The following is a 49,271-nucleotide window of genomic DNA, read 5'->3' as shown; positions in this document are numbered from 1 at the left end:
TCCACCGGCGGCACCTCGGGCACGACGCCCTCCGCACCCGGCACCGGAGCGGCCTGCGGCTCCCCCAGCACCTGAGCGGCCTCGGGCACCCCACCGGCCTGCGCCGCCCCGGGCACCTCCACCACCGGCGGCACCTCGGGCACGACGCCCTCCGCACCCGGCACCGGAGCGGCCTGCGGCTCCCCCAGCACCTGAGCGGCCTCGGACACCCCACCGGCGGCCGCCGCCTCGGGCACGACGCCCTCCACAGCGGCCTGCGGCGCCTCGGTCACCTGGGCGGTCTCCGGTACGGCCTCGGCGCCCGGCACCGGAAGAGCCGCGTCCGGTCCCTGGGGCGCGGCGACCTCGGCCGGCCCGGACTCCGTCCGGTGACCGGTCTCCGGTGCGGCGGCCTCCTCGCCCGGCAGCCCGGCCGCCCCATGCGCGTTCTCCGGCGCGACCTCCGCGGGCGGCACGGTCGCGGAGGTGTCGATGCCCGGCACACCCGTGTACGGGTCTCCGGAGGGCGTCGCCTCCGCGGACGGTGCTCCCACGGTGCCGGGCACCTGCACGGCACTGGACATCTCGTCCGGCCGGCCGTCCTCCGGTACGGCGGCCGGCGCGCCGGTCCCGGCCTCCGGCGCCCCGGAGGCAACCGGAGCCCCGGCCGTCTCGGCGTACTCCGCGGCGGACGCGCCGGCGGCGACGCCTGCCCCTTCCGTGTCCTGTACCGCGACCGCCTCCGAGGCGACGCGGGTGACGACCGCCTGGGCCGCGCCCTGCGGGTGCGCCGACGGGACGGCCGGTTCGGCGACCGGCGCCACCGCGCCGCCCGTGGCCTGCGCGTTCCAGGGGGCCGCGGTGTGCGGCGCCGCCGCCTCCCGCGCGCGCGGGATGTCGAGGTACTCGGGACCGAGGGTCGGCGGGCCGGGATGACGGGCCGGCAGATCGGCGGGGCCACGGTCGGCGAGGGAGCGGACCGGGCTCGCGGAGACATCGGGAATGGGCGGGCCGAGGTGCAGCGGGCGGCGCGGCGCGGCAGCCGCTGTCTGCGGCCGGTCCGGGTCGGGGAGCCGGACGCCGCCGAGGTCGACCGAGCCGCTGTCGCGGCCGGACATCTCGTGCGGGCCCGGCGCGTGCACGGTCTCGACGACCGGTTCGGGCACGGGCGGCGCGATCTCGTTGCCCCATGCGCTCTGGGCGCCGGGCAGCAGCAGGTCTTCGTCCTCGGCGGGACTGTCGGAGAGGTAGGTGTACGCGTCGGGCGCAAGGACGCCCGGCTGCTCCACCATGCCTGCGTTCTCCGGCAGTCCCTCGCCCGGGACCTGGCCGGTGTCGGTCATGCGTACCCCTCGCCCATCGGTTAGTGCTCCTACGACCAGCTCACCCGGAACGGCGCACCGACCGCCCCACGCTGAAGAACGAGCGTGCGTCCCCAGCGGCACGAACGGCCTGCCCGAAAAAGGCGACAAAGCCATTCACTGGCATTGTCGCGGCCGCACGGCCGTCGCGTCAGCTTGATCGGCGACGGTTCCGCTGTGGACTGCGCCACGTTGCGCGTCCTCCGGTTACCTGCCGTACCACGACCCGCCCCAAAACGGGCGCGTTTTCCGGACATTGAGCGACGAAGCGCCGGGCGTCCGGGTGCGGTACAACAATCGGCCAGCCTACCCCGCGCGGTGGGACAATCCGATCACGGGGACGGCAATCGGATCAGTTGCCGCGAGCGGGCAGCACCCCGCTGAGCAGGAACGCGACGCTCCGTTCCTTCTCCGTCCAGGCCCGGCTGTCGAGTTCGAGGGACTGCAGCAGGGCGCACTCGACCTGATACCCGTGTTCGGTCAGGTTCCGGCCGATGAGTTCGGCCGCGTCACGGGTGGCGGCGTGCGCGACGATGCGCTGCGGACGGCGGTCCGCGACCGCGGAGACCACGGCCGCTCCCCCGCCGCCGACCCGGACGACGTCCGGCTCGGGGAGGTTCTCCAGTGCATGGGGCGCGGTGCCGTGGACGATCTGGAGCTGGACCCCGTGGCGGCGGGCGGCGGAGTCGGTGCGGGCGCAGGCGTCCAGGTCACTGTCGACGGCGATGACGGCGGCGCCGGCCCGGGCGGCGTCGGTGGCGAAGGCGCCGCTGCCGCAGCCGATGTCCCAGACCAGGTCACCGAGACGCGGTCCGAGGCGGGCGAGCTGGGAGGTGCGCAGGGGTTCCCGCTCGCCCTCGCCGAGTTCACCGCCGTACTCCCCGGCGGGCAGCGACCAGCCGCGCGGGCCACTCGACGGGTCGCGTCCGGCGATCCAGCCGCCGGGCTCACCGGCACCGGGCCGCCCACCGACGACGATGACGACGTTGGGGTCGCGCCAGGTGTGGTCGGCGGCCTTGTCGGAGGTGACCACACTCACCTGTTCACGCGGGGTGCCGAGTTCCTCGCAGATGACGAAGGTGCGGTGGATCCCCTCCATCAGCAGGCCCAGTTCGGCGGGGCCGGCGTCGGGGGAGGTGAGCACCGCCACCTTGGTGTGGGCCCGGCACACGTTCACCGCGCGGCGCAGGGTGCGCGGGTGGGCGACGACCACATGGGCGTCGTCCCAGGGCATTCCGGCCCGGGCGAAGGCGGCGGCGACCGAGGAGACGCCGGGAACGACCTCGACCTCCAGGCCGAACTCCGGTGCGCGCAAGGCCCGTACGACGCCGAAGAAGCCGGGGTCGCCGTCGGCGAGGACGACGGCCGTACCGCGGTGGGCCGCGATGCGGCGAGCGGCGAGGGTGACGGACCCGAGCCGGATGCGTTCGGCGTCGGCGGGCACCTCGGGCAGTGCCAGATGGTGGGCGGCGCCGGCCACCAGCGTGGCGGCGCCCAGCGCCCCGCGTGCCGCGGCGGTCAGCGGTGAACCGTCCCAGCCGATCACCGTGACCCGGTCGGCCATCGTCGTCAGTCTCCTGGGGTTTTCGCAGGTCTCGTCGGCTGTTCCGCCGCACGGGCGGTCTGCAGAGATTACCCGGTGCGGCCGTGAACCGCTCGCCGCGTGACGCTCGGCAGCGGACTCCGGGAGGTCAGTTCCAGTCCGTGTAGCCGGTGAGCCCTCCGGTGTCGGCCAGCTGTCCGTCCGCGCCCTCGATGTCCTCGGGCAGCAGGCTCCACACGATGAAATCGGTGCGTACGTCGCTCCAGCGGCCGTCCTCGGCACGGACGTGGGCTATGCAGGCACCGCGCAGCACTCCCTCGCTGATGCACCCGATCTTCTGGGCGACCTGCTGCGACGCCGTGTTGTCGGCGGCGGTGCGCAGCTCGATACGTTCGACGTGCCGGTCGCCGAAGAGCCACTGGGCGGTGGCGAGCGCGGCCTCGGAGGCGTAGCCCTCGCCGCGCGCCCAGGGGGCGATGATGTACGACAGCTCGGTGGACCGTACGTGCCAGTTGGTCCTGGTGAGCCGGATGAGGCCGACCAGGCGCTGGGTGAGGAACTCGGTGACGGCGAGGTCGAGTCCGTGGCCGGCGGCGCGTTCGGCGGGGGCGTACTCGGTGATCCAGGTGCGGGCGTCCCGCTCGGTGAAGGGCCGGGGGGCGTCGGTCCAGGCGGCGACCTGCTCGTCGTTCATCATCGCGGCGAGGGCGGGGATGTCGTCCGTGTCCAGGGGACGCAGCACCAACCGCTCCGTGCTGATGGAGATGTCGGGGAAGGTGCTCGTCATGCGCCGCTCCGTAATCTGAGAGACCGTCGGGTGCTGCTGAACTGCCCAGCATGCAGCATGAAAGCACCGAACCGCACCACGGGGGCCTGTCCACCTCGCGGTGGGCAGGCCCCGTGGGCCGCGGGCACTCCGGATCAGAAGGAGGCGAGCACGGAACCGGCGTACGTGTCCTCGATGAACTTCTTCACCTCGGGGGAGGTGAGCAGTTCGGCGAGCTTCTTCACGCGCGGGTCGTCCTCCTGGCCCTCCTTGACGGCGAGCAGGTTGTTGTTCGGGTTGTCCTTGGCGGCCTCCAGGACCAGAGCGTCCTCGGTGGGCTTGAGGTCGGCCTCGATGGCGTAGTTGCCGTTGACCACCGCCGCGTCGACGTCCTCGAGGGAGCGGGGCGTCTGGGCCGCCTCGAGCTCCTTGAACGTGAGATCCTTGGGGTTGTCGGTGATGTCCGCGGGAGTCGCCGCGGTACCGACGCCGTCCTTGAGGCCGATGAGACCGCCCGCCGCGAGCAACTGCAGGGCGCGGCCCTCGTTGACGGTGTCGTTGGGGATGGCGATGGTCGCGCCGCTCTTCAGCTCGTCGGTCGTGCCGACCTTGCTCGAGTAGAGGCCGAGCGGCTCCAGGTGCACGTCGACGACGGACACGATGTGCGTGCCGTTCTTCTTGTTGAAGTCGTCGAGGTACGGCTGGGTCTGGAAGAAGTTGGCGCCGACCGAGCCGTCCTCCGTCGCGGTGTTCGGGGTGACGTAGTCGGTGAACTCCTTGACCTCGAGGTCGAGGCCGGCCTTCTCGGCGAGGTTGTCCTTGACGAAGGTCAGGATCTCGGCGTGCGGCACGGGGCTCGCGGCGACGACGAGCGGTCCGGAGGTGTCGGAGGCGGCGTCCTTGCCCGAGCCGCAGGCGGTGAGCCCGAAGGTGAGGGCTCCGGCGGCCAGGACGGCGGTGGTGATCTTGGCGGTGTTACGCACGAAAAGTGCCTTTCCTCGGGTGGTGCGGCCCCGTGTCGGGGAGCACGGGGAGTACAGGGGTGGAGGGTTGGAGGGGTTTCAGACGGCCTTGCGGACGTCGGCCGGCTCCCCGGCCTTCAGGAGCCGCAGCCTCGGTCCGGCGCCGGAGCGGGCGCCCCGGCGGTGCAGGGCGCGGGCCGTGTGGTCGCCGGCGAACTGGATGACCGAGATGACCACGGCGAGGATCGCGACGGTGATCCACATCAGTTCGCTGTCGAAGCGCTGGTAGCCGTAACGGACGGCGAAGTCGCCGAGACCGCCGCCGCCCACGGCTCCGGCCATGGCCGAGTAGCCGATGAGGGCGATGACCGTGGTGGTGGTGCCGGCGATCAGTGAGGGCAGCGACTCGGGGACGAGGACCCTGCGGACGATCGTCCAGGTGTTGCCGCCCATGGCCTGTACGGCCTCGACGAGCCCGTGGTCCACTTCGCGGACGGCCGTCTCGACGAGGCGCGCGAAGAACGGGATGCCGCTGATGGCGAGCGGCACGATCGCGGCCTCGCTGCCGATGGACGTGCCGGTGACCCAGCGGGTGAAGCTGGTCAGGGCGACCATGAGGATGATGAACGGCATCGAGCGGCCGATGTTCACGATCTGCCCGATGACCTTGTTCAGCACGGTGTTCTGCAGCAGTTCGCCCCTGCCGGTGAGGACGAGCAGGATGCCGAGCGGGAGCCCGCCGGCGACGGCGATCAGGGTGGACCAGCCGACCATGACCAGTGTCTCGGTACACGCCTGTTCCAGCAGCGGCCACATCTCGGACCAGGTCACTGGGCCGCCTCCTTCACCAGGACGGGCTGTTCCCGGTCCAGGACATCGATCCGCAGGCCCTGTTCCCGCAGGAAGCCGATCGGTACGACGTTGTCCTCGTAGCGGCCGGGCAGTTCGATGCGCATCCGGCCGACCTGGAGGCCGCCGACGGTGTCGATGGCGGCGCCGAGGATCGATATGTCGATGTTGTAGGTACGCGAGAGCTGGGAGACGACCGGCTGGGTCGCGCTGTCGCCGTGGAAGGTGACGTCGAGGACGGTGCGGTCGTCGCCGGAGGCCTCGCCGCCGACCGGGAACAGCGCGGCGGCCAGTTCGGAGCCGGGGGTGCCCAGGAGGTCGCTGACCCTGCCGGACTCGACGATGCGGCCCCGGTCCATCAGGGCGGCCGAGTCGCAGATCTGCTTCACGACGTCCATCTCGTGGGTGATGAGCAGGACGGTGAGGCCGAGCCGGCGGTTCAGGTCCCGCAGGAGCTGCAGGATCGAGCGGGTGGTCTCCGGGTCGAGGGCGCTGGTGGCCTCGTCGGAGAGCAGCACCTTGGGATCTCCGGCGAGGGCGCGGGCGATGCCGACGCGCTGCTTCTGACCGCCGGAGAGCTGGGCGGGGTAGGCCTTGGCCTTGTCGGCCAGGCCGACCAGGTCGAGCAGGTCCAGCGCCTTGCGGGAACGTTCCTTCCCCGACTTTCCGAGGATCTCCAGAGGCAGTTCCACGTTGTCCTGCACGGTGCGTGAGGACAGCAGGTTGAAGTGCTGGAAGACCATGCCGATACGGCTGCGCGCCCGGCGCAGTTCCCGGCCGGCACGGGGTCCGCGGCCGGCGAGGGCGGTGAGATCCTGACCGGCCACGGTCACGGTGCCGGAGGTGGGGCGTTCCAGGAGGTTGACACAGCGGATGAGGGAGGACTTGCCGGCACCGGACTGGCCGATGACGCCGTAGACCTCGCCTTCGCGGACGTGCAGGTCGACGCCGTCCAGGGCGGTGACCTCCCGGCCGCGGGAGCGGTGGGACCGATAGATCTTCGTCAGGCCCGAGGTGGTGATCACGTGGGTATCCGTCACTGTCGAGTGCACGGCGGCTCAGGAGCACCGGGCACGAGGCAATCAGGTTCGAAAGGCAGCCGGAACGGCACGGATCTCGCGGGGCGCGGCGGAGTGGGCCGCCGAGAGACGTGCGCTTTGGGCGTGGCTCGGCCGCGCGTGCGGGGCACGGGCGCGGACAGCGGCCGGCTCTCGCTTCGGGGCGCGAGGCTCAGATGGTGCGTGGGCCCTCTAGAAGGCGCGCATTCGGCACGGACACATACAACGAGCACCGGGCGGCATGGTCGCCTCGGTCGCAGGAATGCGGTCGCTCGTCGTGGTCATGCGGTCAGTAAAGCAGAGGTTCGCTCCTGACCGGATACGGCTGTCCGTATAGTGGACAGCCGTGGACAGTGGTATGCGCACGTCAGGGGCGCACGGCGATCTCCACTCCCGCGTCCGTGACCAGTGCGGACAAGGCCGAGAGGTCCTCGACGACGAGGTCGGCGGTCAGCTCGTGGGCCCGGTGGGTTGTGGCCAAGGCCACGGTCCTCATACCGGCGGCGCGGCCGGCCTGGAGCCCGGCCGGGGCGTCCTCGAAGACGACGCAGTGGGCGGGGTCGACACCGAGGGTGCGGGCGGCAAGGAGATAGGGCTCGGGGTCGGGCTTGCCGCGGGTGATGTCGTCGGCGGCGATGAGCGTCTTGGGCGCAATGCCCACGGCACCGAGGCGGGCCTCGGCCAGTCGCCGGGTGGCGGAGGTGACCACGGCCCAGCGTTCGGCCGGGAGCGCGTCGAGGAAGGTCCTGGTACCGGGCAGCAACCGCACACCGCCGTGCGGTACGTCCTCCACCTCCAGGTCCTCGATCCGGGCGACGGCCTCCGGCACGACAGGGGCGGGCAGCAGGTCTGCGGCTATCTCGGCGGCGGGCCGTCCGTGCAGCTCGATCCGCCCGAACTGCTCGGCCGTGACGCCGTACTCCCCGGCCCACCGCGTCCAGCAGCGCTGCACGGACACCAGGGAGGAGACGAGGGTTCCGTCGTTGTCGAACAGCAGGGCCTGCGCATGAATGGTCATGCCATCGACCTTACGGGCCGACCGCGCCGGGCCGGTGCGTACCGGACCGGGCACCGACGGGGGCGGGGGCTGCGGGGGCGGGGTCGGGGGCGGGGGCGGCGGGGGTTCCGGGGCGTAATAAGGTCGCTGCCATGCTTGACGTCCTGACGGTGGTGACCGGTGCCGCCGCGCTGCTGCTCGCCGCCTGGTGCGGGTGGGCCGCCTACCGTGATCAGCCGACGAAGGACTGGCACTTCATCGGGATGGCCGTGGTCACCCTGCTGGCACTGGTCCAGCTGATCGTCGGGATCGCGCAACTGGCCCGCGGCGAGAAGCCGGAGCAGGGCACGACGATCTTCGTGGCGTATCTGCTCGGCTCGTTCGCGTGCGTCCCGGCGGCCGGGTTCCTGTCGCTGGGCGAGCGCTCCCGCTGGGGGTCGCTGACGGTCGCCGCGAGCGGTGTCGTGCTGGCGGTGCTCGAAGTGCGGCTCTACGACATCTGGGGAGGCTGAGATGGCCACGGCACAGGAGAAGACGCGGGAGAAGCCGGGCCGCACCCGGCTGATCGGCGGACCCGGGCTGCTGCTGGTCTGGCTGTACGGGGTGATGGTCGTCGGCGCGGTGTCGCGCTCCGCGTACCAGATCGCCACCGAGTTCGGCCGGGCGCCGCTCGCGTACACCCTCTCGGCGCTGGCCGGGCTGGTCTACGGCTTCATCACGTACACCCTGGTGCGCGGCGGGGAGACGGCCCGCAGGGCAGCGCTGGTGTGCTGCGCCGCCGAGCTCGTGGGCGTCCTGACGATCGGCACCTGGACCCTGGTGGAGCCGTCCGCCTTCCCCGACGCGACCGTGTGGTCGGACTACGGGATGGGGTACCTCTTCATTCCCGTGCTGCTGCCCCTGACCGCCCTGTACTGGCTGCGCACCGCGCGGCCCCGGCGAACCGGGGCCTGACCGGGCCGCCGTCGCGCACGTCTTCCTCAGGTACGTCTTCCTCAGGCGGTCGCCGCGTACGCCTCCGTCCTCTTCTCCAGGACGATCATCGGTACGCCGTCCGCGCCCTTGGACGTGCCCACCCGCTGGTAGCCGACCTTGCTGTAGAGCCCCAGGTTGCTCTCGCTGCGGTGTCCGGCGTGCAGCCGGAACGTCCTGGCGCCGCGCTCGCCGGCGAGGGCGGTCTCCGCGGCCCTGAGCAGACGGGCACCGATGCCGTGCCCCTGAAGACGAGGGTGTACGCAGAGCTTGCCGATCGCGGCCGCGCCGTCCTCGGTGATCCTGCCGCGCACCGAGCCGACGATCTCGTCACCGAGGCGGGCGACGAAGACGCAGTCGCCGGCGACCTCCTCGCGCACCGAGTCGAGGGTTTGGACCAGGGGGTCGATGCGGTAGTTGCCGTAGAGCGCCGCTTCACCCTGGAAGCACAGGTACTGCAACCTGAAGATCTGCTCCGCGTCCTGCTCGGCCGCCGCAGAGATGGTCACACTCATGCCCATGTGCGCATGCCTCCCGCTCACCTGATCACCTGTTGTCCCTCACTCCTATCCCCCTCCTCAGCGCGCCGCAACCACCGGTGTGAGCAATCGCCGCAGACATCCCAGGCATCTGGAACGTTCCGGGCCGATGCTGCCCTGTGAGATACCCAACTCCCCCGCGATATCCCGGTATGTCGGATCGTGCGGCGACAGCAGGGCCGCCAGCAGCCGGGGGCAGCGGCCGGGCAGCCGGCGCACGGCGTCCCGCAGGGCGAGGCGGCGGGCGGCGGCGAGCGCGAGGCGTTCGGGATCGTGACGGCCGGTGTCGGCGGGCTCCACGGTCAGCACCGTTTCCCGGCGGACCCTGCGGCGGGCGCGGCGGGCCTCCGCACGGACGGCGTGGCGCAGCCAGCCGGGCGGGTCGGGCGGCGGGCCACCGGCGCCGAGCCGCTCCAGCAGATGCAGCCAGACCGCCTGTTCAAGGTCGTCGGGTTCGGCCCCGCAACCGGGCGCCTCGGCGGCGGCCTCCGCACTGAGCAGCGGACGGAGGGAGACGACCAGTTCGTACGCCATGACCGGTTCGGGTGTCATACGCGCAACGACCCGGCCGCTCCGGACATGGTTGCCCGGAGCGGCGCGAACTCACCCCTACCGGGGGGAATCAGGTCAGTCGTTGACGAAGTCCTCACGGGCCAGCAGCCCGGTGTCGGGGTTGTCGGTGAAGACGCCGTCGATGCCGGTGGCGAAGTACGCCCGGTAGGCGCCGAAGACGTCGCCGTAGGCGTCGGGGTCGGTGCCACGGCGGAAGTCGGCGGGCAGGAAGGGGTTCTCGTTGCGCATCGTGTAGGGATGCAGGATCAGTCCGGCCCGGTGGGCGTCGCGGACCAGGGTGGTCGGCCGGGTGAGCCTGCCGCCGGCGTCGCGCGGGATGATCAGGTCGAGGGTGGGGCCGATGCCCTGGGCGTAGGAGGCGATCTCCTTCAGACCCTCGGGGGTGACGAGGTCGGCGACGGTGCGCGGGTCGCCGGACTCGACGAAGTCCCAGGGGCGGCTGTTCGCACTGGACAGGAGCACCACGAGCGGGTTGTCGACGAGCCGGCTCAGCCGCTGCACGCCGGTCGGCTCGAACGACTGGAGGATGACAGGCGAGTTCCGGCGGTCCTTGCGGTGCTTGCGCAGGATCTTCGCGATCCGCTCCTCCAGCCCCAGGCCGAGCCCCCGGAAGTAGGTGGGGTGCTTGGTCTCGGGGTAGATCCAGACCTGCTTGCCTCGCTTGCGGGTCTGCTCGTCCTGCCAGCGCAGCACCTCCTCGAAGGTGGGGATCTCCCAGCGCCCGTTGTAGAGGGTGTTGTGCGGCCGGTTGGCGGGGATGCGCTCGACGGCGCGCAGCCGCTTCAGTTCGGCCAGGGTGAAGTCCTCGGTGAACCAGCCGGTGACCGAGACGCCGTCCAGTGTCTTGGTGGTGCGGCGGCCTGCGAACTCGGGGTGGTCGGCGACGTCCGTGGTGCCGCCGATCTCCGGCTCGTGGCGGCAGACGAGGTGACCGTCCTTGGTGGGGACGAGGTCGCCGGCCTCGATGATGTCGGCGCCCATGTCGAGGGCGAGCTGGTAGGCGCCGAGGGTGTGCTCGGGCCGGTAGCCGCTCGCCCCGCGGTGCCCGATGATCGTCGGCACGGGCAGGCTCTTCAGCCCCCGGCCGTCGCCGCGCCGGGTGCCGGCGGCGCTCGCGGTGCCGCCCAGCGCCAGGACCGGCCCAGAGGCGCCGAGCACGGCCGCTCCGAGGAGGGCTCGCCGTCCGGTTCCGCCCGCCTGTTCGTTCGACTCCCGCGTCGCCATGAGTGCCCTCCTGGTGTGCTCGTCCGGTGCGGGCCGATCGTAGGTGCGCGTCGATGACGGACGGGAGACCCCGGGCCGAACACATGGGTGAGGTTGGATGTCGTACGCACCTCATACGGATGACGTACGTCTGTCGTATTCCGGCGGGGATGTGACGGCACGTCCGATTGGGTCCGGCGCGCGGGGGCACTCCTGCGGTGTGCGGCTCCGGGCGACTTCCGTCACAGCGTGACGGCCGTGTTGCGCCCCGCTTACGGGCGGCCGCCGCAGATGAGCCCGGGTCAAGAGTGAGTAAGACCTGGGTGAACTCGCACGATCCCGATGTGCGCAACCCCCTGGGCCGCGAGTAATGTCCTCACCTGCACAGACTCATACGGCATTCACCCACGTCCGCTTCCCACCGGAGGGCCCGTTGTCCCGCTTCGCGCTCATCAAGGCAGTGCTCGGTCCGATCATGCGCCTGATGTTCCGCCCACAGGTGGAGGGCGCGGAGAACATCCCGGGCGACGGCCCCGTGATCCTGGCCGGCAACCATCTGACCTTCATCGACTCGATGATCCTGCCGCTCGTCTGCGACCGTCAGGTCGTCTTCATCGGCAAGGACGAGTACGTCACCGGCAAGGGCCTCAAGGGCCGGCTGATGGCGTGGTTCTTCACGGGCGTCGGCATGATCCCGGTCGACCGCGACGGTGGCCGGGGCGGCGTGGCGGCGCTGATGACCGGGCGCCGGGTGCTGGAGGAGGGCAGGATGTTCGGCATCTACCCCGAGGGCACCCGCTCCCCCGACGGCCGTCTGTACCGGGGCCGTACCGGTATCGCCAGGCTCACCCTGATGACCGGCGCGCCGGTGGTGCCGTTCGCCATGATCGGCACGGACAGGCTCCAGCCGGGCGGGGCGGGTCTGCCCCGTCCGGGCAAGGTCACGGTCCGCTTCGGCGCGGCGATGGAGTTCTCCCGCTACGAGGGCATGGACCGCGACCGTTATGTCCTGCGTGCGGTCACCGACTCGGTGATGGCCGAGGTGATGCGGCTGTCGGGGCAGGAGTATGTGGACATGTACGCGAGCAAGGCAAAGGCCGCGTAGCGCTGCGCTGGGCTTGTGCGGGTGTGGGTGTGGGTGCGGGCAACTGGGGTGGCGTGCGGGTGCGTTGGGGCTTGGTGCGCAGTTCCCCGCGCCCCTTGGGTGGGCTGACCAGCCGGTCGTTTTGTCAGCGCGGGTGCGTTGGGGCTGGGTGCGCAGTTCCCCGCGCCCCTTGGGTGGGGTGATCAGCCGCTTCTTTTTGGCGCGGGTGCGTTGGGGGCGGGGCGCAGTTCGCCGTGTCCCCTGGGTAGGGTGATCAGTCGGTTGTGTCCAGGTGTTGGTCGCGGAGCATGAACCAGGCGGCGGCGGCAGCTGCCAGGAGGACCGTCGCGCCGGTGCCGGCCGCCAGGGTGAGGCCGTCCACGAAGGACTGGCGGGCCGCGTCCAGCATCGGCCCGGAGATCTCGACGGGCAGGCGGGAGGCCGCCTCCACCGCGCCGCCCAGGGACTCGTGGGCCTCGGCCGGGGTGCCCGCCGGGCCGGTGAAGTCGCGGTAGACACCCGTCACGATCGAGCCGAGCACGGCGATGCCGAGCGCCGCGCCGAGTTCGTACGCCGTCTCGGAGACGGCGGAAGCGGCGCCCGCCTGGTCCCTGGGGACGCTGGAGAGAATCACGTCGGCGGTCACCGTGAACGAGAAGCCGGCGCCCAGGCCCACGACCAGCAGGGCCGCTCCGAGCAGCGGGTATCCGGTGGACTGGCCGATCACCGTGAGGGCGGCCAGGGACAGACCAATGGCGGCCAGGCCCCCGGTGACGACGGAGCGCACGGAGAAGCGTCGGGCGGCCCGGCCGGCAACCAGGCCGGCCGTCACCGCTCCGATCGCGGCGGGCAGTTCGGCGAGACCCGCCTCGAACGGGCCCCGGCCCTGGACGAGTTGCAGGTACTGCGACAGGAAGAACACCAGCCCGGAGAGCCCGAGGATGGTCAGCAGGTCGGCCAGCACGGCGCCACTGAATCCGCGGTGCCGGAACAGCCGCATGTCCAGCAGCGGTGCCGGGAGCGTGAGTTGCCGGCGTACGAAGCCGTACAGGGCCGCGGCACCCAGCAGTCCGGCGGCCGGGGCGGGCCAGGAGAGGCCGTGGCCCGCTATCTCCTTCACCGCGTAGACGACACCGATCATGCCGACCAGTGACAGGACCACGCTGGCCAGATCCCACGGGCCGGGATGCGCGGTGCGCGACTCGGGGAGCAGCTTGATACCGACGGCCACCAGGACGGCCATGACCGGCAGGTTGATCAGGAAGACCGAGCCCCACCAGAAGTGTTCGAGCAGGAAACCGCCGAGGACCGGCCCCACGGCGGTGCCCGCGGAAGCGGTCGCGCCCCAGATGCCGATGGCGAGGCTGCGTTCGCGGGGGTCGTGGAAGAGGTTGCGGATCAGGGCTAGGGTGGCCGGCATCAGGGTGGCGCCGGCGACGCCGAGCAGGGCCCGGGCGAGAATCATCAACTCGGGCGTGTGCGCGTAGGCGTTGAGCACGGATATCGCGCCGAAGGCGGTCGCGCCGTAGAGCAGGATCCGCTTGCGGCCGATGCGGTCGCCGAGGCTGCCCATGGAGACCAGCAGACCGGCGATGACGAACGAGTAGACGTCACCGATCCACAGCAGCTGGCTGCCGGTGGGCGCGAGGTCCTCGCTGATGTAGGGGGTGGCCAGGCCGAGGACGGTCGCGTCGACGGCCACCAGCAGCACGGCGAGCACCAGGACGGAGAGCGCGAGCCACCGGCCCGGGCGCTGCACCTCCTCGGTCGTGGTCTCGGGCCGCAGGGTGCTGGTCATGATGCGTTCCTCTGTGCGTCGTCGCCGGTGCGTCGTGCGCCGCCGAGCAGCAGCTCGACGATCATGTGGGTGAAGTCGTTGGGGGCCACGCGGCCCTCGGCCACCGCCCAGGCGGCGGCCGCCAGCAGTCCGTAGAGCGCCTCGGTGAGCCAGGCCGGGGTGAGGTCGATGCGGAACTCTCCGCTCGCCTGTCCGCGCCGGAACAGGCCGGCGATGCTTTCGTCGATCTTGGCCCAGTCCTCGTTCTGCTCCTCGCCCTCGAACAGCTGGTTCTCGGAGTAGAGGAAGGCGAGCAGGCCGGCGTGCGGTTCGATCCCGGCGACCAGGCGGCGTACGGCGTCGGTGGCCGGCCCCTCGTCGGGCCGGGCCGCCTCCAGGGCGGCCTCGCACTCCGCGATGCCGAGCGCCTCCAGCGCCCGGACCAGCGCGTCCCGCCCGGCGAACTGCCGGTGCAGGGTGGCGCGGCTGATCCCGGCGGCCCTGGCGACCTCGTCCATGGTCGCGGTGGACTTACGGGTCAGCAGGGCGGCTGCGCTGCGCAGCACATGATCACGGTCGACAGCCATGAGACGACGATAACGCATGTGAGACATGAATGTCTCATCCAAGGCGTACGCGTCTCATCGCGTGGGCGTCTTTCGGTGGCTGGTCGCTCAGTGCCAGGGCAGCTGTCCGCGCCGCTCCCAGTAGGCCTGAGGCTCCTCGACCAGGGCGGCCAGGCGGGACATCTGGTCGTCGGTGAGGTCGACGACGGCGGCATGCAGGTTGGAGGCCAGCTGGCTGGTGGTCGCCGCGCCGGAGAGGACGACGCCGGCCCACGGCTCCCGCAGCACGACCGCGAGGGCGACGGCGTCGGGGCCGAGGCCGGTCTCGTCGGCGACGGCACGCAGCGGCGCGGGGGCGTTCGGCGCGGCCAGCCGGCCGTTGGCCATGCCCTCCTTGACGATCACCGTAAGCCCTGCGTCACGGGCCTCGGCGAGCGCGGGCCCGGCGGAGGTCTCCAGGGCGTTGTAGGTGGACTGCACGGTACGGAAGAGGGGTTCGCCGTCGACCGTGACGGCGAGGGCCGCGCGGATGGCGTCCGCCTGGGCCGGACCGCTGGTGGAGAAGCCGACGGTGAGTCCCTGCGCCGCGGCCTCGGCGAGCCGGGCGTGCAGTTCCTTGTCGGCGAGGGCGGGGCTGTCCGGGGTCACCGAGTGGATCTGGTACAGGTCGAGCCGGTCGCCGAGGAGCGCGTCGGTCTCGGCGCGCTGACGCTCGTAGGCGGCGAGGGAGTGGTCCTTGACCTCGTGCCGCTCGGCTTCGGTCGACCAGTCGGCGGTGTAGGTGTAGCCCCATTTACTGCCGATGACGATGTCGGCGGCGTCCGGGTGGTTCTTCAGCCAGTCGGCGAGGAACTCCTCGGAGCGGCCGTAGGAGCGGGCCGCGTCGAAGTAACGCACGCCCTGGGCGTAGGCGGCGTCGAGGAGTTCGTGCGTGCGAGTGCGCAGCGCCTCGACGCCGCGGTCCTCCCCGAGGTCGTGGTCCCGGCCGAGGTTGATGTAGCCGGGGCGGCCGAGGGCGGCGAGGCCGAGGCCGATGTGGCAGGTGGGGGTGGTCGCTGTCGCCAGTCGGGCGAAGGGCATCGCGGGCTCCGTCGGTCGGTCCGGTTCGGCGTTCCGACCAACGTAGCCTGCGGTGCCGCTGCGCTCGGCCAACTGGGGCGCCTCGGGAACTCGGGTCGTGCTGGGCTGCGGCGCGTGCGGCGCCGTTGTGGCCGGTCGCGCAGTTCCCCGCGCCCCTGGAGGGCGCCGCCCTACCGCTTCTTCCCGTCGGCCCAGGCGTGCTGGACCGCCAGGTCCGCCCTTGACCTCCGCCAACTGGGGCGCCTCGGGAACTCGGGTCGTGCTGGGCTGCGGCGCGTGCGGCGGCGTCGTGGCCGGTCGCGGAGTTCCCCGCGCCCCTGGAGGGCGTCGCCCTACCGCTTCTTCACGCCGGCCCAGGCGTGCTGGACCATCAGGTCCGCCTTGACCTCGGCCAGCTGGATCGCGACCGCGCTCGGGGCCGTGCCGCCGCGGCCGTTGCGGGAGGCCAGGGCGCCGGGGACGTTGAGCACCGAGCGCACCTCCGGGGTGAGGTGGGCGGAGATCTCGGCGAACTGCTCGTCGGTCAGTTCGTCCAGTTCCTTGCCCTCGGCCTCGGCGACCTTGACGCACTCGCCGGCCACCTCGTGCGCGACACGGAACGGCACGCCCTGCTTCACCAGCCACTCGGCGATGTCGGTGGCGAGGGAGAAGCCGGCCGGGGCCAGTTCCTCCATGCGCTCGCGGTGCACGGTGAGGGTGGCCATCATGCCGGTGAAGGCGGGGAGCAGGATCTCCAGCTGGTCGATGGAATCGAAGACCGGCTCCTTGTCCTCCTGGAGGTCGCGGTTGTAGGCGAGCGGGAGGGCCTTGAGCGTGGCCATCAGGCCGGTCAGGTTGCCGATGAGGCGGCCCGACTTGCCGCGCGCCAGCTCGGCGATGTCCGGGTTCTTCTTCTGCGGCATGATCGACGAGCCGGTGGAGAAGGCGTCGTGCAGGGTCACGAAGGAGAACTCCTTCGTGTTCCAGATGATGACCTCCTCGGCGATCCGGGAGACGTTCACCCCGATCATCGCGGTGATGAAGGCGAACTCGGCGACGAAGTCCCGGGAGGCGGTGCCGTCGATGGAGTTGGCCACGCTGCCGTGCTCGAAGCCGAGGTCCTCGGCGACCGCCTCCGGGTCCAGTCCGAGCGAGGAGCCGGCCAGCGCGCCCGAGCCGTACGGCGACACCGCCGTGCGCTCGTCCCACTGGCGCAGCCGCTCCGCGTCCCGGGACAGGGCCTGGACATGGGCCAGGACGTGGTGGGCGAAGAGCACCGGCTGGGCGTGCTGAAGGTGGGTGCGGCCGGGCATGGCCACGTCCGGGTGGGCTTCGGCGAGGCCGGTCAGCGCGTCCTGGAGGTCGGCGATCAGACCGCCGAGGGTGCGGGCGTGGTCCTGCAGGTACATCCGGAAGAGGGTGGCCACCTGGTCGTTCCGGGAGCGGCCGGCCCGCAGCTTGCCGCCGAGGTCGGGGCCGAGCCGTTCCAGCAGGCCGCGCTCCAGGGCGGTGTGGACGTCCTCGTCGGCGATGGTGCCCACGAAGGAGCCGTCGGCGACGTCCGCTTCCAGGTGGTCGAGGCCGGCGATCATCCGGGTCAGCTCGTCCTCGGTGAGCAGCCCCGCCCGGTGCAGCACTCGCGCGTGGGCACGCGAGCCGGCGATGTCGTAGGGCGCGAGCCGCCAGTCGAAGTGGACGGACGCGGACAGCTTCGCCAGGGCCTCGGCGGGACCGTCGGCGAAACGGCCGCCCCAGAGCCGTACGTCACCGCTGTTGCTGCTCACTTGCGTGCTCCTCGAAGGTTCCGGCTGTCCTGCTGATGCGTGTGAGATCGTCGGCCGGTCAGGCGAGGTCGCGCTTCGCGGCGATCTTCGACGACAGACTGTAGATGTCGATGAAGCCCTTCGCCGCGGCCTGGTCGAAGGTGTCGCCCGTGTCGTAGGTGGCGAGGTTGAAGTCGTACAGGGACGACTCCGAGCGCCGGCCGGTGACGACCGCGCGACCGCCGTGCAGGGTCATCCGAATGTCGCCGTTGACGTGCTGGTTGGCCTCGGTGATGAAGCCGTCCAGGGCGCGCTTGAGCGGGGAGAACCACTGGCCGTCGTAGACCAGTTCGCCCCAGCGCTGCTCGACCTGGCGCTTGTAGCGGGCCAGTTCGCGCTCGACCGTGACGTTCTCCAGCTCCTGGTGGGCCGTGATCAGGGCGATGGCGCCGGGCGCCTCGTACACCTCGCGGGACTTGATGCCGACGAGACGGTCCTCGACCATGTCGATCCGGCCGATGCCCTGGGCGCCGGCGCGCTCGTTGAGCTGCTGGATCGCCTGGAGGACGGTGACGGGCTTGCCGTCGATGGCGACCGGCACACCCTCCTTGAAGGTGATGACGACCTCGTCGGGCTCACGCGCGACGGCCGGGTTCTGCGTGTACTCGTAGACGTCCTCGATCGGCGCGTTCCAGATGTCCTCGAGGAAGCCGGTCTCGACGGCGCGCCCGAAGACGTTCTGGTCGATGGAGTACGGCGACTTCTTGGTGGTCGCGATCGGCAGGCCCTTGGCCTCGCAGAAGGCGATGGCCTTGTCGCGGGTCATGGCGTAGTCGCGGACCGGGGCGATGCACTTGAGGTCGGGGGCGAGGGCGACGATGCCGGCCTCGAAACGGACCTGGTCGTTGCCCTTGCCGGTGCAGCCGTGGGCGACGGTGGTCGCGCCGTGCTTCTGCGCGGCGGCGACGAGGTGCTTGACGATGGTCGGCCGGGACAGGGCGGAAACCAGCGGGTAGCGGTCCATGTAGAGGGCGTTGGCCTTGATCGCCGGGAGACAGTACTCGTCGGCGAACTCGTCCCTGGCGTCCGCGACCGCGGCCTCGACGGCGCCGCAGGCGAGCGCGCGCTTGCGGATGACGTCCAGGTCCTCGCCACCCTGGCCGACGTCGACCGCAACGGCGATGACCTCGGCGCCCGTCTCCTCGGCGATCCAGCCGATGGCGACGGAGGTGTCCAGACCGCCTGAATAGGCGAGTACGACGCGCTCGGTCACGGGTTTCTCCTCACAGTGCATTCGCTGATATGCATGAGTATGCAGGAGTCCGCATGATTCGTCAATCCGCCTCTTCGGAGGCCGGGATTCCGGTCGGCTGCGACCGGATTTCGGCCGGCGCCTGAACACGCGCAACCGCTTTCCCGTATCCCTCCCCGACGCAGGCGCCGCGTCGTCCCGCCCGGCGGGACACCCGAGACACCCCCGACCCCGAGTGAGGCATCCGCATGTCCAGGGCTCTTCCGAAGTACAACAAGCGCCGCGTCGGCTTCATCGGCGGCGCCGCCGCGGTGGCGCTGACCGGCGCGGTGATCGCCGGTACCGCGCTCGCCGGCGAGTCGTCCGGAGACGGCGCCGGGGCGGACGCGCGGACACTGGCGGGACCGGGCACGATCTCCTGCCCCGACGTGGCCCCGGAGCTCCCCTCGATCCCCGCCTCCGCACAGGCCGAGGTCACCCGCAACCTCGGCGACCTCGACCAACAGATCAACGAGGCCAACAAGCGACTCGTCGACACCGTCGGACAGGGCGGACCCAACTTCGTCCAGAACGCCATCCTCGGCCCCCTCGAGGACAAACGCGTCGCCGCCATCAACCGCATCGCCACCGCCATCGGCCGCACCGCCGAACGCCCCGCCGGACTGGACTCCCTGGCCGCCTGCACGCTCGACAAGTGAGGTGACAGGCGCCGTGTGCCGCCCCGTCCACGCGCCGGCCGGGGCGGCACACGCATATTTCCTTAGACAGCCGAAAGACCTGCGCCCATAATGGTTCGACATGGGAAAGACCTACGAGCGCATAGACGGCCGCCTCCGTACGTTCATCGAGGAACAGCCGGTCTTCTTCACCGCCACCGCGCCCCTGTCCGCCGAGGGCACGGTCAATCTCTCACCCAAGGGACTCAAGGGCTCCTTCGTGGTCCTCGACGGGCTCACGGTGGCCTACCTCGACTTCGCCGGCTCCAACGCCGAGACCATCGCCCATCTGCGGGAGAACGGCCGCATCACCCTGATGTGGTGCGCCTTCCAGGGGCCGCCGAACATCGTGCGCGTGCACGGCCGCGGGGAGCCCGTCTTCCGGGACGACCCGCGCTTCCCCGAACTGCTCGCCCGATTCCCCGACATCGACCACACCACCCACGGTCTGCGGGCCGTCGTCGTCGTGACGGCCGAACTGATCCGCGACACCTGCGGATACGCCGTGCCCTTCATGGCGTACGAGAGCGAACGGGATCTGCACGCGAAGCGGTTCGCACGGGAGGACGACGCCTCGCTCGACGCGTACTTCACCAAGAAGGAGCACATCGCGAGGAGCCTGGACGGACTGCCCGGGCTGCCGTTGCCGCTGCCCCCGTCTACCGTCTGAGCCATGCGCCCAGGTGTCGCCCCCGCCGCCGTCCTCGTGTCCCTGTCCCTGCTCACGCTCGGCACCGGCGGCAGGCCGCCGTCGACGCTGCCGGAGCGGATGGCCGACACCGGGGGCGGCACCCAGCTGATCACCGCGGTGGCGCCGGGGACCGGCTCGACCTCCGGCACCCTCACCTGGTGGGACCGCAAGGGCGGCCGCTGGGTGGCGGCCGGTTCCGCGCCGGCCCGCTTCGGGGCCGCGGGCCTGGCCGAGGGCACCGGCCGACGGCAGGGCACGAACACCACCCCCACGGGGCTGTACGGCCTGCCGTACGCCTTCGGCATCGAGGCGGCCCCCCGCGGGACGACGTACACCTACCGTCCCGTACGGCGGGACTCCTGGTGGTGCCAGGACAACGACTCGCGCTCCTACAACCGCTGGAGCGAGCCCAGGGCCGCCGACTGCCGCGCCGCCCAGGCCGAGCACCTGGTCACCTACCGCACGCAGTACGCCCACGCCCTCGTCGTCGACTTCAACTACCGTCGTCCGGTGCGCGGCCGGGGCGCCGGAATCTTTCTGCACGTCAACGGGCGCGGGGCGACGGCGGGGTGCGTGTCCGTACCGAAGGACACGATGCGGAAGATCCTGCGCTGGGCCGATCCCCGACGGACACCGCACCTCGCGATCGGCACGACGGGCGGACGCACGGCGATCACCCGGTACTGAACCGGTAAGTCCTCTGAACGCGCAGGCGTGACGGCACGTATGTGTGGGCCAAGGGTCAAGTCCCCACGGAGGAACCCGTGACCACCACACTCGCCGGCGGCCGTGCCGCCCGACGCCAGACGATGCGCCGCATCCGTCCGCGCCGCTCCCCCGCCGTGCCCCTGCTGCTCGCCGTGGCCGCGGGCGCGGTGGCCGTGCTGTGGTTGTGGTGGACCAACACACCGTCCATCGCGGACACCACCGGGAAGATCATCGCCGCCGGCCGGATCACCGGTCTGCTCGGCGGCTACCTGATGGCCCTGGTGGTGCTCCAGATGGCACGCGTGCCCGCGCTGGAACGCCGGGTGGGTTCGGACCGGGTCGCCCGCTGGCACGCGATGAGCGGGCGGTACACCGTCAGCCTGGTCATCGCCCATGTCTTCCTCATCATGTGGGGCTACGCCCGTCAGGCGGGCAAGAGCCTCGGCGACATCGTGCAGCAGACCATCACCTCCATCAACACGCTGCCGGACATGGGCAAGGCCGCCATCGGCACCGGGCTGCTGTTCGTGATCGCCTTCCTCTCCATCGGCCCGATCCGGCGCCGTCTGCCGTACGACGGCTGGTACCACGTGCACCTGCTGACCTACGCGGCGGTGTTCCTGACGTTCTGGCACCAGATCACCACCGGAAACGAGTTCGCCGTCGAGCCGGCCGCCAAGACCTTCTGGTACGGGCTCTACGGCGTCGTCACCGCGCTGGTCCTGTGGTACCGGGTGATCACCCCGATCCGGCTGAACATGCGGCACCGGATGCGTGTCGCGGCGGTGATCGAGGAGACGCCGGGCATCGTGTCCGTGCTGATCAGCGGACGCAGGCTGCACCGGATGGGCGCGGAGGCCGGGCAGTTCTTCCGCTGGCGGTTCCTGGCACCCGGCATGCGCTTCAGCTCCCACCCCTACTCACTGTCGGCGGCCCCCCGCCCCGACATGCTGCGGATCACGGTGAAGGCGATCGGCGACCACACGTCCCGGCTGCGCGAGCTGGAGCCCGGCACACGGGTGTGGGCGGAGGGCCCGTACGGGGCGCTCACCGCGCAGCGCCGCAGCCGCGGCAAGGTACTGCTGGTGGCGGGCGGGGTCGGGATCACGCCGATGCGGGCGCTGTTCGAGACGCTGCCCGGCGCCGCCGGTGACATCACGCTGCTCTACCGGGCCAACAGCACGCAGGACCTGGCGCTGTGGGGCGAGCTGGCCAAGATCGCCGACGAGCGGGGGGCGCGGCTGATGTACGCGGTGAACAGCCCCGACGGGGAACGCCCGGACATCTCGGCGGAGAGTCTGCGCCGGAAGATTCCGGACGTCGACCGCCACGACGTCTTCATGTGCGGGCCGCCCGGGTTCGCACAGTCGGTGTACGACGCACTGCGCGGCGCCGGGGTCCCCGCCCGCCGTATCCATCACGAGTCGTTCGAGATGTGAGCGACGGGCCTCCGGTGCCTTGCACTGCCTATCACCCGGGTCATCCACACCCATCAGGAGCTTGAGAAGCGATGAGGAAGAGTCACCCCGTCCGGCGCACCGTGCTCGCGACCGCCGCCACCGTGTCCGGGATCGTGCTGCTGCTGTCGCTCAAGCCGGCGTCCGATCCTGGCGCGGCCCAGGCCGCCGGCGGAGCCCCGCCCGCGGCGGCCCAGTCCCCGCAGGGCGGCTCCCAGCCCATCGGTGACGGCACCATCACCGGGGACGCGTCGAACACCGAGTACGGCGCGGTCCAGGTCCGTCTGACGGTGAGCGGCGGGAAGATCACCAAGGCGGAGGCGGTCCAGGCGCCCAAGGGCGGCCAGAGCGACCAGATCACCTCCAACTCCGTACCGAAGCTCAACCAGGCCGCCGTGGCGGCGCAGAGCGCGGACATCGACGCGGTGTCGGGCGCCACGTACACCAGCGCCGGGTACAAGAAGTCGTTGCAGTCCGCGCTGGACAAGGCGCGGGCGGCGGCCGGACCCGCGGATTCCTCCGGTTCGGGCGGCGGGGACGCCGGTGAGGCGCAGGCGCGGACCGTCACCGGTGACGTGGCGCAGACGCAGTACGGGCCGGTCCAGGTCAGGATCACCGTCAGCGGCGGGAAGATCACCCAGGCGGAGGCGGTCCAGGCACCCAAGGGCGGCCAGAGCGACCAGATCACCTCCAACTCCGTACCGAAGCTCAACCAGGCCGCCGTGGCCGCCGGCAGCTCGGAGATCGACGCCGTGTCGGGGGCGACGTACACCAGTGCCGGGTACAAACAGTCCCTTCAGTCGGCCCTGGACAAGGCCGGTGGCTGACACGGTGGCAGAACCGGCCGAGGCTCCCGCCGCGGTACGTCATGCGGAGGAGACGATGGGGACCGTCTTCTCCCTCGACGTCCGCGGCGGGGAACCCGTCGCGGTGCGCGCGGCGGTGGAGGACGCCGTCGCGGGGCTGCACCGGGTCGACGAGGTGTTCAGCACGTACCGCGACGACAGCCAGATCTCCCGTCTTGCGCGGGGCGAACTGGGCGTCGAGGAATGCGATCCCGAGGTCGCCGAGGTACTGGAGCTGGCGGCGGAGGCGGAGCGGGTGAGCGAGGGCTGGTTCAGTGCGCGCTACCGGGGCCGGCTCGACCCGACCGGGATCGTCAAGGGCTGGGCCACCGAACGGGCGGCGCGCCGACTCGCCGCGGCGGGGGCGACGGGGGTGAGCGTCAACGGGGGCGGTGACGTGCAGTTGCTGGGGGCGCCGGGGGCGGGGCGGCCTTGGCGGGTCGGGGTGTCGGATCCGTTGCGGCCGGGTGGGCTCGCCGCCGTGGTCTCCGCGGCGGGTGCGGCCGAGCTGGCGGTGGCGACGTCCGGGACCGCCGAGCGGGGGGATCACATCGTCGACCCGCGCACGGGGCGGTCGGCGGTGACCGATCTGGTCGCCGTGACCGTGGTCGCGCCGCGGCTGACGTGGGCGGACTGCTGGGCGACGGCGGCGTTCGCGATGGGGTCGCGGGAGGGCTTGCGGTGGCTGGAGTCACTGCCGGGGGTCGAAGGGCTGCTGATCACCGCGGGTGACGAGGTGCGGTGTACGGGGGGCCTGGCGGGGTGGCTGGGGTGAGCGGTGCCGCGTAGTGAGCCGCGCTGCTGCTGAGGTACCGGGCGGGGTTTCACGTACCCGCGTTTGCGGGGTGCCGCCGCGCCCACCCTCCCCCACTCTCGGCTTCGCTCGAGCGGGGGGGACCCCCATCGCCCCTGCGGCACGATTGCCCGCGGCTGCGGGGGAACCGCGCGAACGGCCACCGAGCGGCCACCGACCGGCCACCAGCCGACTGAACCACCGTGCCGTCCCCTTCAGTCCCCCGCAGCTGCAGGCAACCCAGGGGCGCGGGGAACTGCGCGAACAGCCACCCACCCGCCCCCAGCCGACAGACCCACCAAGCCGTCCCCTACAGCCCCCCGCAGCTGCAGGCAACCCAGGGGCGCGGGGAACTGCGCGAACAGCCACCGACCGGCCCGCGGTCGGCGGGCCCACCCGGCCGTCCCGTTCAGTGACCGTTCTGCGCCAGGCGGAGCATGTGGTCGGCCAGGGCCTGACCTCCCGCCGGCTCCCTGCTGATCAGCATCAGCGTGTCGTCGCCGGCGATCGTGCCGAGGATGTCGTGCAGTTCGGCCTGGTCGATCGCCGAGGCGAGGAACTGCGCCGCACCCGGCGGAGTACGCAGGACGACGAGGTTCGCGGACGCCTCCGCGGAGATCAGCAGCTCCTGCGAGAGCCGCCGCATCCGCTCCTCCTTGGCGGACCCGCCCAGCGGCGCACGGGGCGTGCGGAATCCCCCCTCGCTCGGCACCGCGTAGATCAGATCGCCATCGGTGTTGCGGATCTTCACCGCGTTGAGCTCGTCCAGATCGCGGGAGAGCGTCGCCTGGGTGACGCTCAGCCCGTCGTCGGCCAGCAGCTTCGCCAGCTGGCTCTGCGACCGCACCGGCTGCCGGTTGAGGATGTCCACGATCCGGCGGTGGCGCGCGGTGCGCGTCTGCGGCACGGCAGGTCCGGCGTGCTGCTCCTGCTCCTGGCTCATCGTCGTCTCATTCTCCGGATCGTCCTTCCCCGCCCGCGCCGCCGGCCTCGTCGAGGATGCCGGGCAGCGCCCCGAGGAAGGCGTCCACCGCGTCGTCCCCGAGGGTCAGCGGCGGCATGAGCCGTACCACATCGGGGGCCGGCGCGTTCACGAGGAATCCGGCGTCCTGAGCCGCCTGTTGCACCTGGGGTGCGAGCGGCTCGGTGAGCACGATACCCAGGAGGAGTCCCGCGCCCCGGACGTGGTCGATCAAGGCGTGGCCGGACGCCTCGATCCCGGCGCGCAGTTTCTCGCCCTGCCGCTTGACGTTCTCCAGCAGCCCCTCGCTCTCGATGGTGTCGAGAACGGCGAGTCCGGCGGCACAGGCGACCGGGTTGCCACCGAAGGTCGTACCGTGCTGGCCGGGACGCAACAGATCGGCCGCGCGTCCGAAGGCGACCGTGGCACCGAGCGGCAGCCCGCCGCCGAGCCCCTTCGCCAGCGTGACGACGTCCGGCAGGACGCCCTCGTGCGCCTGGTACTCGAACCAGTTACCGGTCCGTCCGACGCCGGTCTGCACCTCGTCCAGGACCAGCAGCGCGCCCGTGGCCGCCGTGATCGCGCGGGCCGCCTTCAGATACCCGGGCGGGGGCACCACGACGCCGTTCTCGCCCTGGATCGGTTCGATGATCACGAGTGCCGTGTTCTCGGTGACCGCCGCGGCCAGCGCCTGCGCGTCGCCGTACGGGACGTGTGTGACGTCTCCGGGCAGCGGCAGGAACGGCTCCCGCTTGCCGGGCTGGCCGGTGAGCGCGAGGGCGCCCATGGTGCGGCCGTGGAAGCCGCCGTCGGTGGCGACCATATGGGTCCGTCCGGTCAGCCGGCCGATCTTGAACGCGGTTTCGTTGGCCTCCGCGCCGGAGTTGCAGAAGTAGACCCTGCCCTCGCGGCCGAAGAGCTGGACGAGCCGTTCGGCGAGCGCGACGGGCGGCTCGGCGACGAACAGGTTGGAGACGTGGCCGAGGGAGGCGATCTGCCGGCTCACGGCCTCGACGACCGCCGGGTGGGCGTGGCCGAGCGCGTTGACCGCGATGCCGCCCACGAAGTCGGCGTACTCCTTGCCGTCGGCGTCCCACAGCCGCGCGCCCTCGCCGCGCACCAGCGGCAGTCGCGGGATGCCGTAGTTGTTCATGAGCGCGCCCTGCCACCGCCGGGTCAGCTCTTCGTTGCTCACGAATCCCCCTGTTCGTCGGGCACGACCATCGTGCCGATGCCCTCGTCCGTGAAGATCTCCAGCAGGATCGAGTGCTGGACCCGGCCGTCGATGACGCGGGCCGTGTTCACCCCGTTGCGTACGGCGTGCAGACAGCCCTCCATCTTGGGCACCATGCCCGAGGACAGCTCCGGCAGGAGCTTCTCCAGCTGGGAAGCGGTGAGACGGCTGATCACCTCGTCGGAGTCCGGCCAGTCCTCGTAGAGTCCCTCGACGTCCGTGAGGACCATGAGGGTTTCGGCGCCCAGGGCGGCGGCGAGGGCCGCGGCCGCCGTATCGGCGTTGACGTTGTAGACGTGGTGGTCGTCCTGGCTGCGGGCGATCGAGGAGACGACCGGGATACGTCCGTCGGCGAGCAGGGCCTCGATCGCGCCGGTGTCGATGTCGGTGATCTGGCCGACCCGCCCGATGTCGACCAGCTCGCCGTCGACGCGGGGCTGGTGCTTGGTGGCGGTGAGCGTGTGCGCGTCCTCGCCGGTGAGGCCCACGGCGAGCGGTCCGTGCCGGTTGAGCAGCCCCACCAGCTCCCGCTGCACCTGTCCGGCGAGGACCATGCGTACGACGTCCATGGCGTCCTCGGTGGTGACGCGCAGGCCGGCCTTGAACTCGCTGACGATGCCATGCCGGTCGAGCGCCCGGCTGATCTGCGGGCCGCCGCCGTGCACGACGACCGGCTTGAGGCCGGCGTGGCGCAGGAAGACGACGTCCTGGGCGAAGGCGGCCTTCAGCTCCTCGTCGACCATGGCGTTGCCGCCGAACTTGATGACGACGGTCTTGCCGTGGTGCCGGGTCAGCCAGGGCAGCGCCTCGACGAGGATCTGGGCCTTGGGGAGCGCGGTGTGCTTACGCGTGGTGTTGGTCATGACGAATACGCGCTGTTCTCGTGGACGTAGTCGGCGGTGAGGTCGTTGGTCCAGATGGTGGCGGTGGCCTCACCGGCGGCGAGGTCCGCGACGATGTGGACCTCGCGGTAGCGCATGTCGACCTTGTCGCGGTCCTCGCCGACGGCGCCGTTCTTGCAGACCCAGACGCCGTTGATGGCGACGTTGAGCTCGTCGGGTTCGAAGGCCGCCTTCGTGGTGCCGATCGCGGAGAGCACCCGGCCCCAGTTGGGGTCCTCGCCGTGGATGGCGCACTTGAGGAGGTTGTTGCGGGCGATGGAACGGCCCACCTCGACGGCGTCGTCCTCGGTCGCGGCGTTGATCACCTCGACCTTGATGTCCTTGCCCGCGCCCTCGGCGTCCCGGATGAGCTGCTGACCGAGGTCGTCGCAGACGGCACGGACGGCCTCGGCGAACTCCCCGTACCCGGGGGTGACCCCGGAAGCGCCGGAGGCGAGCAGCAGCACGGTGTCGTTGGTGGACATGCAGCCGTCGGAGTCGACGCGGTCGAAGGTGACCCGGGTGGCCTCGCGCAGGGCCCTGTCCAGGGACTCGCTGTCGAGGTCGGCGTCGGTGGTGAGGACGACGAGCATGGTGGCGAGGCCGGGGGCGAGCATCCCGGCGCCCTTGGCCATGCCGCCGACGGTCCAGCCGTCCCCGGTGGCGACGGAGGTCTTGTGGACGGTGTCGGTGGTCTTGATGGCGATGGCGGCCTTCTCACCACCGTGCTCGGACAGCTGGGCGGCGGCGGCACCAACGCCGGGGAGCAGCTTCTCCATGGGGAGCAGCACGCCGATGAGCCCGGTCGAGCAGACGGCGACGTCACCCGCGCCGATGCCGAGCACCTCGGCGGCCTTCTCGGCGGTGGCGTGGGTGTCCTGGAAGCCCTTCGGCCCCGTACAGGCGTTGGCGCCACCGGAGTTGAGGACCACGGCGGTCAGCTGCCCGCTCTTGAGTACCTGCTCGGACCAGAGCACGGGGGCGGCTTTGACGCGGTTGGAGGTGAAGACGCCGGCGGCGGCGCGGCGGGGGCCGTTGTTGACCACAAGGGCCAGGTCGGGGTTGCCGTTCTCCTTGATCCCGGCGGCGATGCCCGCCGCCGTGAACCCCTGTGCTGCCGTCACACTCACGGCGCAACTCCGATCGTCGTCAGCCCGGTGGTCTCGTCGAGACCCAGGGCGATGTTCATGCTCTGGACGGCACCGCCCGCGGTGCCCTTGGTCAGGTTGTCGATGGCGCTGATCGCGATGATCCTGCCCGCGGCCTCGTCGTACGCGACCTGCACCGTCACGGCGTTGGAGCCGTACACGGAGGCGGTGGCCGGCCACTGTCCCTCGGGGAGGAGGTGGACGAACGGCTCGTCGGCGAAGGCCTTCTCGTAGGCGGCGCGCACGGACTCGACGGTGACGCCCGGCTTGGCCTTCGCGGTGCAGGTGGCGAGGATGCCGCGGGGCATCGGCGCGAGGGTCGGGGTGAAGGAGACGGAGATCCGCTCGCCGGCCGCCGCGCTGAGGTTCTGGATCATTTCGGGGGTGTGCCGGTGCCCGCCGCCCACGCCGTACGGCGACATGGAGCCCATGACCTCGCTGCCGAGCAGATGCGGCTTGGCCGCCTTGCCCGCCCCGGAGGTTCCGGAGGCGGCGACGATCACCGCTTCGGACTCGGCGAGGGCGGCGGCGTACGCCGGGAAGAGGGCGAGGGAGACGGCGGTGGGGTAGCAACCGGGCACCGCGACACGCCTGGACCCCTCCAGCGCGGCGCGGGCGCCCGGCAGTTCGGGCAGGCCGTAAGGCCAGGTACCGGCGTGCGGTGAGCCGTAGAACCGTTCCCAGTCGGCGGCGTCCTTCAGCCGGAAGTCGGCACCCATGTCGATCACGAGGACGTCCTCGCCGAGCTGCTCGGCGACGGCGGCGGACTGCCCGTGCGGCAGCGCGAGGAACACGACGTCGTGCCCGGCGAGCACCTCCGCGGTGGTCTCCGCCAGCACCCGGCCGGCGAGCGGCAGCAGATGCGGCTGGAGCGCGCCCAGTCGCTGGCCGGCGTTGGTGTTGCCGGTCAGCGCTCCGATCTCGACCCGGGGGTGGGCGAGCAGCAGACGCAGCACCTCCCCGCCCGCATATCCGCTCGCTCCGGCCACCGCCACACGTACCGTCATGGAACCTCCTCCTAGACGGCATGACTATACGCTCCACCGCAGGTTTATGCAATGGCAGGCGGAGCGGACCGCCGTCCGGGACGGCGGTCCGCTCCGTCTGCCGGACGGCCCTACTTCCGCCCGATCCGCAGGAACGTCACCGAGTGCGCCGGGAACGTATAGGTGAACTTGTCCGCCACACCCCTGAAAGTGGAGGTCACCGGCGTGACCGGGGTGTCGGTCTCGGTGTTCACGGCGTCCGGGTCGGCCGCCAGGGTGGTCACCCGGGCCCGGGAGGAGACCCTCGCGCCGCCGAGGTCGATCGCGGTGCGGGCCTCGGCCGGCTGGGCGTTGACGACCTTGACGATCAGGTCACCGGACGTCGCGTCCCGGGTGACGACCTGGCGGAACGGCTCGGCCGGCTTGTCGTCGGTGAAGCTGCCCCACTCCTGACCGTCGAGGTAGAGGGTCACGTGACGGCCACGCACCTTGACCTCGATGTCGTAGGCGCGGCCCGTCTCGATCGAGCCGGCCTGGGAGATCAGGGTCGACTTTCCGCCGTCGGCGGCCTGCTCGACGGCGGACAGAGTGTTGTTCCAGCCGCCGAGGTTCCACCAGTAGTAGGTGCCGGTGTCCTGGACGCCGAAGGCGACGAGGAAGCCTTCCTTGCCGGCCTTCTTCGTGGCCCTCACCCGCAGGTCGTAGTCGCGCCAGGCCGGATCACCGGCGGTGACCAGGGTGTTCTCGGCGGCCTCGTCGGTCTGGACGTACTGGCCGTCCTGGACGCTCCAGCTGCCGCCGCCGCTGTGGGTCCACTGGCCGGCGCCGCCGGAGAAGTCGTCGGCCAGGAGCGTCGAGCCGTCCGCGGCGGTCACCGACACGTCGTCGTACGCGGCGCTGGTCGCCCAGGTGGACAGGCCGACCGCGCCGGTGATGGGGCCGCTGACCCCGGGAGTGGTGCTCGCCTCGGAGGGGACGACCCGGTCGCCGGCGTTGGTCATGAACAGTTTCTGGACCTCGTAGTTGGCCGAGCCCCAGGACGCGTGGTTGTTGAACCAGATCATGTCCGGCGACCACTGGACATAGTCCTCGTTGGCGAGCAGCGGCGCATACGAGGCGAGTTCGACGATGTCCGCGTTGCGCTCCAGGCCGGTCATGAACGCGGCTTCGGCGAGGCCGTTCTTCCAGGCGTTGCCCTGGGAGGCGTACTCGCCGAGGAAGACGGCGGGGCCGCCCCGGTCGTAGGAGTCGTAGCGGTCGTTGTTCTGCAGGAACCACCGCGGGCTGTTGTAGTAGTGCTCGTCCACCATGGCGACGCCGCCCTCGCGGTTCAGCCGCCAGGCCGTGTCGAAGACCGTGCCGGAGTCGTCGGGGCCGGAGTTGGAGATCACGGTGATGCCCGGGTACCTGGCCTCGACTGCGGCCCGGAACCGCTCGAAGCGGGCGTAGAACTCCCGCGGCAGGTTCTCCTCGTTGCCGACGCCGATGTGGGTGAGTCCGAAGGGCTTGGGGTGGCCCATGTCGGCGCGCACCTTGCCCCAGGTGGAGTCCGCCGGGCCGTTGGCGAACTCGATGAGGTCCAGGGTGTCCTGGATGTGCCGCTGGAGCAGCGTCTCGTCGTCGGTGGCTCGGTTCTGGCCGCAGCCGGTCACCAGGGCCGGGACGACGGGCAGCGGCATCGCGCCGATGTCCTCGGCGAAGCGGAAGTACTCGTAGTAGCCGAGGCCGTAGCTCTGGTTGTAGCCCCAGAAGTTGGCGTTGGTGGCGCGTTCCTCGACCGGGCCGATCGTGTCCTTCCACTGGTAGGAGCGTTTGCGCTGCCAGCCGGAGGCCTCGCTGTAGTCCTCCATGGAGCCGGTGTTGACCAGACAGCCGCCGGGGAAGCGGACGAAGCCGGGCTTCAGGGCGGCGATCTTCTCGGCGAGGTCCTTGCGCAGTCCGTTCGGCTGGTTCCGGTAGGTGTCGCGCGGGAAGAGGGACACCATGTCCAGGGCCGCGGGGGCGGAGGAGGCGACGGTGAGCCTGCCCCGGTTGCTGGTGCGGGTCGCGGTGAAGGTGGCCCTGTACCGGGCCCAGTCTCCCCGGGCCGCGACCCGGCGGGCGGTCGCGAGCGCGCCGGCGGCGTCCTTGACCGTGACGGTGAGGGTGGTGCCGCTCTCCGCCCTGGCCCAGACGGAGAAGTCGTAGCGCCTGCCCTGCTCCACGCGGATGCCGGTGTTGTAGCCGGCATTGGTGACGGAGGAGTCCGCGCCCAGGGAGAGGTAGGCGCGGTTGCGTTCGTTCAGCCTGCCGGAGTCGTTCACCACCTGGGCCGTGCCGGCGGTCGTCCAGGAGGTCAGGGGCGTGTAGGAGCCGTTGTCGGCGGTGGAGTACTCGAAGGACCGGTTCTGGACCAGCTCGGCGTACAGACCGCCGTCGGCGGCCCGGTTGATGTCCTCGAAGAAGACGCCGTACATCGTGTCGCCGATCTCGGCGCCCCGGGCCTGCGGGTCGACGGTGATCGTGTAGTCGGTGACGCCCTCGGCGTGTGCGGGGACCGGGAGGAGGGCTGCGGCCGTCAGGAGTGCGGTCGCGGTGAGACCGAGTCCGAGGCGGGCGCGGTTCCGGGCGGTGCGTGACATGGATACTCCGCGGCTCTCTGGGGAGTGGGGGATTGAGCGTTCGGTATATCGGCCATTGGTCAGCACTTCGAACGGCAAGATAGGGAGGAGGCAGGGGCACGTCAATGGGTCGTGCGAGAACGCGGAGCACACGGGAGCGGGCACGATGGGCGATTTCCGGCCGGTACCCGAGGTGCTGACCTATCTGAGCGGCCGCTGGCGGGCGGAGCGGGCCGTGCGGGACCTGACGGGCGGCGACACGGGACGCTTCACGGGGACGGTGGCCTTCGGCCCGCTGGACGGCGGCGGCCTGCTGCACGAGGAGTCCGGCGACTTCACCTGGCGGGGCGTCACGCGGCCGGCCGAGCGGACCCTGCGCTTCCTGCCCGGGCCGGGCGGCACGGCGGACGTGCGGTTCGCGGACGGCCGCCCGTTCCACGGCCTGGATCTCACCACGGGCCGGTACACCGCCGTTCACCCCTGCGCCGCGGACCTCTACCGGGGAGAGTTCACCGTGCGGGACGCGGACCACTGGCGGACGGTCTGGCGGGTGCGCGGCCCCGCCAAGGACCTGGAGCTCACCACCCGCTACGCGCGCGTCGGCTGAGTCGAGGCACCCCCCAGGCGCAGGCTCCAGCGGCCCGCCTGCCCGGTCACGCTGATCGTCGACAACGAGCGGATGTCGATGCTCCAGTACGTGGCGGGCGGCGCCTTCAGTACGTACACCAGAGCCGCCCGGATCACCGAGGGCTCCGCGACGGCGACGGCCGTGCAGCCGTCGTCGGCCGGCCGCGTGTCGAGCCAGCCGCCCACGCGGCCGATGAAGTCCAGCAGCGACTCCCCGCCGTGCGGCCTGCCCCGCGGGTCGGCGAGCCAGGCGTCCACCGCCCCCGGCTCCCGGGCCATCGCCTCACCCAGGGTCAGCCCGCGCCAGCGGCCCATGTCGCAGTCCCGCAGGGCCAGCTGCACCAGCGGCGCGTACCCGAGACCGTCGCCGGTGGCGCGGCTGCGCGGGGCCGGCGAGCAGTACCGCAGATCGGCCGCCGCGAGCGGCAGCAGCTCGTGCGCGACCCGCTGCACCTCGCTCCAGCCGGCATGGTCCAGCGGCCGGTCGTCCTCGAAGCGTTCGGCGAGCACCGAGGAGCTCCCCGCGGCGGCGACGAACGTGACCCGACATGCCATGCCGCGATCGTCAGTCGCCGAAGTGAAGAGGTCAAGGGGTGCCGGGATGCCGTCACCCCAGGTATCGTCATGCTCACTCACCAGTGAGGACATGACGGGCAACTCACCCGAAACGCAGGCCGCCCGCCGCGCTCACTCGAAGGCGAGCAGCATCCAGTGATCGGGCCGCTCCAGCGGGCGGAACCCCAGCTTGGCGTAGACACCGTGGGCGTCGTGCGTCGCCAGCATGACGCGCTTCACGCCGTGGGGCCGCACCTCCTCCCGTACGCGCGCGACCAGCGCGGTGCCGAGGCCCTTGCCCCGCACCGCCGGGTCCACGTACACATCGCACAGCCAGGCGAAGGTCGCCCGGTCGGTCACGACCCTGGCGTACGCCACCTGCTCCCCCGAGAGCGTGTCGTAGACGCCGAAGTTGAGCGAGCCCCCGATCGCGCTGTCCTGCTTCTCCCGGGAGCGGCCGAGCGCCCAGTACGCGTCGGTCGACAGCCACCGGTGGACCCGGGCCGCGTCGATCCTGGTGGGGTCGGTGGAGATCTCGTAGCCCTCGGGCAGGCGCGGGGTGTCGGTCATGGCGGGATGGTCCCAGGCCGGACGGGGCGGCGTCGATCTCTTATCCGAGCACGGCTGTCCGCGCACGGCTATGCGAGCACGTCGTCGCAGGCGGTGCGCAGACGTCGTACACCGTCGGCGATCTCCCCGGGGCCGGCCACCGCCGCGAAGCTCAGGCGGAGGTGGCCCGCCGGGGGTTCGGCGCTGAAGTAGGGGCGTCCGGGGGTGACGGCGACGCCCGCGCGCAGGGCGGCGGCGGTCAGGGCGGCCTCCGCCGCGCCCTCGGGCAGCCGCAGCCACAGGTGGTAGCCGCCGGAGGGGACGTGCGGGAGGGCGAGTTCGGGCAGCCGCAGGCGGAGCGCGGCCGTCATGGCGTCGCGGCGGGCCCGCAGCGCGGCGGAGACCGCGCGCAGATGACGCGGCCAGGCCGGCGAGCCCACGAGTTCCAGTGTGGCCTCCTGGAGGGGGCGGGGCACGAAGAAGGTGTCGACGACCTGGATCGCCCGCAGCCGCTCCAGCACGGGGCCGTGCGCGGCCAGGGCGCTCACCCGGAAGCTGGGCGAGGTCGCCTTGGTCAGTGAGCAGACGTGCACCACCACGCCGTCGGGGTCGTCGGCGGCCAGCGGCCGGGGCAGCGGGCCCGCGTCCTCGTGCACCAGCCGACGGACGAAGTCGTCCTCGACGACGAACGCGCCCGCCGCACGGGCGATCCGCAGGACCTCGCCGCGCCGCTCGGGGGCGAGCACGGCACCGGTGGGGTTCTGGAACAGCGGCTGGCAGACGAAGACCCGGGCGCCGGTCGCCCGGAACGCGTCGGCGAGCAGCGCGGGCCGTACGCCGTCCGCGTCCACCGGGACGGGTACCGGACGCAGTCCGGCCGCGCGGGCGATGGCCAGCATGCCGGGGTAGGTGGGCGACTCGACGAGCACGGGCGCGCCCGGTGGCGCGAGGGCACGCAGTGCGGTGGTCAGCGCGGACTGTCCGCCCGAGGTGACCAGCACCCCGGCCGCCGTGACCGGGCCGCCGATGCTCCGCGCGAACCACTCGCGCAGCTCCGGCAGCCCTTCCATCGGCGGGCGCCCCCACGCCCCGGGGCGGCGTCCGGCCCGGGACAGCGCCGCCGCCATGGCCCGCTCCGGCTGCAGGGAGGGATGCAGATAACCGCCGTTGAACTCGATCACCCCAGGCGGCGGCGCGGCCAGCGAGACCAGCACTCCGGAGGCGTCCACCGAGCGCGGTACGAGTTCGGCGGCGCCGTCGGCGCTGAGGGCCACCTCCTGCCAGGAGGTGTCGCCCGCGGGGGCGGCCGGCACACGGGGCTGCGCGCGGAAGGCGCCGGCGCCGGGCCGGGTGACGACCAGTCCCTCGGCGGCGAGCACCGCGAGCGCCCGGGAGACCGTCACCGGACTCACCCGGAACCGCTCCACCAGGGCGCGACTGGACGGGAGCTTTCCACCGGGAGAGTAGCGGTCGAGCTCCTTTCGCAGCCGTTCCACCAGTTCACCGACACTGCTACGCTCATGCATGAGAACACAGAGTAGCGCTACCGCCGCGCCCGGGATAGCAGTGCCCGTAGTCCGGGACGGCCGCGGCCTCGGCACCCTGCAGGCCGCCCTCGGCGTCCTCGCCTTCTCCCTCACCTTCCCGGCCACCGCCTGGGGCCTCGACGGCTTCGGGCCCTGGTCGCTGGTGGCCGTGCGCAGTGTGCTCGCGGCGCTGATCGCCGGCGGCTGCCTGCTCGCCCTGCGCGTCCCGCCGCCGGACCGGCGGCACTGGCCCGGGCTGGCGGTGGTCGGCGCCGGCGTGGTGCTCGGCTTCCCGATGCTGACCACACTGGCGCTGCAGACCTCGACCACCGCGCACGCGGCCGTCGTCGTCGGGCTGCTCCCGCTGACCACGGCGCTGCTGTCGGCCCTGCGGACCGGCTCGCGCCCGTCGCGCACCTTCTGGGCGGCGGCCCTCGCCGGAGCGGCCGCGGTGCTGGCCTTCACCGTGCGGCAGAGCGGTGGCGCGCTGAGCACCGCCGATCTGTATCTCTTCGCGGCGCTCCTGGTGTGCGCGGCCGGTTACACCGAGGGCGGGGGGCTGGCCCGGGTGATGCCGGGCTGGCAGGTGATCGGCTGGGCGCTGGTCCTGTGCCTGCCGCTCGCCCTGCCCGTCGCCGCGGTGGCGCTGAGCACCGAGCCGGTACGGCTGACCGCGCAGAGCGTGACCGGCGTGCTGTGGGTGGCGGCGGGTTCGCAGTTCCTCGGTCTGATCGTCTGGTACCGGGGCATGGCGGCCATCGGCATTCCCAGAGCCAGCCAGTTGCAGCTCGCGCAGCCGCTGCTCACACTGGTGTGGTCGGTGCTGTTGCTGAACGAGCAGCTGACGATGGCCGCCCCGCTGACGGCCGCGGCGGTGCTGGTGTGCATCGCCGTCACCCAGCGGGCCCGTGGTTGAGAGGAGGCCCGATGCGCGCAACCCAGGGTGACCAGCTTGTCCAGCACGGCAGGGTGGTCGGCCAGCACGACAAGGTCGGAGAGATCATCGAAGTGATGGGCGAGGAAGGGAAGCCGCCCTACCGCGTCCGCTTCGAGGACGGGCACGAGGGCGTGTGCTCACCCGGCCCCGACACCGAGATCAGGCACAGGACTCCACAGCACTAGGGGTGTCGTCCGGATCAGTCGTGAAGTCGTCCTGATCCGAACCGACGTCCCCCGGATCAGCGCGGGGGTTTCGCCGGCCGCCGGTAGTGGTCGGCGATCACCCGCGCCATCGCCCCGGTCGGATCGGCCGTCACCTCACGGGCGGCGAAGAAGACATGCCCGCTCACCTGCGGGTACTTCCTGGCCAGCGTGAGGTGCCGGGAGAGTTCGGCCGGGTCCCGCCAGGCCGCGGGCTGCGCCGGGTCGCCCGCCTTGTACAGCGCCTCCCCCGCGTACAGCCGGGTCCCGGTACCCCGGACGACCTCGGCCCACCAGGGCAGCAGTTTCGCGTAGTCGGCGGGGGCGAAGCCGATGTTCCAGTAGAGCTGCGGGCAGATGTAGTCGATCCAGTTCTCGCGGGCCCACTTGCGGGTGTCCGCGTGCAGATCGTCGTAGGTCTGCACCCCCGCGCGGGTGTCGGAGCCCCGCTCGTCCACCTCGGCGTTGCGCCACACCCCGAAAGGGCTGATCCCGAAGCGGGTGCCGGGCCGGATCGCCCTGATCCCGTCGGCCACTTCCCGCACCAGCCGGTCGGTGTTGTCCCGCCGCCAGGCCGCGCGGTCCGGGAAGGCGCCGCCGTGGGTGTCGTAGGCCCGGTCGTCGTCGAAGGTCTGGCCGGCCACCGGATACGGATAGAAGTAGTCGTCGAAGTGGACCGCGTCGACGGGGTAGCGGCGCACCGCATCCAGCATCGCCTCCCGCACGAAGGCGCGGACCTCGGGCAGCCCCGGGTTGTAGTAGAGCCTGCCTCCGTACGTGACCACCCAGCCGGGGGTGCGGCGCGCCGGGTGGGAGGGGGCGAGCCGGGTGGGGTCGGCGTGCGTGGCCACGCGGTACGGGTTGAACCAGGCGTGCAGGTGCAGCCCCCGGGCGTGGGCCTCCTCGACGGCGGTGCCGAGCGGGTCCCAGCCTGGGTCCGCGCCCTGGGTGCCGGTGAGGTACTGCGACCACGGCTCGTACGGCGAGGGCCACAGCGCGTCAGCCGCGGGCCGCACCTGGAAGACCACGGTGTTGAGCCGGGCGCGGACGGCCGCGTCGAGGTGGGCGACGAGTTCGGCGCGCTGCCGGGCGGCGCTCAGACCCGGCCGGGAGGGCCAGTCCCGGTTGGTCACGGTGGCCACCCACATGCCGCGCATCTCACCGGCCGCCGCGCCGCCACGTCCCGGGCCGCCGGAGGCCCCGGGCCGGGGCGCGGCGGAGGCCTGCGGCACCGTCGCCAGCGCGGCCAGCGCCATCGCCGTGAAACCCCTGCGTGACACCCGCCCCATCGCGCCCCCCTTGTGCACCGTCGAACCAGATCGTCGAGTTGCGACCCCGCCCAGGATGCCTCACCCGCGCGATCGATCATCGATACTTCGGGGTAGCGTGCACAGATGGAGCAGGCCCGGACCAGTCCGGGCTCTGCTTCGGCTCCCAAGCGAAGGGAACGATTGAACCCTCCCCGGCTGAACGGCGGGGATTCCTGGCTCAAGTTGCTCATTCGCTCGGCGAGCGAACAAGTCTGACGCTCTCAGCACCAGCCGGGACGGAACCTGCCCGGCTGCCCGTTAAGACAAAGGAGTTGCGCGTGCTTGGTTCTCGCGACGCACACCGGCCACCGCATCCCACCGTGTGGGCGATCTCTCATGTGTGGGACAGGACCACTCGTTCGGGAGCCGTCCGGACCGCTCTCGGGGGTTCCAAGTGACCGACATCGAACGCGTCGGAGTGGTGGGCTGCGGTCAGATGGGCGCGGGGATCGCCGAGGTGTGCGCCCGCGCCGGACTGGACGTGAAGGTCGCCGAGACCACCGGCGAAGCCCTGGAGATAGGCCGCACCCGGCTGTTCAACTCCCTGTCGAAGGCTGCCGGGCGCGGCAAGATCTCCGAGGAGGAGCTGGCGGCCACACAGGACCGGCTGAGCTTCACCACCGACCTCGGGGAGTTCGCCGACCGTGATCTCGTGATCGAGGCCGTGGTCGAGAACGAGCAGGTCAAGACCGAGATCTTCCAGGTGCTGGACCAGGTCGTGACCCGGCCGGACGCGATCCTGGCCTCCAACACCTCGTCCATCCCGCTGGTGAAGCTGGCGGTCGCCACCTCGCGGCCCGACCACGTCATCGGCATCCACTTCTTCAACCCCGCTCCGGTGCAGAAGCTGGTCGAGCTGATCCCGGCGCTCACCACTTCCGAGGGCACGCTGAGCCGGGCCCAGGTCTTCACCGAGAAGGTGCTGGGCAAGCACGCGATCCGCGCTCAGGACCGCTCGGGTTTCGTGGTGAACGCGCTGCTGATCCCGTATCTGCTCTCCGCGATCCGGATGTTCGAGTCGGGCATCGCCAGCCGTGAGGACATCGACAACGGCATGGAGATGGGCTGCGCCCATCCGATGGGCCCGCTGAAGCTGTCCGACCTGATCGGTCTGGACACGGTGGCCTCGGTCGCGTACTCGATGTACGAGGAGTACAAGGAGCCGCTGTACGCCGCTCCCCCGCTGCTCCAGCGCATGGTCGACGCGGGCCGGCTGGGCCGCAAGAGCGGCTCGGGGTTCTACACGTACGACTGAGCGGCGTTCCGGGGCCCCGGCACCCGGGCCGGGATTGACCCAGGTCATCCCGGCCCGGGTGCCGGGGCTTCGGGATCAGGGCCGGATCAGGGCCTGTCCTCCTGACTGCCGGGCCTGAGGTGGTGCAGCAGGAGTAAGGCCGCCGCCATGGTGGCGGCCGGGACCTCGCCGCGGGCCACCATGTCGGGGACCAGCTTGAGCGACACCCACTCCCGGCGGTCCGACTCGAAGGCGTCCACGGGGGGACCGAGGTACTCGCCCTCGTCGGCCCAGTAGATGTGGTGCCGGGCGTCGGTGAGGCCGTTGGACGGCTCCACGCTCATGAGGTGGTGCAGGGGTCCCGGCCGCCAGCCCGTCTCCTCCTCCAGCTCCCGCGCCGCGGCACGGACGACGTCCTCGCCGTCCTCGACCACTCCGGCCGCGAGCTCCCAGCCCCAGCTGTCGGTGATGAAGCGGTGCCGCCACAGCAGGAGGACCTCGTTGACCTCGTTCACCACCGTGGCGACGGCGACGGGCCGCAGCCGGAGCAGGTAATGGTCGAGATGCCTGCCGTCCGGGAGTTCCACATCCGCGAGATTGACGCTGAACCAGCGGTTTGAGTACACATGCTGTTCGTTCTGTTTCGTCCACTGCATGTTTCTGCCACCTTTCGACGAGTGAGGGGCAATATCGCAGGAACGACCGTCCCGGCAGCAGGCGCACGAGTGGCCGCCCCCGGCGCAGCGCCGGGCGCGGTGGCGGCGCACACCGGATGCCCGTGTCCCTGAACTGCGGTGGCGCTAGATCGGGACGCGCAGTGCGCCGTCGATGAGTTCGGCCGCCTCGGCCGTACCGGCGCAGCCGCTGCGCACGAGGTGCTCGCGCACGGAACGGAGACGGTCGCGCAGCCGCTGCGACTCCATTCCGCGGGCCTGTTCGGCCATCTGCACCGCGACGGCCACCGCTTTGTCGGCGTTGCCCTGGCGCAGTTCGACGGTGCTCAGCATGGCCAGCCGGTGCACCCGCCCGCGGTCGTGCGCGGGGGTGTCCACGGCCGCCGCGGCGTGCTCCCCGGCGGCCGCGAGTTCGCCGAGGCTCAGCAGCGCCTCCGCCACCTGGACGTTGACCAGGCCGGGCTGCACGTATCCGGTCTCGTCGGGTTCGTATCCGCGCCGGATGTGCTCGGCGGACCGCTCGGCCCGCCGGATACAGGACAGCGCGCTCGTGCCGTCGCCGAGATGCGCGTACGCCTTGGCCTGCATCGCGTACAGGTCGGAGGCGAGGGCCGGGGTGATGCGGGTGCCGGCGGCACGCAGCGCGGCCTCGGCGAAGGCGACGGCCTGCCGGTACTCCCGCATGAACAACGACTGGTTGACGAGCAGCGCGATGACGTAGGCGCCCAGCCCTCGGTCCCCGCTGGCCTTCGCCAGCCGGAGCGCCTGGTGGAAGTAGCGCTGGGCGAGGCCGTGCGCGTCGGAGTCGTACGCGCAGATGCCGGCGATCGCGACCAGGCCGCCGGTGGCCCTGTGCAGCCGGCGTCCGGTGGCATCGGTGTAGCTGCCGCGCAGCAGCGGGGCGGCCTCGGCGTTGAGGAAGCCGACGATCCGGGCGCGGGTCGTCACGCCGCCGGCCTTGCGGTACATCTGCTCGTAGTGCGTACGGGCGGAGCGCAGCATGGCGAGGTCGGCGGGGGTGACGCGGTGCCGGCCGCCGCGGGAGACGTCGGCGTCCTCGGGCGGGTTCTCCCACTCCCACACGGGCATCACGGCGGGCGTGCCGGTGACGGCGGGGGCGTCGAGTATGTGCGGGCGGCGCTGCTGGTCGGAGCGCCACAGCGCGGTGGCCCGGTCGACGAACCCGGAGAGCGACCCGGGGTGCGGGGCGGCCGGTTCGCCGGGCACGCCCAGCCCGATGTCGTCGAGGGTGACCGGGCGGCGCAGCCGGGCGGCGAGGACCTCGCAGATCAGGTCGGGCACCTGTCCCCGGGGCCGCTGGCCCTTCAGCCATCGCGCCACGGCGGTGTGCTCGTACCTCAGGGACAGACCGCGCGCGCGTCCGGCCTGGTTGACGTGTGCGGCCAGTCCGGCGTGCGAGATCCCGGCCTCGTCGAGGATCGCGTCCAGCAGACTGTTGGGCTGCATTCGGGCCCCCCGGGTGGCTCAGTGCGGACAGACTAGTGGCTGCCGGTTCACACGGGGTGTGAACGGAGTGCCCGCATCCGCAGTGTGCGCGCGCTGTCGCGGAGAGTTTCCGGCCGGTTGACTGAGTTGCCTCGAAAGAGGCCGGCCGGGCCGCCGGCTCCCCCTCGTACAGTGCGGCGGCCCGTTTCCACGCCGTCCGCCCGGCTGCCTGCCCGACACTCCGTGGCCGGGCGGACGGCCCCGCCGGCCCGCGGGCTGCGGGCCACTCTCGCCCCCGCCGCCCCTACCCATCCCGTCCCCGGGGGTGGGCCCCCGGCCCCCGGACGGGCCACGTAGGGCGCGGGGGCCACCCGTAACCCGCGCACAGCACACACCGCGCGGGAAGGGCCCCCACACGCCCGACGACGCGGACCTGTCGACCCGCGCATCACCTCGCCCCCGCCGCCCCTACCCACCCCGCTCCCGGAGGTGTGCCCCCGGCCCCCGGACGGGCTGAAGGAGTTCGCGGCTGGTCCCCTGCGATATGCCGGACGGGGCGGGCCCGGTGATCGTCACCCGGCCGTCGGCGTCGGCCCCCTGGGAAACGCCCCCGCAGCCGGCGGGCGGCCGCAGGAGACCAGCCGGAGGCGGGGCGCCCGGCCGACCCGTCAGGCGGGCACCGCAGGTGCGCGTCGGGGTACGGGTCCGCCGTTGGGCCGCGCCCCGGCGCACACGTCCTCGGGGTGGCCTGGGGATGCCGGCACTCATCGTGAGGGCGGCCGCCGGTCGCGGGGTCATGCCGGGAACCGCAGGTGGTCGCCCGTGGCGTGGGTGCAGGGGCGGAGGTCCGGGGCGGAGTGCCGTATGTGCCGCTCGTTTCCGAGGATCAGCAGCGCCACATCGTCCTTCGGCGGGCCAGCGGTGTGCCGCAGCAGGGCCGTGAGGACCGTGCGGAGCACCGCCTGGGGCGTGAGCGGATGGGTTCGGGCCGCCTCGGTGAGGACGTCGCGCAGCGGGAAGAACCGGCCCTCGGCGTCCCGGGCCTCCTCCGCTCCGTCCGTGTGGAGGACGAGCACGTCGCCGGGCAGCAGGCGTCGGCACGGCACAGCGGGGAGTTCGGCGGGCAGCGGGAAGGGCCCGAGGAGCGGAAGCGGATCGGCGCGGGCCAGCGGTTCGGCCCGTGCGCCGGTCAGCAGGTGCGGCCAGGGATGCCCGCAGTTCAGCGCCCGCATCTCACCGTCCGGCAGGATCTCCAGCAGCAGTACGGTGACGAACTCCTCGCCGGTCACCGGGTCGGACCCGGCGGGGGCGCGCTCGTGCAGATGCCGGGCCAGCGCCCGCTCCAGCCGGCGCAGCACGCCCTCCAGGTCGGCCTCGTCGTGGGCGGCTTCGCGGAAGCTGCCGAGAAGGGCGGCCACGGTCGGTACGGCAGCGAGCCCGTGCCCGCGGACGTCACCGATGACGACCCGCACACCGTGCTCGGTGGCGATGACGTCGTACAGATCACCACCGATCCGTGCGCCCCGGTCGGCGGACAGATGTACCGCGGCGACGGCCAGTCCGTCGACCCGCGGGGGCGGTGGCCGCAGCAGCGCGCTCTGCGCGGCCTCCGCGATCCGGCGGGTCCGCCGCAGTTCGCGCAGCATCCCGCGCCGGACGTGCATGACGACACCGGTGATGACCGTGCACAGGACGGCGCTGCTGACCAGGCGCGCGCCAAGGGCGTCGTCCCGGGCGAGCGGGCAGGTCAGCCGGTAGACGACCGCGGCGGTCGCCCAGGCTGTGGGTACCACCAGGGAGAGCGCCCGTGAGAGGAGCCGGGGCGGTACCCAGCGGGCAGCCCCAGGCGTCAAGCGGATCATGCCGATGGCCCCCCATATAGGCCCGGACAGCGCAGACCGGCCTCAAGAGGCCGGTCCGATTCTGTCGACCGTATGGCCTGATCCGGACGTATCACCCTGAATAGTCACTCGAACGAGTGAGGTGACCGGCGGGATGTGGGGCACGGGGTGGCGCGGAGGTCTGCCGCACACCCACCCCATGCGCCCCGCACCGGCACGCGGCCACCCCGGCAGACCCGGCGCCGACCCCCTGCCCCGCTCCTCAAACGCCGGAGGGGCTGGTTCCAGCCCTCCGGCGTTTGAGGAGCGGGGGTCCGGGGGCAGCGCCCCCGGGGAAAGGCTGCACCAGGAGTGCGCGCGTCAGCCCCGCAGGACCGCTCCCGTGCGGTCGGTCGCGAGGGCCACCGCCGACTCGCGGGCCGCCGACGCCTCGTCGACGGTCAGCGTGCGGTCGCCCGCCCGGAAGCGGAGGGCGTACGCCAGCGACTTACGGCCCTCGCCCAACTGCTCGGCGTTCTCGTACACGTCGAACAGGCGGATGGACTCCAACAGCGCCCCGGCGCCCTCGCGCAGCGCGGCCTCGACGTCCGAGGCCGGCACGAACGCGTCGACGACCAGCGCGACGTCCTGCGTGGCGACCGGGAACGTGGAGATGACCGGTGCCTGCGGGGTGTCGTCGCCGACCCGCTCCAGGGCGTCCAGGTCCAGCTCCATCGCGCAGCTGCGCACCGGCAGGCCCAGGGTCTTCACCACGCGCGGGTGCAGCTCCCCGGCGTGGCCGATGACGCGCTCGGCGCCATCGACGGTGACGGTCAGCTCGGCGCAGCGGCCCGGGTGCCACGGCCCGTACTGACCCTTGCGGATGCCCAGTTCGGCACCGGCCTCGCGGGCGACGGTCCGGGCGGCCTCGACCGCGTCGGCCCAGTCGGCCGGGCGGCCCCTGCCCCACCAGCCGGCCTGCTCGCGGGCCCCGGACAGGACCACGGCGACATGCCGGGGCTGGTCGGGCAGCGCGGCGTTCAGCGCGGCGATGTCGTCCTCGCTCGGGCGCCGGTCGACGGGCAGGTTCGCGGCCGCCCTGCGCTCGTCGCCCGGCTGGAAGACCAGGCCGGTCTCGAACAGCGCGAGGTCGTGCGAGCCCCGGCCGTCGTTGCGGCGCAGCGCGCCGAGCAGGCCCGGCAGCAGCGAGGTGCGCAGCGCGGGCTCCTCGTCGCTGAGCGGATTGACCAGCTTGACGACCCGGCGGGCCGGGTCGTCGGCGTCGAGACCGAGCTGGTCGAAGATCTGCTCGCTGACGAACGGGTAGTTCAGCGCCTCGACGTACCCGGCTCCGGCGAGCGCGCGGCCGACGCGGCGGTGCAGCCGCTGGCGGGCGGTCAGGCCCCGGCCGGCGGGCGGCCTGGGCAGCGTGGAGGGCAGGTTCTCGTAGCCCTCCAGCCGGATGACCTCTTCGGCCAGGTCGTTCGGGTCGGTGAGGTCGGGCCGCCAGGACGGAACGGTGACGATCAGCTCGTCCTGGCCGTAGACGTCGCAGCCGACCTCCTGGAGCCGGCGTACGACGGTCTCGCGGCCGTACGTCACCCCCGCGACCTTGTCGGGGTGATCGGCGGCGACGGTGATGGTGTGCGGCGCGGTCGGGGCGATGACCTCGGTGACACCCGCGTCGGCGGTGCCGCCGGCGAGCAGCACCAGCAGGTCGACCGTGCGCTGCGCGGCAGCGGCGGCGGCCTGCGGGTCCACGCCGCGCTCGAAGCGGCGGGAGGCCTCCGAGGACAGCTTGTGCCGACGGGCGGTGCGCGCGACGGACACCTGGTCGAAGTGGGCCGCCTCGATCACCACGTCGCCGGTCGACTTCTCGAGGTCGTCGTGGTCGGCGATCTCGGTGTCGGCACCGCCCATGACTCCGGCGAGACCGATCGGGCCGCGGTCGTCGGTGATGACCAGATCCTCGGCGTGCAGCTTCCGCTCGACGCCGTCGAGGGTGACGATCTTCTCGCCCTCCGCCGCGCGGCGCACGCCGATGGTGCCCTGGACGAGGCCCCGGTCGTAGGCGTGCAGCGGCTGGCCGAGTTCCATCATGACGTAGTTGGTGACGTCGACGGCGAGGGAGATCGGGCGCATGCCGACCTTCTGGAGCCTGCGCTTCAGCCAGATCGGGGAGCGCGCCTCGGGGCTGAGACCGGTCACCGTGCGGGCGGTGAAGCGGTCGCAGCCGGCCGGGTCGGAGACCTCGACCGGGTAACCGAAGGCGTTCGGTCCCGGCACGTCGAGGAGGGCCGGGTCACGCAGCGGCAGGCCGTAGGCGATGGCGGCCTCGCGGGCGACACCGCGCAGGGAGAGGCAGTCGCCGCGGTTGGCGGTGACGGCGATGTCCAGGACCTCGTCGACCAGCTCCAGCAGCTCGATGGCGTCCTTGCCGACCTCGGTCTCCGGCGGCAGCACGATGATGCCGTGGGAGCCGTCGTCGCCCATGCCCAGCTCGTCGCTGGAGCAGATCATGCCGTGGGACGTCTTGCCGTACGTCTTGCGCGCGGAGATCGAGAAGCCACCGGGCAGGGTGGCGCCGGGCAGCACCACGACGACCTTGTCGCCGGCGGCGAAGTTGCGGGCGCCGCAGACGATCTCCTGGGGCTCACCGGTGCCGTTGGCCTGCCCGACGTCGACGGTGCAGAAGCGGATCGGCTTCTTGAAGCCCTCCAGTTCCTCGATGGTCAGCACCTGGCCGACGACGAGGGGGCCCTTGAGGTCGGCGCCGAGGTGCTCGACGGTCTCGACCTCGAGGCCCGCCGAAATGAGCTTGGCCTGTACGTCACGGCCGGTCTCCGTCGCCGGCAGGTCGACGTACTCCCGCAGCCAAGAAAGCGGGATCCGCATCAGATCTCCATCCCGAACGGCCGGGTGAACCGGACGTCACCCTCGACCATGTCTCGCATGTCCTCGACGTTGTGGCGGAACATCAGCATCCGCTCGATGCCGAACCCGAAGGCGAAGCCGCTGTACTTCTCGGGGTCGACGCCGCAGGCGGTGAGCACCCGCGGGTTGACCATGCCGCAGCCGCCGAGCTCGATCCAGCCCTCGCTGGAGCAGGTGCGGCAGGGCCGGTCGGGGTTGCCGACGGAGGCGCCCTTGCAGACGTAGCAGAGCATGTCCATCTCGGCGCTCGGCTCGGTGAAGGGGAAGAAGTTCGGCCGCAGCCGGGTCTTCATCTCCGCGCCGAACAGCGACTGGACCATGTGGTCCAGGGTGCCCTTGAGGTCCGCCATGGTCAGGCCCTCGTCGATGGCGAGCAGCTCGACCTGGTGGAAGACGGGGGTGTGTGTGGCGTCCAGCTCGTCGGTGCGGTACACCCGGCCGGGGCAGATCACGTAGACCGGCAGCTCACGGTCGAGCGCGGAGCGGATCTGCACGGGCGACGTGTGGGTGCGCAGCACGACACCGGACTCGGTGCCGCCCCCGGGGCCCGCCACGAAGAACGTGTCGGCCTCGCCGCGGGCCGGGTGGTCCGGGCCGATGTTCAGGGCGTCGAAGTTGAACCACTCGGCCTCGGCCTCGGGGCCCTCGGCGACCTCGTAGCCCATGGCCACGAAGATGTCCTCGATGCGCTCGGAGAGCGTGGTCAGCGGGTGCCGGGCGCCGGCCGGCACCCGGTCGTGGGGCAGCGTGACGTCCACGGCCTCCTCGACCAGGACCCGCGCGTCGCGCTCGGCCTCCAGTTCGGTCTGGCGGGCGGCGAGGCCCTTGTTCACGGCACCGCGCGCCTGGCCGACACGCTTGCCGGCGTCGGCCTTCGCGTGCGGTGGCAGGGCGCCGATCTCCCGGTTGGCCAGGGCCAGCGGGGAGGTGCCGCCGGTGTGGGCGACCTTGGCCTCCTGGAGCGCGTCGAGGGAGTCCGCGGCGGCGAAGGCGGCGAGCGCCTCGTCCCGCATGCGCTCGATCTGTTCCGGTTTCAACGCCTCGACCTCAACAGGGTCGTACGACTTGTTCGGTGCCGACATCTCTTCCCGTGCTTCCGACTAGCTGGCTGATGGTCCCCGTCATCGACTCGTGGACGAAACACCTGGCGGTGCCGTCTGTTCTTTCGTCCTCGGGACGCAAAGGTGCCAAGGGCCGAGTCTAACGGGGTGGGGGAACGCGAAGGCGCCCGTGGGGCCCGGTGGACGTCTCAGGTGAGATACGCCGGTGCCGCCACGGGCAACGTAAATCGGAACTCGGCGCCGCCGCCGGGGGCTCGTCCGACCGTGATGGTGCCGCCGTGGGCTTCGACGATGCCCTTGACGATGTACAGCCCGAGGCCCGTGCCGCCGCGCTTGCTGCCCCGCCAGAAGCGGGTGAAGACGCGGTTCATGGACTCCTCCGGAATGCCGGGCCCTTCATCACTCACCGTGACCGATGTGGCCGCGTTCTCCGTGATCGCGGCGTGGTCGGCGGTGTCCCGTTCGCGGGGGGACACCGAGGGCGTGATGTCGATGGTGACAGTTCCCTCGCCGTGCCGCACCGCGTTTTCCAGCAGGTTGCTCAGCACCTGGTCGACCTTGTCGGGGTCGGCCCACAGATCGGGCAGCGGGTGCTGCACCCTCAGCAGGAACCGGTCGGCCGGCTGCCCGGCGGCGACATAGGCCTGGATGTGGCGTCCGACGGCGGCCCCGATGTCGACGGGCTGACGCCGCACCTCAAGGCGACCGGAGTCGATGCGGGATATGTCGAGCAGTTCGGCGATGAGCCGGGTGACCCGGTCGGCGTCGGCGTCGACGGTCTCCAGCATCAGCCGCTTCTGGTCGTCGGTGAACCGCTCCCACTTGGCGAGCAGCGTGGCGGTGAAGCCCTTGACCGATGTGAGCGGGGAGCGCAGTTCGTGGGCGACGGTGGCGATCAGCTCGGCGTGGCTGCGCTCGGTGCGGCGCCGGGCCTCGGTGTCGCGCAGGGTGACGACGACGCGGCGGACGGGCCCGGTGGGCCGGGTGCGGACGTAGCGCGCGGAGACGAGGACCTCGCGACCGCCGTGGAGCAGGAGGTTGCGTTCGGGCTGGCCCACCCGGATGGCGAGACCGCCGTAGGGGTCGGTGAGCTGCCACCAGCGGCGGCCCTCCAGGTCCTCTAACGGCAGGGCCGTCTCCAGCCGCCGGCCGAGGGCCTGCTCGGCGGGTACCGCCGTGATGCGGACGGCCGCCGCGTTGAAGCAGATCACCCGGCCGTGCTCGTCGGCGACGACGAGTCCGTCGGGGAGCTGGTCGGGGTCGATGCCGAGTTCGGCGAGATCACCGGGCCGGGGCGCGGGCGGGCGCGCGACCCGCTGTGCTCCCGGTGCGCTGCTCGTGCCGACGCTCATCCCCGTACCCCACCTCTCGGAACTCCCCCGGGGCGCCCCGTGCTCGGGACCGGCCGAGAGCTTGGGGAGGGTCCCCGGGCTGGTCACCTTACTGGTTTCCGGTGACGGAGCGGCACCCTCCGGCGGCGCGCTGTGCACGTGCCGACGCGTAGAGACATACGGCGGCGGCGGTGGCCAGGTTCAGGCTCTCGGCGTTTCCGTGGATGGGGACGCGTACGACGGCGTCGGTGAGCGCGCGGGTCTCCTCGGGCAGCCCCCAGGCCTCGTTGCCGAAGACCCAGGCGGTCGGGCCGCCCATGGTGCCCTTGTCCAGCTCGTCGTCGAGGTCCCGGTCACCGGCCCCGTCGGCGGCGAGCAGCCGTACGCCCGCGTCCCGCAGTCCCGTCACGGCCTGTTCGACGGGGACACCGACGGCGACGGGAAGGTGGAACAGCGAGCCGACGGAGGCGCGTACGGCCTTGGGGTTGTACAGATCCACGGAGGCGTCGGTGAGGACGACGGCCTCGGCTCCGGCGGCGTCGGCGCAGCGCAGCACGGTGCCGGCGTTCCCGGGGTCGCGTACGTGCGCGAGGACGGCGACGAGGCGGGGCCGGGCGGCGAGGATCTCCTCGAACGGCGTGTCCAGGAACCGGCACACCCCGACGAGTCCCTGCGGGGTGACGGTGGTGGAGATGTCGGCGACGACCTGTTCGGAGGCCAGGTGCACGCGGGCACCGGCGTCCCGGGCCGCGCCGATGATGTCGGCGTACCGCTCGGCGGCCCCCGGTGTGGCGAACAGCTCCACGAGCGTGGCGGCGTCCCCGCTCCGGTGCCCGGCGGCCTCCCGCACGGCCTGTGGCCCTTCGGCGAGAAACAGCCGCTCCTTCCCCCGGAAGTTACGCCTGGCCAGCCGGCGGGCGGCGGCGACGCGGGCGGCACGGGGGGAGATCAGCTCGGGGCCGACGGGGCGCATCGTCTTCTTCACCTTCGGGAGTTCTCCACACGCGGCACGCGCGACTCCCCGAGGGGCGCGGGGAACTGCGCGAACGACCACAACGGGCCCGCGGCCGGGCGACGACCGGCGAACCGCAAACAAACAGGACCCGCAAGCTTTTGGGCCTGCGGGTCCTCACCTCACGTCGGCTTCACGCCAACGCAGTGCTCACGCCGCCTTGGGCGCGTTCACGTCCGCCGGCAGCGCCTTCTGCGCGACCTCGACGAGCGCCGCGAAGGCGGTCGCGTCGTTGACGGCCAGCTCGGCCAGGATCTTGCGGTCGACCTCGACGTTCGCGGCCTTCAGACCCTGGATGAAGCGGTTGTACGTGATGCCGTTGGCGCGGGCAGCGGCGTTGATGCGCTGGATCCACAGCTGGCGGAAGTCACCCTTGCGCTTCTTGCGGTCGTTGTAGTTGTAGACCAGCGAGTGGGTGACCTGCTCCTTGGCCTTGCGGTACAGGCGCGAGCGCTGACCGCGGTAGCCGGAGGCCTGCTCGAGGATCGCCCGGCGCTTCTTGTGGGCGTTGACTGCCCGCTTGACGCGTGCCACTTGTTAACTCCTTGTAGCGGGGCCGTGGTTGTGCCCACACGGCCCGAAATCGATTGGGTCCCGGTCTGACGTACGCACGGCGCTCGCGCGCCGGGGCGTCACTTGCCGAGAAGCTTCTTGATCTTCGCGGCGTCGCCCGGGGCCATCTCGGCGTTGCCGGTGAGGCGACGCGTCACACGGGACGACTTGTGCTCG

Annotated in this window: 46 protein-coding genes and 1 pseudogene (1 of these 47 cut by a window edge); 13 read left to right on the top strand and 34 right to left on the bottom strand. The window is 71.9% G+C overall.

The genetic code is table 11. The features are described from left to right. The 7 genes and pseudogenes from ACIF9R_RS01295 to ACIF9R_RS01265 all read right to left on the bottom strand — a co-directional run. Window positions 1–1,322: pseudogene (locus ACIF9R_RS01295) on the bottom strand (5,6-dimethylbenzimidazole synthase); the annotation flags it as partial. 370 nt (window positions 1,323–1,692) lie between these two features. Further along, window positions 1,693–2,904 (bottom strand): precorrin-6y C5,15-methyltransferase (decarboxylating) subunit CbiE, encoded by a 1,212-nt coding sequence (cbiE, locus tag ACIF9R_RS01290; protein ID WP_399972618.1) that lies wholly within the window; start codon window positions 2,902–2,904, stop codon window positions 1,693–1,695. Between the two features lie 127 nt (window positions 2,905–3,031). Then, window positions 3,032–3,670 carry a GNAT family N-acetyltransferase gene (locus ACIF9R_RS01285; protein ID WP_399972615.1) on the bottom strand — a complete coding sequence of 213 codons (639 nt, stop codon included), beginning with the start codon at window positions 3,668–3,670 and terminating at the stop codon, window positions 3,032–3,034. A 134-nt stretch (window positions 3,671–3,804) separates the two neighbouring features. Then, the gene (locus ACIF9R_RS01280; protein WP_399972612.1) at window positions 3,805–4,632 is read right to left on the bottom strand and encodes a MetQ/NlpA family ABC transporter substrate-binding protein; all 828 of its coding nucleotides are present in this window, start codon (window positions 4,630–4,632) and stop codon (window positions 3,805–3,807) included. A gap of 78 nt (window positions 4,633–4,710) precedes the next feature. Further along, a complete protein-coding gene (locus tag ACIF9R_RS01275; RefSeq protein ID WP_399972609.1) occupies window positions 4,711–5,442 on the bottom strand; it encodes a methionine ABC transporter permease in 732 nt (243 codons plus the stop codon). Beyond that, on the bottom strand, window positions 5,439–6,485 hold the full coding sequence (locus ACIF9R_RS01270) for a methionine ABC transporter ATP-binding protein (protein WP_399972607.1): 1,047 nt from the start codon (window positions 6,483–6,485) through the stop codon (window positions 5,439–5,441). Before ACIF9R_RS01270 ends, ACIF9R_RS01275 begins: the two co-directional genes overlap by 4 nt. A 400-nt stretch (window positions 6,486–6,885) precedes the next feature. After that, complete coding sequence (locus ACIF9R_RS01265; protein ID WP_399972604.1) at window positions 6,886–7,536, bottom strand: HAD family hydrolase; 651 nt, start codon at window positions 7,534–7,536, stop codon at window positions 6,886–6,888. Window positions 7,537–7,667: 131 nt separating this feature from the next. Here ACIF9R_RS01265 and ACIF9R_RS01260 point away from each other — a divergent pair, with 131 nt between their 5' ends. Next, window positions 7,668–8,027, top strand: coding sequence for a hypothetical protein (locus ACIF9R_RS01260; RefSeq protein WP_399972602.1), 360 nt, complete (start codon window positions 7,668–7,670; stop codon window positions 8,025–8,027). A 1-nt stretch (window position 8,028) separates the two neighbouring features. Continuing rightward, window positions 8,029–8,469: a hypothetical protein gene (locus ACIF9R_RS01255; protein WP_399972600.1), complete on the top strand. Its 441-nt coding sequence runs from the start codon at window positions 8,029–8,031 to the stop codon at window positions 8,467–8,469. A gap of 41 nt (window positions 8,470–8,510) precedes the next feature. Here the strand turns inward: ACIF9R_RS01255 and ACIF9R_RS01250 are convergent, their stop codons facing one another. The 3 genes from ACIF9R_RS01250 to ACIF9R_RS01240 form a co-directional block, all read right to left on the bottom strand. Continuing rightward, window positions 8,511–9,008: a GNAT family N-acetyltransferase gene (locus ACIF9R_RS01250; protein WP_399972597.1), complete on the bottom strand. Its 498-nt coding sequence runs from the start codon at window positions 9,006–9,008 to the stop codon at window positions 8,511–8,513. A 57-nt stretch (window positions 9,009–9,065) separates the two neighbouring features. Then, complete coding sequence (locus ACIF9R_RS01245) at window positions 9,066–9,578, bottom strand: sigma-70 family RNA polymerase sigma factor (protein WP_399972594.1); 513 nt, start codon at window positions 9,576–9,578, stop codon at window positions 9,066–9,068. A 75-nt stretch (window positions 9,579–9,653) separates the two neighbouring features. After that, window positions 9,654–10,823 (bottom strand): glycerophosphodiester phosphodiesterase, encoded by a 1,170-nt coding sequence (locus ACIF9R_RS01240; protein ID WP_399972591.1) that lies wholly within the window; start codon window positions 10,821–10,823, stop codon window positions 9,654–9,656. 412 nt (window positions 10,824–11,235) lie between these two features. On the opposite strand from ACIF9R_RS01240, the gene ACIF9R_RS01235 reads away from it, so the two are divergent. Then, entirely contained in the window at window positions 11,236–11,907 is a 672-nt protein-coding gene (locus tag ACIF9R_RS01235; protein WP_399972589.1) for a lysophospholipid acyltransferase family protein, read from the top strand. A 253-nt stretch (window positions 11,908–12,160) separates the two neighbouring features. On the opposite strand, the gene ACIF9R_RS01230 is transcribed toward ACIF9R_RS01235, so the two are convergent. The 5 genes from ACIF9R_RS01230 to ACIF9R_RS01210 form a co-directional block, all read right to left on the bottom strand. Next, a complete protein-coding gene (locus ACIF9R_RS01230) occupies window positions 12,161–13,684 on the bottom strand; it encodes an MFS transporter (protein ID WP_399972586.1) in 1,524 nt (507 codons plus the stop codon). Next, entirely contained in the window at window positions 13,681–14,250 is a 570-nt protein-coding gene (locus ACIF9R_RS01225; RefSeq protein ID WP_399972583.1) for a TetR/AcrR family transcriptional regulator, read from the bottom strand. Before ACIF9R_RS01225 ends, ACIF9R_RS01230 begins: the two co-directional genes overlap by 4 nt. Window positions 14,251–14,337: 87 nt before the next feature. Further along, the gene (locus tag ACIF9R_RS01220; RefSeq protein ID WP_399972581.1) at window positions 14,338–15,309 is read right to left on the bottom strand and encodes an aldo/keto reductase; all 972 of its coding nucleotides are present in this window, start codon (window positions 15,307–15,309) and stop codon (window positions 14,338–14,340) included. A 332-nt stretch (window positions 15,310–15,641) separates the two neighbouring features. Further along, window positions 15,642–17,072: an argininosuccinate lyase gene (argH, locus tag ACIF9R_RS01215; RefSeq protein ID WP_399972578.1), complete on the bottom strand. Its 1,431-nt coding sequence runs from the start codon at window positions 17,070–17,072 to the stop codon at window positions 15,642–15,644. 58 nt (window positions 17,073–17,130) lie between these two features. Then, window positions 17,131–18,324 carry an argininosuccinate synthase gene (locus ACIF9R_RS01210; protein ID WP_399972576.1) on the bottom strand — a complete coding sequence of 398 codons (1,194 nt, stop codon included), beginning with the start codon at window positions 18,322–18,324 and terminating at the stop codon, window positions 17,131–17,133. Between the two features lie 227 nt (window positions 18,325–18,551). Here ACIF9R_RS01210 and ACIF9R_RS01205 point away from each other — a divergent pair, with 227 nt between their 5' ends. From ACIF9R_RS01205 to ACIF9R_RS01180, 6 genes are all read left to right on the top strand, one after another. Beyond that, the gene (locus ACIF9R_RS01205) at window positions 18,552–19,001 is read left to right on the top strand and encodes a hypothetical protein (RefSeq protein ID WP_399972574.1); all 450 of its coding nucleotides are present in this window, start codon (window positions 18,552–18,554) and stop codon (window positions 18,999–19,001) included. Between the two features lie 100 nt (window positions 19,002–19,101). Continuing rightward, window positions 19,102–19,689 carry a pyridoxamine 5'-phosphate oxidase family protein gene (locus ACIF9R_RS01200; protein WP_399972571.1) on the top strand — a complete coding sequence of 196 codons (588 nt, stop codon included), beginning with the start codon at window positions 19,102–19,104 and terminating at the stop codon, window positions 19,687–19,689. A gap of 3 nt (window positions 19,690–19,692) precedes the next feature. Continuing rightward, window positions 19,693–20,397 carry a L,D-transpeptidase gene (locus ACIF9R_RS01195; RefSeq protein ID WP_399972568.1) on the top strand — a complete coding sequence of 235 codons (705 nt, stop codon included), beginning with the start codon at window positions 19,693–19,695 and terminating at the stop codon, window positions 20,395–20,397. Window positions 20,398–20,474: 77 nt separating this feature from the next. After that, the gene (locus ACIF9R_RS01190; protein WP_399972565.1) at window positions 20,475–21,857 is read left to right on the top strand and encodes a ferric reductase-like transmembrane domain-containing protein; all 1,383 of its coding nucleotides are present in this window, start codon (window positions 20,475–20,477) and stop codon (window positions 21,855–21,857) included. 71 nt (window positions 21,858–21,928) lie between these two features. Then, window positions 21,929–22,702, top strand: a complete 774-nt coding sequence (locus ACIF9R_RS01185) for an FMN-binding protein (protein ID WP_399972563.1) — start codon at window positions 21,929–21,931, stop codon at window positions 22,700–22,702. A 55-nt stretch (window positions 22,703–22,757) separates the two neighbouring features. Then, entirely contained in the window at window positions 22,758–23,495 is a 738-nt protein-coding gene (locus ACIF9R_RS01180) for an FAD:protein FMN transferase (RefSeq protein ID WP_399973022.1), read from the top strand. A 427-nt stretch (window positions 23,496–23,922) separates the two neighbouring features. Here the strand turns inward: ACIF9R_RS01180 and ACIF9R_RS01175 are convergent, their stop codons facing one another. The 6 genes from ACIF9R_RS01175 to ACIF9R_RS01150 form a co-directional block, all read right to left on the bottom strand. Continuing rightward, complete coding sequence (locus tag ACIF9R_RS01175) at window positions 23,923–24,456, bottom strand: arginine repressor (RefSeq protein ID WP_399972560.1); 534 nt, start codon at window positions 24,454–24,456, stop codon at window positions 23,923–23,925. 7 nt (window positions 24,457–24,463) lie between these two features. Then, on the bottom strand, window positions 24,464–25,669 hold the full coding sequence (locus ACIF9R_RS01170; protein ID WP_399972557.1) for an acetylornithine transaminase: 1,206 nt from the start codon (window positions 25,667–25,669) through the stop codon (window positions 24,464–24,466). Then, window positions 25,666–26,571 (bottom strand): acetylglutamate kinase, encoded by a 906-nt coding sequence (gene argB, locus ACIF9R_RS01165; RefSeq protein WP_399972554.1) that lies wholly within the window; start codon window positions 26,569–26,571, stop codon window positions 25,666–25,668. The genes ACIF9R_RS01170 and argB overlap by 4 nt, the downstream gene beginning before the upstream one ends. Next, on the bottom strand, window positions 26,568–27,719 hold the full coding sequence (argJ, locus tag ACIF9R_RS01160; RefSeq protein WP_399972551.1) for a bifunctional glutamate N-acetyltransferase/amino-acid acetyltransferase ArgJ: 1,152 nt from the start codon (window positions 27,717–27,719) through the stop codon (window positions 26,568–26,570). Before argJ ends, argB begins: the two co-directional genes overlap by 4 nt. Continuing rightward, window positions 27,716–28,744: an N-acetyl-gamma-glutamyl-phosphate reductase gene (gene argC / locus ACIF9R_RS01155; RefSeq protein WP_399972549.1), complete on the bottom strand. Its 1,029-nt coding sequence runs from the start codon at window positions 28,742–28,744 to the stop codon at window positions 27,716–27,718. Before argC ends, argJ begins: the two co-directional genes overlap by 4 nt. 110 nt (window positions 28,745–28,854) lie before the next feature. Beyond that, a complete protein-coding gene (locus ACIF9R_RS01150; RefSeq protein ID WP_399972546.1) occupies window positions 28,855–31,344 on the bottom strand; it encodes an alpha-L-arabinofuranosidase C-terminal domain-containing protein in 2,490 nt (829 codons plus the stop codon). Window positions 31,345–31,489: 145 nt separating this feature from the next. Here ACIF9R_RS01150 and ACIF9R_RS01145 point away from each other — a divergent pair, with 145 nt between their 5' ends. Beyond that, window positions 31,490–31,930 carry a DUF6314 family protein gene (locus ACIF9R_RS01145; RefSeq protein WP_399972544.1) on the top strand — a complete coding sequence of 147 codons (441 nt, stop codon included), beginning with the start codon at window positions 31,490–31,492 and terminating at the stop codon, window positions 31,928–31,930. On the opposite strand, the gene ACIF9R_RS01140 is transcribed toward ACIF9R_RS01145, so the two are convergent. The 3 genes from ACIF9R_RS01140 to ACIF9R_RS01130 all read right to left on the bottom strand — a co-directional run bounded on the left by ACIF9R_RS01140 (window position 31,912) and on the right by ACIF9R_RS01130 (window position 34,580). After that, a complete protein-coding gene (locus ACIF9R_RS01140) occupies window positions 31,912–32,505 on the bottom strand; it encodes a histidine phosphatase family protein (RefSeq protein ID WP_399972541.1) in 594 nt (197 codons plus the stop codon). The two genes, ACIF9R_RS01145 and ACIF9R_RS01140, sit on opposite strands and share 19 nt — an antisense overlap. 132 nt (window positions 32,506–32,637) lie before the next feature. After that, entirely contained in the window at window positions 32,638–33,075 is a 438-nt protein-coding gene (locus ACIF9R_RS01135; RefSeq protein ID WP_399972540.1) for a GNAT family N-acetyltransferase, read from the bottom strand. Window positions 33,076–33,143: 68 nt separating this feature from the next. Then, entirely contained in the window at window positions 33,144–34,580 is a 1,437-nt protein-coding gene (locus ACIF9R_RS01130; RefSeq protein ID WP_399972537.1) for a PLP-dependent aminotransferase family protein, read from the bottom strand. On the opposite strand from ACIF9R_RS01130, the gene ACIF9R_RS01125 reads away from it, so the two are divergent. Beyond that, window positions 34,579–35,496, top strand: coding sequence for a DMT family transporter (locus ACIF9R_RS01125; RefSeq protein WP_399972535.1), 918 nt, complete (start codon window positions 34,579–34,581; stop codon window positions 35,494–35,496). The genes ACIF9R_RS01130 and ACIF9R_RS01125 overlap by 2 nt on opposite strands. 11 nt (window positions 35,497–35,507) lie before the next feature. Beyond that, window positions 35,508–35,702 (top strand): DUF1918 domain-containing protein, encoded by a 195-nt coding sequence (locus ACIF9R_RS01120; RefSeq protein ID WP_399972533.1) that lies wholly within the window; start codon window positions 35,508–35,510, stop codon window positions 35,700–35,702. Between the two features lie 56 nt (window positions 35,703–35,758). Here ACIF9R_RS01120 and ACIF9R_RS01115 read toward each other — a convergent pair whose 3' ends face one another. Continuing rightward, window positions 35,759–37,009, bottom strand: a complete 1,251-nt coding sequence (locus tag ACIF9R_RS01115) for a glycoside hydrolase family 10 protein (RefSeq protein WP_399972530.1) — start codon at window positions 37,007–37,009, stop codon at window positions 35,759–35,761. Window positions 37,010–37,424: 415 nt separating this feature from the next. On the opposite strand from ACIF9R_RS01115, the gene ACIF9R_RS01110 reads away from it, so the two are divergent. Next, entirely contained in the window at window positions 37,425–38,285 is an 861-nt protein-coding gene (locus tag ACIF9R_RS01110; RefSeq protein WP_399972527.1) for a 3-hydroxybutyryl-CoA dehydrogenase, read from the top strand. 86 nt (window positions 38,286–38,371) lie between these two features. Here the strand turns inward: ACIF9R_RS01110 and ACIF9R_RS01105 are convergent, their stop codons facing one another. The 9 genes from ACIF9R_RS01105 to rpmI all read right to left on the bottom strand — a co-directional run. Next, on the bottom strand, window positions 38,372–38,920 hold the full coding sequence (locus ACIF9R_RS01105; protein ID WP_399972524.1) for an NUDIX hydrolase: 549 nt from the start codon (window positions 38,918–38,920) through the stop codon (window positions 38,372–38,374). 144 nt (window positions 38,921–39,064) lie between these two features. Continuing rightward, window positions 39,065–40,405, bottom strand: a complete 1,341-nt coding sequence (locus tag ACIF9R_RS01100; protein WP_399972522.1) for a transcriptional regulator — start codon at window positions 40,403–40,405, stop codon at window positions 39,065–39,067. Between the two features lie 773 nt (window positions 40,406–41,178). Continuing rightward, on the bottom strand, window positions 41,179–42,246 hold the full coding sequence (locus ACIF9R_RS01095) for a PP2C family protein-serine/threonine phosphatase (protein ID WP_399972519.1): 1,068 nt from the start codon (window positions 42,244–42,246) through the stop codon (window positions 41,179–41,181). Between the two features lie 339 nt (window positions 42,247–42,585). Next, window positions 42,586–45,099 (bottom strand): phenylalanine--tRNA ligase subunit beta, encoded by a 2,514-nt coding sequence (gene pheT / locus ACIF9R_RS01090; protein ID WP_399972516.1) that lies wholly within the window; start codon window positions 45,097–45,099, stop codon window positions 42,586–42,588. Beyond that, on the bottom strand, window positions 45,099–46,220 hold the full coding sequence (gene pheS, locus ACIF9R_RS01085; RefSeq protein ID WP_399972514.1) for a phenylalanine--tRNA ligase subunit alpha: 1,122 nt from the start codon (window positions 46,218–46,220) through the stop codon (window positions 45,099–45,101). Before pheS ends, pheT begins: the two co-directional genes overlap by 1 nt. Window positions 46,221–46,387: 167 nt before the next feature. Then, window positions 46,388–47,551, bottom strand: coding sequence for an ATP-binding protein (locus ACIF9R_RS01080; RefSeq protein ID WP_399972512.1), 1,164 nt, complete (start codon window positions 47,549–47,551; stop codon window positions 46,388–46,390). 88 nt (window positions 47,552–47,639) lie between these two features. Then, window positions 47,640–48,503: a TrmH family RNA methyltransferase gene (locus ACIF9R_RS01075; RefSeq protein ID WP_399973019.1), complete on the bottom strand. Its 864-nt coding sequence runs from the start codon at window positions 48,501–48,503 to the stop codon at window positions 47,640–47,642. A 189-nt stretch (window positions 48,504–48,692) separates the two neighbouring features. Next, entirely contained in the window at window positions 48,693–49,076 is a 384-nt protein-coding gene (gene rplT, locus ACIF9R_RS01070) for a 50S ribosomal protein L20 (protein WP_004933571.1), read from the bottom strand. Window positions 49,077–49,174: 98 nt separating this feature from the next. Continuing rightward, window positions 49,175–49,271, bottom strand: the final stretch of a protein-coding gene (gene rpmI, locus ACIF9R_RS01065; RefSeq protein WP_003977225.1) for a 50S ribosomal protein L35. The gene runs 98 nt beyond the window's last position; the window shows 97 of its 195 coding nt (coding positions 99–195); its start codon lies off the right edge, out of view — the gene reads right to left on this strand; the stop codon is at window positions 49,175–49,177.

It is taken from the genome of Streptomyces sp. NPDC086080 (genome assembly GCF_044540255.1).
Classification (GTDB): Bacteria; Actinomycetota; Actinomycetes; order Streptomycetales; family Streptomycetaceae; genus Streptomyces.
This window is presented reverse-complemented; position numbering and strand designations above follow the sequence as displayed.

Bases quoted from the DNA above. Each gene is read 5' to 3' on its own strand.
- cbiE (WP_399972618.1), bottom strand. From the start codon at position 2,904: ATGGCCGACCGGGTCACGGTGATCGGCTGGGACGGTTCACCGCTGACC.
- ACIF9R_RS01285 (WP_399972615.1), bottom strand. From the start codon at position 3,670: ATGACGAGCACCTTCCCCGACATCTCCATCAGCACGGAGCGGTTGGTG.
- ACIF9R_RS01265 (WP_399972604.1), bottom strand. From the start codon at position 7,536: ATGACCATTCATGCGCAGGCCCTGCTGTTCGACAACGACGGAACCCTC.
- ACIF9R_RS01260 (WP_399972602.1), top strand. From the start codon at position 7,668: ATGCTTGACGTCCTGACGGTGGTGACCGGTGCCGCCGCGCTGCTGCTC.
- ACIF9R_RS01255 (WP_399972600.1), top strand. From the start codon at position 8,029: ATGGCCACGGCACAGGAGAAGACGCGGGAGAAGCCGGGCCGCACCCGG.
- ACIF9R_RS01250 (WP_399972597.1), bottom strand. From the start codon at position 9,008: ATGGGCATGAGTGTGACCATCTCTGCGGCGGCCGAGCAGGACGCGGAG.
- ACIF9R_RS01245 (WP_399972594.1), bottom strand. From the start codon at position 9,578: ATGACACCCGAACCGGTCATGGCGTACGAACTGGTCGTCTCCCTCCGT.
- ACIF9R_RS01240 (WP_399972591.1), bottom strand. From the start codon at position 10,823: ATGGCGACGCGGGAGTCGAACGAACAGGCGGGCGGAACCGGACGGCGA.
- ACIF9R_RS01230 (WP_399972586.1), bottom strand. From the start codon at position 13,684: ATGACCAGCACCCTGCGGCCCGAGACCACGACCGAGGAGGTGCAGCGC.
- ACIF9R_RS01225 (WP_399972583.1), bottom strand. From the start codon at position 14,250: ATGGCTGTCGACCGTGATCATGTGCTGCGCAGCGCAGCCGCCCTGCTG.
- ACIF9R_RS01220 (WP_399972581.1), bottom strand. From the start codon at position 15,309: ATGCCCTTCGCCCGACTGGCGACAGCGACCACCCCCACCTGCCACATC.
- ACIF9R_RS01205 (WP_399972574.1), top strand. From the start codon at position 18,552: ATGTCCAGGGCTCTTCCGAAGTACAACAAGCGCCGCGTCGGCTTCATC.
- ACIF9R_RS01200 (WP_399972571.1), top strand. From the start codon at position 19,102: ATGGGAAAGACCTACGAGCGCATAGACGGCCGCCTCCGTACGTTCATC.
- ACIF9R_RS01195 (WP_399972568.1), top strand. From the start codon at position 19,693: ATGCGCCCAGGTGTCGCCCCCGCCGCCGTCCTCGTGTCCCTGTCCCTG.
- ACIF9R_RS01185 (WP_399972563.1), top strand. From the start codon at position 21,929: ATGAGGAAGAGTCACCCCGTCCGGCGCACCGTGCTCGCGACCGCCGCC.
- ACIF9R_RS01180 (WP_399973022.1), top strand. From the start codon at position 22,758: ATGGGGACCGTCTTCTCCCTCGACGTCCGCGGCGGGGAACCCGTCGCG.
- ACIF9R_RS01175 (WP_399972560.1), bottom strand. From the start codon at position 24,456: ATGAGCCAGGAGCAGGAGCAGCACGCCGGACCTGCCGTGCCGCAGACG.
- argB (WP_399972554.1), bottom strand. From the start codon at position 26,571: ATGACCAACACCACGCGTAAGCACACCGCGCTCCCCAAGGCCCAGATC.
- argC (WP_399972549.1), bottom strand. From the start codon at position 28,744: ATGACGGTACGTGTGGCGGTGGCCGGAGCGAGCGGATATGCGGGCGGG.
- ACIF9R_RS01150 (WP_399972546.1), bottom strand. From the start codon at position 31,344: ATGTCACGCACCGCCCGGAACCGCGCCCGCCTCGGACTCGGTCTCACC.
- ACIF9R_RS01145 (WP_399972544.1), top strand. From the start codon at position 31,490: ATGGGCGATTTCCGGCCGGTACCCGAGGTGCTGACCTATCTGAGCGGC.
- ACIF9R_RS01140 (WP_399972541.1), bottom strand. From the start codon at position 32,505: ATGGCATGTCGGGTCACGTTCGTCGCCGCCGCGGGGAGCTCCTCGGTG.
- ACIF9R_RS01135 (WP_399972540.1), bottom strand. From the start codon at position 33,075: ATGACCGACACCCCGCGCCTGCCCGAGGGCTACGAGATCTCCACCGAC.
- ACIF9R_RS01125 (WP_399972535.1), top strand. From the start codon at position 34,579: ATGAGAACACAGAGTAGCGCTACCGCCGCGCCCGGGATAGCAGTGCCC.
- ACIF9R_RS01130 (WP_399972537.1), bottom strand. From the start codon at position 34,580: ATGCATGAGCGTAGCAGTGTCGGTGAACTGGTGGAACGGCTGCGAAAG.
- ACIF9R_RS01120 (WP_399972533.1), top strand. From the start codon at position 35,508: ATGCGCGCAACCCAGGGTGACCAGCTTGTCCAGCACGGCAGGGTGGTC.
- ACIF9R_RS01115 (WP_399972530.1), bottom strand. From the start codon at position 37,009: ATGGGGCGGGTGTCACGCAGGGGTTTCACGGCGATGGCGCTGGCCGCG.
- ACIF9R_RS01105 (WP_399972524.1), bottom strand. From the start codon at position 38,920: ATGCAGTGGACGAAACAGAACGAACAGCATGTGTACTCAAACCGCTGG.
- ACIF9R_RS01100 (WP_399972522.1), bottom strand. From the start codon at position 40,405: ATGCAGCCCAACAGTCTGCTGGACGCGATCCTCGACGAGGCCGGGATC.
- ACIF9R_RS01095 (WP_399972519.1), bottom strand. From the start codon at position 42,246: ATGATCCGCTTGACGCCTGGGGCTGCCCGCTGGGTACCGCCCCGGCTC.
- pheT (WP_399972516.1), bottom strand. From the start codon at position 45,099: ATGCGGATCCCGCTTTCTTGGCTGCGGGAGTACGTCGACCTGCCGGCG.
- pheS (WP_399972514.1), bottom strand. From the start codon at position 46,220: ATGTCGGCACCGAACAAGTCGTACGACCCTGTTGAGGTCGAGGCGTTG.
- ACIF9R_RS01080 (WP_399972512.1), bottom strand. From the start codon at position 47,551: ATGAGCGTCGGCACGAGCAGCGCACCGGGAGCACAGCGGGTCGCGCGC.
- ACIF9R_RS01075 (WP_399973019.1), bottom strand. From the start codon at position 48,503: ATGCGCCCCGTCGGCCCCGAGCTGATCTCCCCCCGTGCCGCCCGCGTC.